Origin of the sequence: Agrobacterium pusense, from assembly GCF_013285525.1 — a bacterium.
Taxonomy (GTDB): Bacteria; Pseudomonadota; Alphaproteobacteria; order Rhizobiales; family Rhizobiaceae; genus Agrobacterium; species Agrobacterium pusense.
Map to the genome: position 1 here is coordinate 734,938 of NZ_CP053856.1, position 56,710 is coordinate 791,647.

General features: G+C 59.5%; 54 protein-coding genes (2 of these 54 running past the window's edge). 27 read left to right on the top strand and 27 right to left on the bottom strand.

All coding sequences use genetic code 11. The annotated features are described in order from the left end of the window. From HQN82_RS03590 to HQN82_RS03605, 4 genes are all read right to left on the bottom strand, one after another. On the bottom strand, positions 1-221 hold the beginning of the coding sequence (locus HQN82_RS03590; RefSeq protein WP_173614557.1) for a DUF2232 domain-containing protein. It extends 754 nt beyond the left edge of the window; 221 of the gene's 975 nt are visible here — the first part of the coding sequence; the start codon lies at positions 219-221; its stop codon lies beyond the left edge, outside the window. 145 nt (positions 222-366) lie between these two features. After that, on the bottom strand, positions 367-615 hold the full coding sequence (gene rpsR / locus HQN82_RS03595) for a 30S ribosomal protein S18 (protein WP_003502063.1): 249 nt from the start codon (positions 613-615) through the stop codon (positions 367-369). 13 nt (positions 616-628) lie between these two features. Beyond that, entirely contained in the window at positions 629-1,060 is a 432-nt protein-coding gene (gene rpsF / locus HQN82_RS03600) for a 30S ribosomal protein S6 (protein WP_004441041.1), read from the bottom strand. Between the two features lie 288 nt (positions 1,061-1,348). Further along, complete coding sequence (locus tag HQN82_RS03605; RefSeq protein WP_173614558.1) at positions 1,349-2,392, bottom strand: aldo/keto reductase; 1,044 nt, start codon at positions 2,390-2,392, stop codon at positions 1,349-1,351. Positions 2,393-2,616: 224 nt separating this feature from the next. On the opposite strand from HQN82_RS03605, the gene fabD reads away from it, so the two are divergent. From fabD to gmk, 7 genes are all read left to right on the top strand, one after another. Further along, positions 2,617-3,561: an ACP S-malonyltransferase gene (gene fabD / locus HQN82_RS03610; RefSeq protein WP_173614559.1), complete on the top strand. Its 945-nt coding sequence runs from the start codon at positions 2,617-2,619 to the stop codon at positions 3,559-3,561. Positions 3,562-3,646: 85 nt separating this feature from the next. Further along, positions 3,647-4,384: a 3-oxoacyl-[acyl-carrier-protein] reductase gene (gene fabG, locus HQN82_RS03615; protein ID WP_003512379.1), complete on the top strand. Its 738-nt coding sequence runs from the start codon at positions 3,647-3,649 to the stop codon at positions 4,382-4,384. Between the two features lie 350 nt (positions 4,385-4,734). Next, positions 4,735-4,971 (top strand): acyl carrier protein, encoded by a 237-nt coding sequence (locus HQN82_RS03620; protein ID WP_003502080.1) that lies wholly within the window; start codon positions 4,735-4,737, stop codon positions 4,969-4,971. 244 nt (positions 4,972-5,215) lie between these two features. Further along, the gene (gene fabF / locus HQN82_RS03625; RefSeq protein WP_004441057.1) at positions 5,216-6,478 is read left to right on the top strand and encodes a beta-ketoacyl-ACP synthase II; all 1,263 of its coding nucleotides are present in this window, start codon (positions 5,216-5,218) and stop codon (positions 6,476-6,478) included. A 363-nt stretch (positions 6,479-6,841) separates the two neighbouring features. Then, positions 6,842-8,062, top strand: coding sequence for an endolytic transglycosylase MltG (mltG, locus tag HQN82_RS03630; RefSeq protein WP_004441060.1), 1,221 nt, complete (start codon positions 6,842-6,844; stop codon positions 8,060-8,062). Between the two features lie 71 nt (positions 8,063-8,133). Next, on the top strand, positions 8,134-9,021 hold the full coding sequence (locus HQN82_RS03635; protein WP_112766980.1) for a YicC/YloC family endoribonuclease: 888 nt from the start codon (positions 8,134-8,136) through the stop codon (positions 9,019-9,021). Between the two features lie 4 nt (positions 9,022-9,025). Then, on the top strand, positions 9,026-9,688 hold the full coding sequence (gene gmk, locus HQN82_RS03640; protein ID WP_004441063.1) for a guanylate kinase: 663 nt from the start codon (positions 9,026-9,028) through the stop codon (positions 9,686-9,688). A 1-nt stretch (position 9,689) separates the two neighbouring features. On the opposite strand, the gene HQN82_RS03645 is transcribed toward gmk, so the two are convergent. The 7 genes from HQN82_RS03645 to HQN82_RS03675 form a co-directional block, all read right to left on the bottom strand. Continuing rightward, a complete protein-coding gene (locus tag HQN82_RS03645; protein WP_112766981.1) occupies positions 9,690-10,313 on the bottom strand; it encodes an alpha/beta hydrolase in 624 nt (207 codons plus the stop codon). A gap of 72 nt (positions 10,314-10,385) precedes the next feature. Continuing rightward, complete coding sequence (gene rsmA / locus HQN82_RS03650; protein WP_004441067.1) at positions 10,386-11,216, bottom strand: 16S rRNA (adenine(1518)-N(6)/adenine(1519)-N(6))-dimethyltransferase RsmA; 831 nt, start codon at positions 11,214-11,216, stop codon at positions 10,386-10,388. After that, positions 11,216-12,238: a 4-hydroxythreonine-4-phosphate dehydrogenase PdxA gene (gene pdxA, locus HQN82_RS03655; RefSeq protein ID WP_173614560.1), complete on the bottom strand. Its 1,023-nt coding sequence runs from the start codon at positions 12,236-12,238 to the stop codon at positions 11,216-11,218. Before pdxA ends, rsmA begins: the two co-directional genes overlap by 1 nt. A 26-nt stretch (positions 12,239-12,264) precedes the next feature. After that, entirely contained in the window at positions 12,265-13,212 is a 948-nt protein-coding gene (locus HQN82_RS03660) for a SurA N-terminal domain-containing protein (protein WP_006700162.1), read from the bottom strand. 295 nt (positions 13,213-13,507) lie between these two features. Then, positions 13,508-15,889, bottom strand: a complete 2,382-nt coding sequence (locus tag HQN82_RS03665; protein ID WP_045534209.1) for an LPS-assembly protein LptD — start codon at positions 15,887-15,889, stop codon at positions 13,508-13,510. Then, complete coding sequence (gene lptG, locus HQN82_RS03670; RefSeq protein ID WP_004441073.1) at positions 15,890-16,978, bottom strand: LPS export ABC transporter permease LptG; 1,089 nt, start codon at positions 16,976-16,978, stop codon at positions 15,890-15,892. Further along, complete coding sequence (locus HQN82_RS03675; protein WP_004441075.1) at positions 16,975-18,144, bottom strand: LptF/LptG family permease; 1,170 nt, start codon at positions 18,142-18,144, stop codon at positions 16,975-16,977. Before HQN82_RS03675 ends, lptG begins: the two co-directional genes overlap by 4 nt. A gap of 298 nt (positions 18,145-18,442) precedes the next feature. Here HQN82_RS03675 and HQN82_RS03680 point away from each other — a divergent pair, with 298 nt between their 5' ends. The 3 genes from HQN82_RS03680 to HQN82_RS03690 all read left to right on the top strand — a co-directional run bounded on the left by HQN82_RS03680 (position 18,443) and on the right by HQN82_RS03690 (position 21,582). Continuing rightward, positions 18,443-19,936: a leucyl aminopeptidase gene (locus HQN82_RS03680; RefSeq protein WP_112766987.1), complete on the top strand. Its 1,494-nt coding sequence runs from the start codon at positions 18,443-18,445 to the stop codon at positions 19,934-19,936. A gap of 25 nt (positions 19,937-19,961) precedes the next feature. After that, complete coding sequence (locus HQN82_RS03685; protein ID WP_004441079.1) at positions 19,962-20,411, top strand: DNA polymerase III subunit chi; 450 nt, start codon at positions 19,962-19,964, stop codon at positions 20,409-20,411. A 142-nt stretch (positions 20,412-20,553) separates the two neighbouring features. Next, complete coding sequence (locus HQN82_RS03690; protein WP_004441080.1) at positions 20,554-21,582, top strand: GGDEF domain-containing protein; 1,029 nt, start codon at positions 20,554-20,556, stop codon at positions 21,580-21,582. A gap of 28 nt (positions 21,583-21,610) precedes the next feature. Here the strand turns inward: HQN82_RS03690 and HQN82_RS03695 are convergent, their stop codons facing one another. Beyond that, entirely contained in the window at positions 21,611-22,537 is a 927-nt protein-coding gene (locus tag HQN82_RS03695; RefSeq protein WP_004441083.1) for a Gfo/Idh/MocA family protein, read from the bottom strand. A gap of 302 nt (positions 22,538-22,839) precedes the next feature. Here HQN82_RS03695 and HQN82_RS03700 point away from each other — a divergent pair, with 302 nt between their 5' ends. The 5 genes from HQN82_RS03700 to HQN82_RS03720 all read left to right on the top strand — a co-directional run bounded on the left by HQN82_RS03700 (position 22,840) and on the right by HQN82_RS03720 (position 29,097). Beyond that, positions 22,840-24,045, top strand: a complete 1,206-nt coding sequence (locus tag HQN82_RS03700; RefSeq protein ID WP_234904866.1) for a GGDEF domain-containing protein — start codon at positions 22,840-22,842, stop codon at positions 24,043-24,045. 107 nt (positions 24,046-24,152) lie between these two features. Continuing rightward, the gene (locus tag HQN82_RS03705; protein ID WP_112766988.1) at positions 24,153-26,093 is read left to right on the top strand and encodes an EAL domain-containing protein; all 1,941 of its coding nucleotides are present in this window, start codon (positions 24,153-24,155) and stop codon (positions 26,091-26,093) included. Between the two features lie 120 nt (positions 26,094-26,213). Further along, positions 26,214-27,920, top strand: a complete 1,707-nt coding sequence (locus HQN82_RS03710; RefSeq protein WP_173614561.1) for a sensor histidine kinase — start codon at positions 26,214-26,216, stop codon at positions 27,918-27,920. Continuing rightward, positions 27,917-28,525, top strand: a complete 609-nt coding sequence (locus tag HQN82_RS03715) for a response regulator transcription factor (protein ID WP_072494260.1) — start codon at positions 27,917-27,919, stop codon at positions 28,523-28,525. Before HQN82_RS03710 ends, HQN82_RS03715 begins: the two co-directional genes overlap by 4 nt. Before the next feature lie 89 nt (positions 28,526-28,614). Continuing rightward, a complete protein-coding gene (locus tag HQN82_RS03720) occupies positions 28,615-29,097 on the top strand; it encodes a GlcG/HbpS family heme-binding protein (protein WP_004441094.1) in 483 nt (160 codons plus the stop codon). Between the two features lie 59 nt (positions 29,098-29,156). On the opposite strand, the gene HQN82_RS03725 is transcribed toward HQN82_RS03720, so the two are convergent. Both HQN82_RS03725 and HQN82_RS03730 read right to left on the bottom strand, forming a co-directional pair. Next, positions 29,157-31,040, bottom strand: a complete 1,884-nt coding sequence (locus HQN82_RS03725; protein ID WP_112766983.1) for an ABC-F family ATP-binding cassette domain-containing protein — start codon at positions 31,038-31,040, stop codon at positions 29,157-29,159. A 160-nt stretch (positions 31,041-31,200) separates the two neighbouring features. After that, positions 31,201-32,244 carry a GGDEF domain-containing protein gene (locus HQN82_RS03730; protein WP_004441098.1) on the bottom strand — a complete coding sequence of 348 codons (1,044 nt, stop codon included), beginning with the start codon at positions 32,242-32,244 and terminating at the stop codon, positions 31,201-31,203. Between the two features lie 256 nt (positions 32,245-32,500). Between HQN82_RS03730 and HQN82_RS03735 the strand changes: the two genes are divergently transcribed. Both HQN82_RS03735 and ndk read left to right on the top strand, forming a co-directional pair. Continuing rightward, the gene (locus HQN82_RS03735; protein ID WP_173614562.1) at positions 32,501-33,196 is read left to right on the top strand and encodes a glutathione S-transferase family protein; all 696 of its coding nucleotides are present in this window, start codon (positions 32,501-32,503) and stop codon (positions 33,194-33,196) included. A gap of 103 nt (positions 33,197-33,299) precedes the next feature. Further along, on the top strand, positions 33,300-33,722 hold the full coding sequence (gene ndk, locus HQN82_RS03740; protein WP_003496769.1) for a nucleoside-diphosphate kinase: 423 nt from the start codon (positions 33,300-33,302) through the stop codon (positions 33,720-33,722). Positions 33,723-33,915: 193 nt separating this feature from the next. Here the strand turns inward: ndk and HQN82_RS03745 are convergent, their stop codons facing one another. Both HQN82_RS03745 and HQN82_RS03750 read right to left on the bottom strand, forming a co-directional pair. Further along, complete coding sequence (locus HQN82_RS03745) at positions 33,916-34,428, bottom strand: hypothetical protein (protein ID WP_037088968.1); 513 nt, start codon at positions 34,426-34,428, stop codon at positions 33,916-33,918. Beyond that, on the bottom strand, positions 34,425-34,985 hold the full coding sequence (locus HQN82_RS03750; protein ID WP_173614563.1) for a CGNR zinc finger domain-containing protein: 561 nt from the start codon (positions 34,983-34,985) through the stop codon (positions 34,425-34,427). Before HQN82_RS03750 ends, HQN82_RS03745 begins: the two co-directional genes overlap by 4 nt. 52 nt (positions 34,986-35,037) lie before the next feature. Here HQN82_RS03750 and HQN82_RS03755 point away from each other — a divergent pair, with 52 nt between their 5' ends. Continuing rightward, positions 35,038-35,934: a branched-chain amino acid ABC transporter permease gene (locus tag HQN82_RS03755; protein WP_173614564.1), complete on the top strand. Its 897-nt coding sequence runs from the start codon at positions 35,038-35,040 to the stop codon at positions 35,932-35,934. Between the two features lie 55 nt (positions 35,935-35,989). Here HQN82_RS03755 and HQN82_RS03760 read toward each other — a convergent pair whose 3' ends face one another. The 5 genes from HQN82_RS03760 to HQN82_RS03780 all read right to left on the bottom strand — a co-directional run bounded on the left by HQN82_RS03760 (position 35,990) and on the right by HQN82_RS03780 (position 40,226). Further along, on the bottom strand, positions 35,990-36,445 hold the full coding sequence (locus HQN82_RS03760; protein WP_173614565.1) for a molybdenum cofactor biosynthesis protein MoaE: 456 nt from the start codon (positions 36,443-36,445) through the stop codon (positions 35,990-35,992). Positions 36,446-36,449: 4 nt separating this feature from the next. After that, positions 36,450-36,704, bottom strand: coding sequence for a molybdopterin converting factor subunit 1 (moaD, locus tag HQN82_RS03765; RefSeq protein ID WP_006700176.1), 255 nt, complete (start codon positions 36,702-36,704; stop codon positions 36,450-36,452). Continuing rightward, on the bottom strand, positions 36,704-37,291 hold the full coding sequence (gene pgsA / locus HQN82_RS03770; RefSeq protein WP_004441114.1) for a CDP-diacylglycerol--glycerol-3-phosphate 3-phosphatidyltransferase: 588 nt from the start codon (positions 37,289-37,291) through the stop codon (positions 36,704-36,706). The genes moaD and pgsA overlap by 1 nt, the downstream gene beginning before the upstream one ends. A gap of 104 nt (positions 37,292-37,395) precedes the next feature. Then, complete coding sequence (gene uvrC, locus HQN82_RS03775; protein WP_022555955.1) at positions 37,396-39,441, bottom strand: excinuclease ABC subunit UvrC; 2,046 nt, start codon at positions 39,439-39,441, stop codon at positions 37,396-37,398. Then, entirely contained in the window at positions 39,438-40,226 is a 789-nt protein-coding gene (locus HQN82_RS03780; RefSeq protein ID WP_112765707.1) for an SDR family oxidoreductase, read from the bottom strand. Before HQN82_RS03780 ends, uvrC begins: the two co-directional genes overlap by 4 nt. A gap of 348 nt (positions 40,227-40,574) precedes the next feature. Here HQN82_RS03780 and HQN82_RS03785 point away from each other — a divergent pair, with 348 nt between their 5' ends. Then, on the top strand, positions 40,575-41,231 hold the full coding sequence (locus HQN82_RS03785; RefSeq protein WP_004441118.1) for an outer membrane protein: 657 nt from the start codon (positions 40,575-40,577) through the stop codon (positions 41,229-41,231). 108 nt (positions 41,232-41,339) lie between these two features. On the opposite strand, the gene HQN82_RS03790 is transcribed toward HQN82_RS03785, so the two are convergent. After that, positions 41,340-41,936, bottom strand: a complete 597-nt coding sequence (locus HQN82_RS03790; RefSeq protein WP_006700180.1) for a glutathione S-transferase — start codon at positions 41,934-41,936, stop codon at positions 41,340-41,342. A 21-nt stretch (positions 41,937-41,957) separates the two neighbouring features. Beyond that, on the bottom strand, positions 41,958-42,728 hold the full coding sequence (locus HQN82_RS03795; RefSeq protein WP_037088973.1) for a ribonuclease T2 family protein: 771 nt from the start codon (positions 42,726-42,728) through the stop codon (positions 41,958-41,960). Positions 42,729-42,934: 206 nt separating this feature from the next. Here HQN82_RS03795 and HQN82_RS03800 point away from each other — a divergent pair, with 206 nt between their 5' ends. Beyond that, complete coding sequence (locus HQN82_RS03800; RefSeq protein ID WP_112765897.1) at positions 42,935-43,882, top strand: lysylphosphatidylglycerol synthase domain-containing protein; 948 nt, start codon at positions 42,935-42,937, stop codon at positions 43,880-43,882. A gap of 1 nt (position 43,883) precedes the next feature. Here the strand turns inward: HQN82_RS03800 and HQN82_RS03805 are convergent, their stop codons facing one another. Beyond that, the gene (locus tag HQN82_RS03805; RefSeq protein ID WP_077987781.1) at positions 43,884-44,747 is read right to left on the bottom strand and encodes a 23S rRNA (adenine(2030)-N(6))-methyltransferase RlmJ; all 864 of its coding nucleotides are present in this window, start codon (positions 44,745-44,747) and stop codon (positions 43,884-43,886) included. A 41-nt stretch (positions 44,748-44,788) separates the two neighbouring features. Here HQN82_RS03805 and HQN82_RS03810 point away from each other — a divergent pair, with 41 nt between their 5' ends. From HQN82_RS03810 to HQN82_RS03820, 3 genes are read left to right on the top strand one after another with little or no spacing between them, the layout of a single operon-like run. Next, entirely contained in the window at positions 44,789-46,993 is a 2,205-nt protein-coding gene (locus HQN82_RS03810; RefSeq protein WP_173614566.1) for a molybdopterin-containing oxidoreductase family protein, read from the top strand. Between the two features lie 13 nt (positions 46,994-47,006). After that, a complete protein-coding gene (locus HQN82_RS03815) occupies positions 47,007-47,603 on the top strand; it encodes an NUDIX domain-containing protein (protein ID WP_112765708.1) in 597 nt (198 codons plus the stop codon). A gap of 26 nt (positions 47,604-47,629) precedes the next feature. Continuing rightward, complete coding sequence (locus HQN82_RS03820) at positions 47,630-48,241, top strand: NUDIX domain-containing protein (protein ID WP_112765709.1); 612 nt, start codon at positions 47,630-47,632, stop codon at positions 48,239-48,241. A 56-nt stretch (positions 48,242-48,297) separates the two neighbouring features. On the opposite strand, the gene HQN82_RS03825 is transcribed toward HQN82_RS03820, so the two are convergent. The 3 genes from HQN82_RS03825 to purM form a co-directional block, all read right to left on the bottom strand. Beyond that, on the bottom strand, positions 48,298-49,233 hold the full coding sequence (locus tag HQN82_RS03825; protein ID WP_037088978.1) for an omptin family outer membrane protease: 936 nt from the start codon (positions 49,231-49,233) through the stop codon (positions 48,298-48,300). A gap of 133 nt (positions 49,234-49,366) precedes the next feature. Further along, positions 49,367-50,041, bottom strand: a complete 675-nt coding sequence (purN, locus tag HQN82_RS03830) for a phosphoribosylglycinamide formyltransferase (RefSeq protein WP_173614567.1) — start codon at positions 50,039-50,041, stop codon at positions 49,367-49,369. Further along, the gene (gene purM / locus HQN82_RS03835; protein WP_035207698.1) at positions 50,038-51,111 is read right to left on the bottom strand and encodes a phosphoribosylformylglycinamidine cyclo-ligase; all 1,074 of its coding nucleotides are present in this window, start codon (positions 51,109-51,111) and stop codon (positions 50,038-50,040) included. The genes purN and purM overlap by 4 nt, the downstream gene beginning before the upstream one ends. A 283-nt stretch (positions 51,112-51,394) precedes the next feature. On the opposite strand from purM, the gene HQN82_RS03840 reads away from it, so the two are divergent. The 4 genes from HQN82_RS03840 to ppx all read left to right on the top strand — a co-directional run. Next, on the top strand, positions 51,395-52,552 hold the full coding sequence (locus tag HQN82_RS03840) for an AI-2E family transporter (RefSeq protein ID WP_004441130.1): 1,158 nt from the start codon (positions 51,395-51,397) through the stop codon (positions 52,550-52,552). A gap of 2 nt (positions 52,553-52,554) precedes the next feature. Then, positions 52,555-53,283 (top strand): DnaA regulatory inactivator HdaA, encoded by a 729-nt coding sequence (gene hdaA, locus HQN82_RS03845; protein ID WP_107339793.1) that lies wholly within the window; start codon positions 52,555-52,557, stop codon positions 53,281-53,283. Positions 53,284-53,384: 101 nt separating this feature from the next. Continuing rightward, the gene (locus HQN82_RS03850) at positions 53,385-55,583 is read left to right on the top strand and encodes an RNA degradosome polyphosphate kinase (RefSeq protein ID WP_034496238.1); all 2,199 of its coding nucleotides are present in this window, start codon (positions 53,385-53,387) and stop codon (positions 55,581-55,583) included. Continuing rightward, positions 55,580-56,710: the 5' portion of an exopolyphosphatase gene (gene ppx / locus HQN82_RS03855; RefSeq protein ID WP_004441136.1), read on the top strand. 393 nt of this gene lie beyond the right edge of the window; 1,131 of the gene's 1,524 nt are visible here — the first part of the coding sequence; the start codon lies at positions 55,580-55,582; the stop codon falls past the right edge of the window. The genes HQN82_RS03850 and ppx overlap by 4 nt, the downstream gene beginning before the upstream one ends.

Genomic DNA, 56,710 nt, shown 5'->3' on the forward strand with positions numbered 1-56,710 from the left:
AGCGGCGACATGACCAGCGCACCGATGATGGCGGTGGTGATGATGGCGACGATGGCGGCGCGGTTACCCCAGCCCATGCCTGCGATCAGGATCGGCATGGCGGAGCCGGCATAGAGCAGGAAGGAAAAGGACGACTGTGCCGTTGCGCCAAGCGTTAAAAACGCGGCGCATATGCCGGCGAGAACGCCGGAGATCAGCACTGTCTGGTTCAACTTTTGCACTTCGCTGTCCTGCTGAAACTAAGCAGTTAGAGGATCGCTCGTGAGAGCCTCATCCCCAACATGGGATTTAGAATATCGATCCGCGCCCAACGCGGAAGGATCTGGAAAAGCGAGGCCGCGTTAAACGCAGCCTCGCTTCAATTCATTACGCTACAACGTAGGGCAGCAGGCCGAGGAAACGGGCGCGCTTGATCGCCTGGGCGAGTTCGCGCTGCTTCTTCTGGGAAACGGCCGTGATGCGGGAAGGAACGATCTTGCCGCGCTCGGAAATGTAGCGCTGCAGGAGACGTACGTCCTTGTAGTCGATCTTCGGAGCGTTGGCGCCGGAGAAGGGGCACGTCTTGCGACGGCGGTGGAACGGGCGGCGTGCCTGGGAAGAGGATGCGTCAGCCATTGGTCAATTCTCCTTATGCACGGTCTTCGCGCGGACGGCGCGGACGGTCTTCGCGGGGACCACGATCTTCACGCGGGCCACGGTCCGGACGGTCGCCATCGCGGCGCGGACGGTCGTCACGGTCGCGCTTCTGCATCATCGCGGACGGGCCTTCTTCGTGGGCTTCGACGGCGATGGTCATGTAGCGAAGAACGTCTTCGTTGATGCGCATCTGGCGCTCGACTTCATGGATGGCGGCCGCCGGAGCGTCGATGTCCATGAGAGCGTAGTGAGCCTTGCGGTTCTTCTTGATGCGGTAGGTGAGGGACTTCAGACCCCAGTTCTCGATGCGTCCGACTTTGCCGCCGAACGATTCGATAACGCCCTTGTACTGCTCGACAAGTGCGTCGACCTGCTGGGCAGAAATATCCTGCCGGGCAAGGAAGATGTGTTCGTAAAGAGCCATTTAAGCTTTGCCTTTCTTGCGTTTCGTCCTTCACCCGGCAACGGCGCTAAGCCTCAACGACTGCTCCTGAAAAGGCGTGAGCCTTAAAGCAAGAAAAGCGTTGTTCGAGACGGTCGAGAGCGGAGACACGGGAGGCCGGAAAAACCTTATGGTTCCTGCTGTTCCGTCACCGGAACCAGCCCTCCGTTCAGCCACCAGCCAATTGGACCGGGTGTTGTGAACAGCGCGCTTATACGGATTTTTGCCCGGAATGCAAGGGCAGAGGCGAAAAAGCGCGCCGTTCGATCATCAGATTGGCATTGGATATTGCCGGTGAATGGCTGCGATGCCCTTCAGCACGTCCTCGGAAAGAGTGACATCCGCTGCCGCAATATCAACCTTCAGCTGCTCCATCGTGGTGGCGCCGATGATGACGGAGGCCATGAAGGGGCGCGTCAGGCAGAAGGCAATGGCGAGCTTTGCGGGGTCGATACCATGCGCGGCGGCAAGCTCCAGATAGGCCTTTACCGGTGCTTCCTGAAGCGGCTGCAGGCGGCCACCGAGATCCTTGTTGATGGTTCCGCGTGAACCGGCGGGACGGGCGCCGTTCTGGTATTTGCCGGTCAGCAGCCCTGCCGCCAGCGGTGAATAGGCGAGCAGGCCGACATCTTCATGGTGGGCGACTTCCGCCATGTCCAGATCGAAGCTGCGATAGAGCAGGTTATATTCGTTCTGGATCGTGGCGACGCGCGGCAGGCCCTTGGCTTCGGCGATGTCGATATATTTCTGCGTGCCCCAGGCGCTTTCGTTGGAAAGGCCAATGGCGCGGATTTTTCCGGCCTTTACCAGTTCGCCGAGCGTTTCCAGCTTTTCGGTGATTTCGGCAAGCGTGCGCGCCGTGTCCTGACCGGAAGCGTCAAAGCTCCATGCGCCGCGGAAATGATAGGTGCCGCGATTCGGCCAGTGGATTTGGTAGAGGTCTATATAGTCGGTCTTCAGGCGCTGGAGGCTCGTATCGACAGCCTCACGGATTGCGGCTGCGTCGATATCGCGACCGCCACGAATGTAATCGCGTCCTGAGCCGGCAACCTTGGTCGCGAGCACGACCTGATCGCGCTTTCCGGTCTTTTCAAACCAGGTGCCGATATAATCTTCCGTCCGGCCCTGGGTCTCCGCGGAAACGGGCGTGGTGGGGTAAAGCTCTGCCGTATCGAAGAAATTGACGCCGTTTTCGACGGCGTAATCCATCTGCGCATGCGCTTCGGCTTCGGTATTCTGTGTGCCCCATGTCATGGTGCCGAGGCAGATTTCAGACACGGAAATATCCGTGCGGCCCAATAGTCTCTGTTTCATGGAAATGTCCCGGTGCTTGGCCAGATAGTTTGGAAGGTGGTGTGAAAGTAATGGGGAATTGCCGCAGTGCAAGAAAAAATATGATGAAAAGAAAGGGGAAAACAGCACGATAAAACCCCTCACACCGGGCCGGCAGGCGGCCTCAAGCCTTGACTTCGCTGGTGGGAATGTGAATGGAAGTCGACAAGAATAAAGGCAAGGCCAGACAAGAAGGACGACATCCCATGGGTATTGCATTCACATTTCCCGGTCAGGGAAGCCAGGCTGTTGGCATGGGCAAGGAGCTGGCGGATACCTATCCGGAAGCACGCGCCGTGTTTCAGGAAGTCGACGAAGCGCTCGACCAGAAGCTTTCCGACATCATGTGGAACGGCCCTGAAGAGACGCTGACGCTGACGGCCAATGCCCAGCCGGCCCTCATGGCCGTCTCGATGGCGGTCATGCGCGTTCTTGAGGCGCGCGGATTAAAACTGTCCGATACGGTTTCGTATGTCGCGGGCCACTCCCTCGGCGAATATTCGGCGCTCTGTGCCGCCGGTACTTTCTCGGTTGCCGATACCGCCCGTCTTCTGCGCATCCGCGGCAATGCCATGCAGGCCGCCGTGCCGGTGGGAGAGGGCGCGATGGCCGCAATCATCGGGCTTGAGCACGATGCCGTTTCCGCCATTTGCGATGAGGCCGGCATTCTCGGCGTGTGCCAGGTCGCCAACGACAATGGCGGTGGCCAGCTGGTTATATCAGGCAGCAAGGCGGCTGTCGAAAAGGCAGCGGCAATCGCTTCCGAAAAGGGCGCCAAGCGCGCCATCATGCTGCCGGTCTCCGCTCCCTTCCACTCCGCGCTGATGGCGCCGGCGGCGGAAGCCATGCGCGAGGCGCTGGCCAAAGTCGAAAAGCACAATCCGGTCGTTCCTGTCATCGCCAATGTGCGTGCCGCCCCCGTTTCCGACGCCAATGAGATCGCCGGCCTGCTGGTCGAGCAGGTGACGGGCCAGGTGCGCTGGCGTGAGACGGTGGAATGGTTTGCCGCCAACAACGTGACCCAGCTTTACGAAATCGGTTCCGGCAAGGTGCTGACGGGTCTTGCCCGCCGTATCGACAAGACGGTGAATGGCGTTGCCGTCAACGGTGCTGCCGATATCGATCAGCTTCTCGCCACGCTTATCGGCTGAGGCGGGATTTCTCCCGCAGCCGCATTCCTCAGGGCGCAACAACGCTCAACATTTTCAGTCCGAAGCTCTAAAGAAGGAATAGGACATGTTTGATCTGACAGGCCGCAAGGCCCTCGTAACCGGCGCGACCGGCGGCATTGGCGAAGAAATCGCCCGCCTTCTGCACAGCCAGGGCGCAACGGTTGGCCTGCACGGCACGCGCGTTGAAAAGCTCGAGGCGCTGGCGGCGGAACTTGGCGACCGCGTCAAGATTTTCCCGGCCAACCTCGCCGACCGCGCCGAGGTCAAGGCACTCGGTGAAAAGGCTGAAGCCGAGCTGGAAGGCGTCGATATCCTCGTCAACAACGCCGGCATCACCAAGGATGGCCTGTTCGTTCGCATGAGCGACGAAGACTGGGATAACGTCATCGAAGTGAACCTGACGGCGATGTTCCGCCTGACGCGCGAGCTGACGCATCCGATGATGCGCCGCCGTTTTGGCCGCATCATCAACATCACCTCCATCGTCGGCGTTACCGGCAATCCCGGCCAGGCCAACTATTGCGCCTCCAAGGCCGGCATGATCGGCTTTTCCAAGTCGCTGGCGCAGGAAATCGCCACCCGCAACGTTACCGTCAACTGCGTAGCCCCGGGCTTCATCGAAAGCGCGATGACCGGCAAGCTCAACGACAAGCAGAAAGACGCCATCATGGGCGCCATTCCCATGAAGCGCATGGGCACGGGTGCCGAAGTCGCCTCTGCCGTGCTTTATCTCGCTTCCAACGAAGCGGCCTACATGACCGGCCAGACCCTGCACGTCAACGGCGGCATGGCGATGATCTGACGGCACGTAAGTCCGTCATGAAAAGGATTGCGGCGCTGTTTAAGCACCTTCTTGGGTAGCTGGCGCCGCAAGGCCCCGCTGACCGGTTTTCGGCGAAATTGCCTGTCATACGCTGTGCTTAGCGCGTTTTCAGGCTTTTCGACCGATTGAAACCATGTTAAGCGGGCCAAGACTGTGAACAGTCGTCCCGGAGAGACAGGAAGCCGTTGCGATTTTGCGTGACGATGTCTAGCTTGGACGGGGTTGAACGGGTTTGCCCGCAGTGCCGGATTTGAACGGCGCATGAGGGCTTCTAACAGGGCAGGGTGCCGCGAGGCATTCCCTTCAAAATAAAGGTCGAGGAAACCGACATGAGCGATATCGCAGAACGCGTAAAGAAAATTGTAATTGATCATCTTGGCGTTGACGCCGACAAGGTTGTTGAAGGCGCCAGCTTCATTGACGATCTGGGCGCTGATTCGCTCGATACCGTTGAACTGGTCATGGCTTTCGAAGAAGAATTCGGCGTTGAAATTCCCGACGACGCTGCGGATTCGATCCTGACCGTCGGCGACGCTGTCAAGTTCATCGAGAAGGCCCAGGCCTGATCGACCCGCATGGGGAGGTGCAATATCCTCCCGTCTTGGCCCGGCTTGTCCGGGCCAATGTTTTATCGGCCGGTGGCACGTGCTCCGACAGGTGCTCGTTTCCGGCGATGCATGAGGTTACGGCCCGGAACGGTAGCCGCGATTCTCATGCCGTGATTTTGAAATGCTGCGCCATTGCGTGAACACCCCGTGGTGCCCGATGTCGCAGAAGACCGATGATTTGGATAAGGGCGGAGCATTGGCGATGAGGCGTGTCGTTATCACCGGTACCGGCATGGTATCTCCTCTTGGATGTGGAACGGAAGTGACCTGGGAACGGCTGTTGGCCGGCCAGAACGGCGCCCGTCTCGTGACTGAATTCGAAGTCGAAGACCTTCCTGCAAAGATCGCCTGCCGCATTCCCGTGGGCGATGGTTCCAACGGCACCTTCAATGCCGATGACTGGATGGAACCCAAGGAACAGCGCAAGATCGATCCCTTCATCCTGTATGGCATGGCTGCCGCCGACATGGCGCTTGCTGATGCAGACTGGCATCCTGAAACCGACGAAGACCAGATCGCGACCGGCGTTCTGATCGGCTCCGGCATCGGTGGTCTGGAAGGCATCGTCGAGGCCGGCTATACGCTGCGCGACAAGGGCCCGCGTCGCATTTCCCCGTTTTTCATTCCCGGCCGCCTGATCAATCTCGTATCCGGCCAGGTTTCCATACGCCACAAGCTGCGCGGACCGAACCATGCCGTGGTGACGGCCTGCTCGACCGGCGCGCATGCTATCGGCGACGCCGCCCGGTTGATCGCGCTCGGCGATGCCGATGTCATGGTCGCCGGTGGTGCCGAATCGCCGGTCTGCCGCATCGCGCTTGCCGGTTTTGCGGCCTGCAAGGCCCTTTCCACCCAGCACAATGACAATCCGGAAAAAGCCTCGCGCCCTTATGACCGCGACCGCGATGGTTTCGTCATGGGTGAGGGTGCTGGCATCGTCGTTCTGGAAGAGCTGGAGCACGCCAAGGCGCGTGGCGCGAAGATCTATGCGGAAGTGGTCGGTTACGGCCTTTCTGGTGATGCCTATCACATCACGGCACCGTCCGAAGATGGCGAAGGCGCCTACCGCTGCATGTCGATGGCGCTGAAGCGGGCGGGCCTGACGCCTGACGATATCGACTATATCAATGCCCACGGCACATCCACCATGGCCGATACCATTGAGCTTGGAGCTGTCGAGCGTCTTGTCGGCGAATCGGCCTCGAAGATTTCCATGTCGTCCACCAAGTCGGCCACCGGCCATCTGCTCGGTGCGGCGGGCGCCATAGAGGCGATCTTCGCTACGCTTGCGATCCGCGACAACATCGTTCCGCCGACGCTGAATCTCGACAATCCCGATGTCGAGACCAAGATCGATCTTGTGCCGCACAAGGCGCGCAAGCGGCAGGTCAATGTGGCGCTTTCGAATTCCTTCGGCTTCGGTGGCACAAACGCCTCCCTCGTGCTGCGCCGTTACGAAGCGTAAGTCGCGGCGGCTGTGGCCGTCGCGATGGCGTCCGCGCCGCATACCGTCCCCGGCGGTACGGCGCTCTAATGCCGGACGCTTTAAAAGAATGTTCTTTCCTTAGAAGAACGTGGTTCGGCTTGCGAAAGCCATTCCGGTTTTCGCGCCGATATTGTAGTCATTGATTGGGAGAGTTTGCCGGTCTGCTCGATTTCGGACCACAGGTATCTTTCCCCCATCGGCTTTGTCCGAGGTGATATTCGTGAGGCAGAACAAGAAGGCTTCACGGTGTCTTTATGTGGTGCAGGAAGCCATTCCGAACCTGTTTTTGCCGCATTACCTGCGCAAAAAGCGCTGACAACGCCGAACTGAAAAGGACCGACGGTGAGCGACACGAACCAGAACAGCCAGGGACCATACGGACAAAACGGCGCGGGCGAAGGCAATCGCGGTCCGATCATTCCGAAATCCCCGACGGAAGCCTTGCGGCCGGAAAAGGTGCCGGCGCCGCCGAAGCGCTCGCGCAAGGCCCATGGCCAGCTTGTCATCTTCCTGAACTTCCTGATGACGCTTGCCGTTGCCGTTTGCGTCCTGGCGATCGCCGCCTTTTATTACATGATCAATGCGTTTCAGGAGCCGGGGCCGCTTGAAACGAATACACATTTCACCGTGCGTAATGGTGCCGGTCTCATTGAGATCGCCAATAATCTCGAGCGCAACGACATCATTTCCAACGCACGCGTTTTCCGTCTGATGGCCGGCAGCTATCTGCAAAAGGACCAGACGTTGAAGACCGGCGAATATGAGATCAAGGCCGGCGCATCGATGAAGGACATCCTGATGCTGCTGGAATCGGGCAAGTCGATCCTTTATTCCGTGTCGCTGCCTGAAGGGTTGACGGTCAAGCAGATGTTCGCCCGCCTTGCTGCCGACGAGGTTCTGGATGGTGAACTTCCCGCCACCTTGCCACCGGAGGGTAGTCTGCGTCCGGATACCTACCGCTTCACCCGTGGCACCAAGCGCGAAGAAATCATCAATCAGATGAGCGCGGCGCAGGACAAGCTGATCGACATGATCTGGGAACGGCGTGATCCCGACTTGCCGATCAAGACCGTCGAGGAATTCGTGACGCTGGCCTCGATCGTCGAAAAGGAAACCGGCAAGGATGACGAGCGCGCCCATGTTGCCTCGGTCTTCTACAACCGCCTGAAAAAGGGCATGCGTCTGCAATCCGACCCGACGATCATCTATGGTCTGTTCGGCGGCGACGGCAAACCTTCGGATAGGCCGATTTATCAATCGGATCTCCAGAAACAGACGCCGTTCAACACTTACGTGATCAAAGGCTTGCCACCATCGCCCATCGCCAATCCCGGCCGGGCCGCACTGGAGGCGGTTGCCAACCCATGGCGCACGGATGATCTTTATTTCGTGGCCGATGGTACGGGCGGTCATGTGTTCGCAAAGACGCTGGACGAGCACAATGCCAATGTGCGCCGCTGGCGCAAAATCGAGGCCGAAAAGGCGGCTGCCGGAGCGAATCCCGAAGTTGTCGTGGATGGTCAGCCCGGTGGTGCAGAGGCGGAAAAACCGGCCAATAACTAACTGATAAATCACGGCCGGGCCTTGTGACCACAAGGCCCGGTTTCGTGCGGCGTGACGGGGGGATTCCATATATGACGTTGCAATCGATGACCGGCTTCGCGCGCAGCGAAGGCACCTCCGGCCGCTACCGCTGGGCGTGGGAATTACGCTCGGTAAACGGCAAGGGGCTGGATCTGCGCCTGCGTCTGCCTGCCGGTCTGGAAGCCTTGGAAACCGGGCTGAGGGAAATCGCTGGCGCGCATCTTTCCCGCGGCAATATCCAGGCGGGACTGGCGCTCTCAGTTGCCGAGAACCGGCTCGAGGCTGTCATCAATCGCGATGCTCTCGCCGCGGTTCTGGCGCTGAAGAAGGAACTGGGCGATGTCGTCGACGACACGCCATTGAGCTTCGATACGCTGCTTACGTTGCGCGGTCTGGTCGATTTTCGCGAGGCGGAAGACGATGCGGAGGCGCTGGCTGCGCGCAACGGCGATGTGCTGGCTGGCTTCGCTGTTGCAGTCGAAAAGCTGAAGGACATGCGCGAGCGGGAAGGGGCATCTCTGTTCGCCATCCTTTCCGGTCATATCGACCGGATCGAGCAGCTTGTGAACATCATTGAAAGCGATCCCTCCCGTCACCCGGAGCAGATCGCGGCGAGGCTTGCTCAGCAGATTGCGCTGATTGGTGATGGCATGCACGGGCTTGATCGTGACCGCCTTCATGCCGAGGCGGCGCTGATCGCCACCAAGGCGGATCTGCGCGAAGAGATCGATCGGCTGCATGCCCATGTGCAGGCCTCGCGAGAGCTTTTGGCCAATGGCGGTCCGGCTGGCCGCAAGCTCGATTTTCTTGCACAGGAATTTAACCGTGAGTCGAATACAATCTGTTCCAAATCGAACGCCAGTGCGGTAACCGCAGCAGGTATAGAGCTGAAAGTGGTTATCGACCAGTTCCGCGAGCAGGTCCAAAATCTGGAGTAGACCCATGGCCCCGGTGAATATTTCTCCCGTCACGATCGCCCGCAGGGGGCTGATGCTGGTGATTTCTTCGCCTTCCGGCGCGGGCAAATCCACGATCGCGCGCAACCTGCTTGAGAAAGACAAGAATATCAGCCTTTCCGTCAGCGTCACCACACGCGCTCGCCGGCAGAGCGAGATCGAGGGCATTCACTACCACTTCATCTCCAAGCGCGATTTCGAGCGCATGCGTGATAATGAGGAATTGCTGGAATGGGCCGAGGTTCACGGCAATTTCTACGGCACGCCGCGCGAGCCGGTGGAAGATGCCATGGCCGCCGGCCGCGACATGCTGTTCGACATCGACTGGCAGGGTGCCGAGCAGTTGCAGGACAAGATGAAGGCAGACGTGGTCTCGATCTTCATCCTGCCGCCGACCATGACCGAACTGCAATCGCGCCTGCACCGCCGGGCCGAAGACACCGAAGAGGTGATCAAGACCCGGCTTCTCAATTCCCGCGCCGAAATCGAGCACTGGCGCGACTATGACTACGTCATTCTCAATGACGACCTGCAGGCCGCTTTCGAGGCCGTCGAAGCAATCGTCAAAGCCGAACGCGTCCGCCGAGACCGCCGCCATGGCATGTTCGATTTCGTGCGGGCTTTGCTGGAGGAAGAGCCGAAGCTCTGATTTACGCGATGAGTCCGCGCGCCAGCCATTGCCGTGACAATCGCTCGTCCGCCGCGTCTTCCGCCCAGCCATGACCTGTATTGATCGTTTCGAGCACGGCATCAGCGCCGGCTGAGACCAGTTGCTCGGCCAAATGCGGAGCGTCGGAGGGGTGACGCCGGTCGTCGTTGACGCCTGCAAGCAGAAGTACGGGGTACCCCGCGAGGTTCGGAAGAGGCTGGTCTTTTCTCGGAGACAGCGGACGAAGCAGGATGGCGCCTTTCGACAGATGATGCGCCCGGCACATGGTTTCAGCCGCGATGATCGCGCCGTTCGAGTATCCGACGAGAAGGGGTTCTTGCGCCGTCTGCTGACATACAAAGGCAACGAAGCCGCACAGTCTGGTTGCCTGATGTTTCAGATCGTCGATATCGAGTTCTCTGTCGGGCTTTCTGCGAAAAAATGCGAAACCATTCTCCCAAGGAACCGCGCCCCTCGGCGCATATAACGCACCCTTGGGAAAGACGGCGCGGCCAAAAGAAATGAGGTCGTCTTCCGTTCGTCCCGATCCATGCAGCAAGATGACAGCGCAATCCGGCGTTTCAGCGGGAATATCAAGCTTATAGTGAAAACCGGCATTCTCCACGCACTTGCTCCTCCATTCGCAGGTGTCCAGGAACCGTTGCTTCCGTTCGGAACGGCGAACATCTGCCAGATGTTACAGGCAATTCGCCAGTGTCACGAATTCCTCCACTGAGAGCGTTTCCGCCCGGCGCGTGGGATCGATACCAGCCTTTTCAAGCAGCGCCTCGCCGCCAAGGCTTTTCACGCTCTGGCGCAACATCTTGCGGCGCTGACCGAAGGCGGCTTCGGTCACTTTTTCGAGCTTGGCGACGTCGCAGGGCAGCGGCTTGTCCTTTGGCAGCAGATGCACGACGGTGGAGGTTACCTTCGGTGGCGGGCTGAAGGCCTGTGGCGGGACATCGAACGCCATTTCGGCAACCGTACGCCAGCCGGCGAGAACGCCAAGGCGGCCATAATGGTTGTCGCCTTCTTCCGCCACGATGCGCTGCCCGACTTCCTTCTGGAACATCAGCGTCATGGAGAGCCAGAAGGGCGGCCATTGCTTCGGCAGAAGCCAATTGACCAGCAATTGCGTGCCGACATTGTAAGGCAGGTTGGCTATGATGCGCACCGGCTCGCCGACGGGGACCAGAGCCTCGAAATCGGTCTGCAGGGCGTCTCCCTCTATGACCTCAAGCCGTCCGGGATAATGCGCCTCGATTTCCGCCAGCGCAGGCAGGCAGCGACTGTCCCGTTCGACGGCGATGACCTTTTTCGCCCCGAGCGAAAGAATAGCGCGGGTGAGGCCGCCGGGACCGGGCCCGACCTCAATGACAGTCACACCTTCGAGCGGTCCCGCCGTTCTGGCGATCTTCTGGGTAAGGTTGAGGTCGAACAGGAAGTTCTGTCCGAGCGATTTCTTCGCGTCGAGCCCGTGGCGCTGGATGACGTCCCGTAGCGGTGGTAGTCCGTCGATGGCCGCCATTATGCGCCGGCCCGGCTGCGGAGGGAAATGTCCGCCGCCATCTTGAGTGCCGCCACGAGGCTCGCCTCATTGGCGATGCCCTGGCCGGCAATACCAAAGGCAGTGCCATGGTCTGGCGAGGTGCGGATGAAGGGCAGCCCGAGTGTGACGTTGACCGAACCGTCGAAGCCCAGCGCCTTGGCGGGAATGAGCGCCTGATCGTGATACATGCACACTGCCACGTCATAACGCTTGCGGGCGGCATCGTGGAACATGGTGTCGGCGGGCAGGGGACCGAACGCATCGATCCCATCCTTGCGCAGCCGCATGGTCGCGGGGTGAACGATATCGCGATCCTCCGTGCCGAGTGCGCCGTCTTCACCCGCGTGCGGGTTCAGCCCGGCAACCGCCAGACGCGGAGCCTCGATGCCGAATTTCCGTCGCAGATCGGCATCGATGATCCGGCAGGTCGTGACGATCAATTCTTCCGTCAGCGCGGCCGGCACATCTTTCACGGGAATATGGATCGTCACCGGCACGACACGGACCTTGGGGCCGGCGATCATCATGACAGGCGTGACTTGTTCACCGGTCTGGCGGAAGGCGAGATCAGCCAGAAACTCCGTGTGACCGGGGAAACCGAAGCCAGCCTCGTAAAGCACCGATTTCGCGATGGGATTGGTGACAACGGCCGCAGCCTTGCCCTCGACCGTCAGCGAAACGGCGGTTTCGATGGCCTTGATCGTGGCATGGGCAGCGCCGACATGCGGTTGCCCCGCCTGCACGTCGAAGCCGACGGAAAGAGGTAGGATCGGAAACGCGTTTTCGAAAAGGCCAACGGCACTGTCCGCATCGCAGGTCTCGATATTGAGCGGCACGCCGATCAGCGCCGCGCGGCTTGCCACCACATCGGGGTCGCCGATGAAGATGAAGGGGGGCACACCGTTTTCCCGGCGCTTCGCCCAGGCGGTAATGGCGATATCGGGACCGATACCGGCTGGATCTCCCTGTGTCAGGGCAAGCGGCAGGGATGCATATGTCACGGAAAGACCCGGCTCTTGTATCAATATCAGGTGTTGACGATCTGCGCCTTCTTGCGCAGCTCATCCATGTACTTCTTTTCGTTCGGGTTTTCGCCTTCCTTGGCCTTCATCAGGTCTTCGGACTTGAACACCATTTCCGCCGCATAGTCGTCGGAAACCTGGCGCTGCTTGCAGATGGCCAGATATTCGACGCCCTTTTCGGTCACGCGTGTGCCGGTGGTGCCGCCTTCCTTGGTCTTTTCTACCAGAGCCTTCCAGTCTTCCGGCAACTCAGGCGCCAGAATGCGGCCGAGGTCCTTGATTGCCACATCACGCATGGTCGCGGCAAAGCTCATCGCCTGGTCGCAGCCGGGATAACGTTTGCGCGAGGCTTCAGCCTCCGCCTTGCGCTTGCCAGTGATGGCGTTGCGCTTTGCTTCCGGGATAACGAAGATGACCTGCTGCAGGAAATATTCCGTGGTGACCGGTTTGTCGCCTCGCTCCTTCAGGCGGGTGACCAGATCCTGCGTTGACATCTTGCCGCGCGCGCCATAACGGGCGTTCACAAGGCGCGGCCAGCTCATCTGAACGGCGATGAAGGCCTTGAAGTGGTCGGCGCCAACACCCGCCTGCGCCAGCACCTTCGTCAACTGCTCCGGCTTCATCTTGTTGTTGCCGGCAAATCGCGCGAAGGCAGCATCGACATCCTCCGTACTGACCGACATTTTGACGCGGGCGATTTCTTCGCGCTTCAGCGCTTCATCGACGAGCTGCTCACGCGCCTTTTCATTGAGGTTGCCGGACTGGCGCTGCAGCTTCAGGAAGGCGACGCGCTTGGAAATGTCGTCATTGGTGATCGGGGTCTTGTTGACGACGATCTTCACGGTGTTATCGGCAAAGGCCTGACCGGCATACGGCACGATGGCCATGGGAACGGCGAATATCGCAAAGGCAAAAGCAGCGCCACGCAAAGCCGACTTTCCGAAATTCATCATATCCTTCTCCCTTTCGTCAGGCAGGGTCCTGTTGCCCTGTCCCGCCAATCTGTTCGTCTGGTAACAGGGATTTTGCCTTCCCCCGCCTTTCAGACCTGCACATGTGCATCCGCACCGCGAATTTGCCACGTATATATCATCGTGATCCGCAAAACGGCAATGTGTCGGTTTGTTGAAAGAAACCCGATACTGTCATGCCGGGTCGACACTGGCGCGTTGTTGCGGCAAAACCGTGACTACTACTGGTCTGATAGCAAAAAGGCAGGCCACAATGCTGTGCGGCCCGCCTTTAAACTCAGTAATTGTTCGGCTTCCAGCCAATATCCATGTCGTTCCAGTCTTCGTTCGCGGAGCCGACGCTGATATCGCCAAGGGTACGGAAGGCAAGACGGGCATTGATCGACCAGTCATTGGCGGCCTGGCGGCTGGAGTTGACATTGCCTTCGTCGGAATAGCTGACCGTCAAGATCGTGCATTCGTCCTGATAGGCGATGCCAATCCGGCGTTCGGCGGCAAACTTGCCGTTCAGATCGTAGTTGATCGAGCCGAACAGCGACCAGTTATCGTCCATGCGCAGTGAACCGGATGCCTGGATGATATCGCGGTCTTCGTTATAGCCGTATTTCGGCTGCGCCTTGACCTGCGTATAGCTGAGCCTGCCGTTGATGCGGCGATCCGAATAGCTGATGCCCGTTTCAGACCGGTTGATTTCGAAATTGTCCTTGTCGAGACGCAGGCTCGAGGACAGCGAAAGACCGATAGGTGCATCGAATGCAGCCATGGCGACATAATCCGAACGATCGGATTCGAGGCCGGAATCGGCGCCGACATTCAGAAGATCATAGGAGGCGAAGGAATTATCGCCAGCGAGATGGAAGGACTGGCCAGCAATGGCGCGAACACCGTAACCATTGTCGAAAGTACCGTTGTAACGGAAGCCGAGATTGGCTCGTGTGCCGCCTTCGATCCGGTCGAAGCCCGAAAATTTGTCGCGCTCAAACAGGTTTGTGGCGTCGAACACAAAGGCTTGTGAGTCCTCGTTCGGGAAACGACCGGAATATTGCTCGTTCGGCCGCACGAAAATCTGCGCGATGGGCTCGATCACGTGGCTACTGTTGAGAGCCGTGAACAGCCAGGGATAACGCACCTCAAGGCCACCGGTGACCATGCCGCGCAAGGCAGCATCGTCATGGATCATGCCTTCATAGGCATAGGATGTGCCGCCTGAGGTGAAGCTTGCCGCAGTCATGTCGGTCCACAACGCGTCGCCGCGCGCCGCAAGGATCGGCGTGATCTGAAGACCGCTATCCATCGTGATGGTGCGCTTCCATTCCGCTTCCGTGGTCCAGCGCGTGTAAGAGCCTTCCAGACCGTTGAAGCGCGGGAAGCCGCCCATCGCGTAGGAATCCTGCGTCGAACGGCTGATGCTCGTGAAGTTCGTGGTCAGCGAGAGCTCGCCGCCATAGATCGGATCCGGCAGGAAGTAACGATAGTCAACGACCGGATGAACGATCGCCTGCTTACGTTCCTTGAGCTCTGAATTATCCGTGTCCTGAACGTTGAAGTAATAACCGCGGGCGTCGAAGCTGTTACGTTCGCCAGTGCCTGTCAGATAAATCTGATTGGTCTGGACGTCGTTCTTGTAGCCTTTCAGGCTGTAGGTACGCGAAAAATTGTTATCCGACTGCACCATGGCGTCCCAGCCGAAGGCCCAGCGCGGGTTGATGCTGAAATCGCCCTTGCTGGCAACCATGCCGCGCTGATCGTTCAGCGCGTCACTCGTTCCGGCAATGAACGTATCCGAGGACTGCTGGCTGATGCCGGCGATCGTCAGCGTGTGCATGCCGGTTTCGAAACGCTGGCGCAACTCAGCCTGAAGAAGCAGGCCCTGTTTTGTGTAGTAGGTCGGTGTGACCGTGAGGTCGGACGTATCGGAAAGAACCTGGAAATAAGGGACACCGATACCGAAGCCGAGCTTGTTGGTCATGCTCATCTGCGGGAACAGGAAGCCCGATTTCCGCTTCACCGTATTGTCCGGCACCGTCAGGAACGGGATATAGGCGATCGAATGGCCGAAAAGCTGCAGACGTGCTTTTTCCAGCCGCACCGTATGGGTCTTGCCGTCCTGAATGACGCGCTCGGCCTTTACCTGCCACAGCGGCGCCTTTTCCGGGCGCTCGGCGCAGGGCAGACACGCGGTGTAGACACCGTTGTTGAGGACCATCAGGTCGCCTTCAAGGCGCTCGGCGCTTTCCCCGGCAATACGGGTATTGTCCGTGGTCTCGACGCGCAATGCGTTGACGAACCCCTGACCGAAGTCGTCGGTCACGTCCATCTCGTCGGCGTAGATCTTGTTGCCGCCCGGCTCGATCAGCTCGATGTTGCCATGGGCGACCACGCGACCGGTCTGCTGGTTATATTCCACTTGCTGGGCCACCATACGGTAGCCCGAATATTTCATGCGAACCACGCCCTTCGCGATGACGCGCTGGGAATCGCGGTTATAGGTCAGTTCATTTGCTGTAAGCAGGAGTTTCGAATCGTCTTGGCTTGCCGACGCAAGCAAACCATCCTGGCCGAAAGCGACCGGGCTGGATGCCAAATACGCGCACACAGCGGCACCTGTCAGAAGGGCCGTCCAAAGCCGCCTGATATTCCCGCGGTCAATTACCGCCACTTAGCCGTCCTCCTGATGAAGCAGAATGGTTGCCCCCAAAGCCAACGCCACGATGACTGGAACCCAGACCGCGACGGTGGGAGGGACAACACCACCACTCCCGAATGCCCTTACGAGCACGGTTACTACATAAAGCACGAAGCCGGAAACGATTCCACCCAGAATCACGGAGCGCGACTGGGCGAAGCGGCTGAACTTTAATGAAACGGTCGCGGCGATCAAGGTCATCGCAACCAGAAGCAGGGGCGTCGATAGCAGGAAATGATACTGCGTCTCAAGCGCCTTTGAAGATAGTCCAAAGGACTTTGCAACTTCGATCTTGTGAGAAAGGTCAAAGAAAGCAACGGTTTCCGTCTGCGTCATGCGCTCTTGGACGAATTCCCGTCTCAGATTGGTACTGATCTGCATGCTCTCTTGCCGAACTGGCACATGTCCGGCCCGCGTTTCAGAAACGCCGTTAAGAAGCCAGTAACCATCTTCCAATTTAGCCGACTTCGCATCCTTCCGCGAGACGATGTTTCCGTCCTTGTCGAGGTCGATGAGAACCACGTCGAGAAGCATCGTTCCGTTGTCTTCGAAGCTCTTGGCGCCGATGATCGTATCCTGGCCGCCGCTCGACTGGCGCATCCACGGAATGATCTGCTGCTGGCGTCCGCCGCCCGCTTCGTTTCGCAGGCCGGCTTCCATGGCGAGCGACTTGTTCTGGCCCCACGCTGCGATGGGGTTCAGGACAGTGACCGACAGGATGCCGATGAGGACCGCGCCGAGCACGAAGGGGAGAATGAACTGCCAGGCGGAAATGCCGGCGGCGCGCGTCACGACCAGTTCGTAGCGCCGGTTGAGCGAGATCAGCGTCGTCATGCCGACGAACAGCGCAATGAATGGTATGGTCTGCTGCAGGATCAACGGCAGGCGAAGCGCGGTCAGGCCAAGCGCGGCCGGAACGGAATAGCCGGGCAGGCCGGACATGCGCCGCGCCGTTTCGCTGAAGTCGGCAAGGTAAATGATCGAGGATACGCCGATCACGAACCAGATGGCCGTGATGAGATATCGTTTCAGGAAGTACCGGGCGAGCGTGTTGAAGATCATGCGTTGCCGCTCCCCGAATTGCGCGCCAGCCGGCTGGAGAAGAGACGGCGCAACCGGCCCGCCGCATCGGTTACCATCCTCGGCATTTTCGGTTTACGGCCGGTGATCAGCACGAAGGCGGCCGCAGCACCGCTGAGGCCCGGAACGGCATAGACCAGAGGAATGAAGGCTGCGCTCTGCTTCACCTGGTTCGTGACGTAAAAACCGAGCCAGCGAAGCACGAAAGCCGTCACCAGCGCCGCGACCATCGGATGCATGCGCGCCTCGCGGTGCGAACGGGCGTCGGCGGCGATGACCAGCGATATCAGCGCAAAAGAAAAGGCGAACATCCAGTCCGACAGTCGCTTGTGCAATTCGCTGCGGAACGTCTCCGGCGAGCGCTTGTAGCTCGCATTGTTTTCATCGGGCGAGAGAAGGAAACCGAGGCTGGCGTCGCCCGGAGAGAGCGAAGGCTCCGAATCCTGCTTTTCCGACATGGTCGAAAGGTCGAAGGCATAGGACAGGAACTTGACGATCGAGACCTTGCCGTCAGGCGTCTTCTGCTGCACCTCGCCGTCGCGCATGGTGAGCGACGTACCGCTTTCGTCGATCATGCCTTCCTTGGCATAATAAATGAGATCGAAATTCGGATCGCGGCGGTCGGCAACGAAAAGTCCCTTGAGAATACGACCCTGCCGTTGGGCAATCTGCACGTAAAGGCCGTCCTGGATGGTACGGAACGTCTTCTCCTCGATCACGGAGGAGAGAAGGTCGGCATAGGCCGCAGCCACCATCTGCCGGGCCGAACTGCGGGCAGGCGGCTCGACGAAATTGGTGATGGTGAAGGAAAGCGCGCTCAGGACGGCGGCCAGAATGAGAACCGGGCGATACATGATCGAACGCGGAGATCCGGCCGCATCGATGATCGCGAGCTCGGAATCATTGTTCATCGTCGTGAAAATCTGGGTGATGCCGATGACGAGCGCGAAAGGCAGCACGACGGGAATGAGCGTCGGCAGGATCATCGTCGCGAGCGCCATGAAGGAACCCATCGACTGGCCCGTATCGGTCACGAGATTGATTCTCTGGAGAACCTGGATGGTCCAGATGATGGCCAGCACCGGCAACAGCGCGACCAGAAACATCTGCGTTGTCCGCCGCAGGATATAGTTCTCGAGAAGCTTCATACGGCCCTGTTCGACATTGTTTTTCCCTGCGATCGCTCGCCGAGTTTCCGCCTATCTAATCGCATCGTTTGCAATTGGCTATTCCGGCAGGCTCACAAATATGTCTTGCGCGACAATTTTTCCGCCGCCTGTGTCTTTTTGTGGAACAAGCTGTCGGTTTCATGACGGGAGTTCGCATTCACTAAAAATGCATTTCCTTTAACGGCTGTGGGGCTTTAAAGAATGCGGGGTTGCGCCCGGGGCCGAAAAGGCCATGATCATGCGCATCGTGCAAGTCGTAGAAGAAGAGCAGGAAAACATGTCCGCCAAATTCGATATATCTTTCGCCAATTCCGCCTCGCTGGAAAATGCCCTGGCCGTGATGCTGCAGGCCTCGGGCGATGCGAAGGCCGTCGCCGGTGCTTCCGAAGCCGATCCGGGTGGTGTGATCGAAAGGGCGGCGAAGATCGCGGGCTTTTCCGCAAAATCCATGACGACGCTCGATGTTATCGCGCCGCAGGGTTCCGCTGCCGACCGGCTGCTGGTCATCGGAATCGGAAAGCCGTCGAAGCTGGTCGCCCATGACTGGCTGCGTGCCGGCGGTACGGCGGCTGCCCATTTCAAGAAGGCGGACAAGGTCGTTGTCTATCTCGATGCGCCGGGCGTCGAGGTTGGCGCTCAGGCGGCGGCGGATTTCGCGCTTGGTCTTCTGCTGCGCGCCTACAGCTTCGATGCATACAAGACCAAGAAAAAGTCCGAGGACGAAAAGACGCCGAAGAAGGTGGAGATCATCATCGTCACGGCCGCCCATCAGGAAGCGGAAAAGGCTTTTGCCGTCTCCGAGGCGGTTGCGGGCGGCGTTATACTGGCGCGCGATCTCGTCAACCTCCCTCCGAACGTTCTCGGCCCGGTCGAATTCGCCGAAAAGGCGGAAGAGTTGCGCAAGCTCGGCGTCGAGGTGGAGGTCCTTGGCGAAAAGGAACTGAAGAAGTTTGGCATGAATGCCCTTCTCGGCGTGGCGCAGGGTTCGGCCCGTCCGCCGCGGCTTGCGGTCATGCAATGGAACGGCGGCTCCAAAAAGGATGAACCCGTTGCCTTTGTCGGCAAGGGGGTCGTTTTCGATACCGGCGGCATTTCGCTGAAGCCCGGCCTGAACATGGAAGACATGAAGGGTGACATGGGTGGTGCTGCAGCCGTAACCGGCTTGATGCATGCGCTTGCGGCCCGCAAGGCCAAGGCAAACGTTATCGGTGTCATCGGCCTTGTCGAGAACATGCCTGATGGCAACGCCCAGCGCCCCGGCGACATCGTGACTTCCATGTCCGGCCAGACCATCGAGATCATCAATACCGACGCCGAAGGACGGCTGGTTCTGGCCGATGCGCTCTGGTACACCAAGGAGCGTTTCAATCCGAAATTCATGATCAATCTCGCAACACTGACGGGCGCGATCACCGTGGCGCTCGGCAATCTGCAGGCCGGATTGTTCTCCAACGACGATGAACTGGCAACGCGGCTTTCGCAGGCCGGCGAGGTGACGGCTGAAAAACTGTGGCGCATGCCGCTCCACAAGGATTACGACAAGATCATCGATTCCAAATTTGCCGACATGAAGAACAGCTCGGGCCGCCTGGCGGGCTCCGTCACCGCTGCGCAGTTCCTCAAGCGCTTCGTGGGTGAAACACCGTGGGCGCATCTCGATATCGCCGGGACAGCCATGGGCTCGCCGCTCACCGAGATCAACCAGTCCTGGGGATCGGGTTACGGCGTGCGTCTTCTGAACGAACTCGTTCGCGCCCATTACGAAGATTGAGACGAGCGGAGCGGCACGCCAGCGCATGACTGAAATTCTGTTCTATCACCTGACGGAATCGAAGCTGGAGGACGCGCTGCCGCCCTTGCTCGAGAAATCGCTGGAACGCGGCTGGAAGGTCGCGGTCCAGACAGTGGGCGAGGAGCGCCGGGACTTCCTCGACACGCATCTCTGGACGTTCCGCGACGACAGCTTCCTTCCGCACGCCACCGACACTTCGCCAGTACCGCAAAACCAGCCGATTCTCCTGACGGCATCGGACGGGAACGCCAACGCCGCGAGTGTTCGTTTTCTCGTCGATGGCGCCGAGCCCCCGGCAGTGGAGGCTTATGAACGCATCGTCTTCATGTTCGACGGATACGATGCCTACCAAACCGAAATGGCGCGAAACCACTGGAAAAGGCTGAAAACGGAGGGGCATTCGCTGACCTACTGGCAGCAATCGCCGGAAGGGCGCTGGCAGAAAAAGGCATGACCCGTCCCCCGTCTGACTACCTTTGCAACGGGAAAATGGCCGGTAAGAAATCGCATGTGGTGTCGCCCGTGGCGGTTGTTTTATGAACGCATGCAACATGTACGCTTTCAGACGCGTTATCAGCAGACAGAGGGGATATGCGATGGGACAGATGATGCCACGACCGGATCTGGAGCTGGAACGACTGGTAGCAGTGCGGTCCGTTGTGGCTTTCAAGAATGCGGAAACCGCTGAATTGAAGGCGATCTCGCAACTGGCGCAGGGCGTATTCGGGGTGGCACGCGCGGCCGTGCATATTCTGGATGAGGACTGGCTCCACATTGCCGAGCAGGCAGGGCTGCAGTTCCAGGAATGCCCCCGTGACATTGCGATCTGCGACCGTGTGGTCGTCACGCAGAATATTCTGACTGTTACGGATCTGAGCGCTCATCCTGAATTCGGCTCTTTGCCTTATGTAAAGGGCGCGCCCGACCTGCGGTCCTACGCCGGCGCCCCGATCGAACTCGAACCGGGTCTGGTGGTCGGGACTTTTTGTCTGCTCGACCCGCACGTTCGGGAGTACACCGCTGCGGAGGTCGATAATCTCCAGTATTTTGCGACACTCGCGGGCGCGCTTTTGAGATTGCAGAAAGCGAACTTCACCATGAGCCTTGCCGCCCGGGAACTGCGCGATGCGGCCATGACCGATCCGCTGACGGGCTTTTATAATCGCAAGGCTCTGGACGCGATCGTTGATCTGGAACTTGGCGCCGCGCTTTGCGAGAAGGACACTTTCGGTGTTCTCTATCTCGATCTCGACGGCTTCAAGACCATCAATGACACGCTTGGCCATGCGGCAGGAGACAGGGTGCTGGTCGAGGCATCCACCCGAATCCGCGATGCTGTAAGAGAAGATGACGTGGTGGTGCGCATGGGGGGCGACGAATTCGCAATATTCGTGCCGCGTCCGGATTCATCCATGCTCATCAGTGGCCTTGCGGAAAAACTGCTCCACGCGTTTCGGCAACCGTTTCATGTAGAGGGTGAGAGCGTGCTTGCGCGCCTCAGCATCGGCGGCGCCATCGCGCCGCAGGCGGGCGCGGATCGCGCGACGCTGCTGCGGAGCGTCGATGAAGCCCTGTATCAGGCCAAAAAATCGGGGCGCGACCGGTTTGTCAGCCGCGCCCTCTGAAAGATTGCCTTGAGAAGCGTTTCGCTGCTCAGTCGTAGAAAGAATCCACGAATTTGTGGCGGCCGAGCAGGAAAGCATCGGCCACATGGGTCAGCGGCGCAAGATCGACGTCCGAGCGGCCTGACTTGATGATCTCGGCGAAGCGCTCGTAAAGGGCCGGATATTCCCGTTCCGGCTGGGATAGTTTTTCCTCACCATTGATCGAAAGCTTCGCCCCGCCTTCCGAAAGCACCATCCGCCCCGCGGCGGTCTCGGCCACGATGTCCCAGCTCTGCTTGCCGGTCTGACGCCAGTCGAACTCGGCATGGACGGGCATTTTTGTCACGTCCGAGAAATGCAGGTCGGCCGCGATCGGCGCGTCGCGGTTTTCCGGGAATTCAAGCGTCGCCCTGGTCAGGAACAGCGCGCGCGGCAGGATATGGGTGATGATGGAAAGCGCATTGATGCCGGGATCGAACACGCCGAGACCACCCGCCTGCCAGATCCATTCCTGGTTCGGATGCCAGTGGCGCACATCTTCTTTCCAGATCACATGAACGCTGTTGATCGTCGTGGAGGCTAGAAACGCCTTGGCAGCCTCGACGCCAGGTGCATAACGCGAATGCCAGCTTGCAAACAGTGACAGGCCTTTAGAATCCGCGAGGCGGACAAGATCCTGTACCTCCGAAAGCGTCGCGCCCGGCGGCTTTTCGAGGAAGACGTGCTTGCCGGCATTCAGTGCCGCATAGGCTGCCTCATAACGATATTGCGGCGGCATGCACAGAGAGACGGCGTTGATATCGGGTACGGCCTCGAGCATCGCCTCGATGGTGCCGTAGGATGCGACGCCATCCACCGTGCCATGGCGGCTTGCGGTGCAGATCAATTCAAAATCCGGATTGCCTGCAATGGCGGGAAGATGCTGGTCGCGAACGATTTTGCCGACGCCGACGATGGCAAGCTTGGTGGCTGACATGAAGTGGAACCCGTGTGTGAGTGCTGCCTAAGATAAAGTGTGATTTTTACAGGTTTTTAGCAGAAACGCCCGCAGGAGCAAGGTGATCGTTTCGGCGCGACGCGTCTTTTCCAGACGATGACTTCACGGAAACTTTCGATACACATTATCGATCGTGTAATGCTTGATCATGAAAATATTTCTTTGTAATTTTCAGTGATGTTTTCGATGGCCGGGCTGTCTTAATCCAATTTTTTAGGTATATTCTCGTTTTGTTAGAGTTTTATGTATTTTTAACTTGAGTATATTTTAAAGAGCGGGTCGTGGTGGTTTTATTCAAGGCTGACCGTCTGTCTGGCTTCGTTCAGAAAGTCAACGAAAGCAGCCGGCAATTCAATACATACGGATTGATCTTCGGCATCATCCTCTACAATCTCTACGTATTCGTGGACATCAGTCTGGTGCCGGAAATCATCTGGCTGGATCTGACAGTCCGCCTGATGATCATCACACCGCTTCTCTTTCTTTATTTCCCCGCCCGATATTATGCGATCAGGATGCGGCCGGACGGCGTGGCGCATGAGGTCCTGCACGGGCTGGGTTGCATGTTGGTCGTCGCCTCGATCATGTTCATCTATGCCAATGCGCAAACCTCGTCGGCGAGCGAATATTACGTGGGTATCGTCACCGTCGTCCTTTATATGAACACGATACATCGCAAACCGTTTTCGCTTGCGGTCATGGGCACGGTTGGCTGCATGGCGGTTTTCATCGTCGGCATGGAATATGTCACGGTCACGAGCGAGGTGGCCAAGCTACCGGCCATCATGTGTTCCGCTGGCATCAGCGCCGTCTCGCTGTTTGCGGCCTACCGCATCGAGCAGGTGGAAAGAAAGGACTATCTGGCCTCTCTGCGGGAGAAGACCCTGCTGCAGCGGATTCAAAGTGCAAATCACGAGCTTCAGCAGCTTTCCAATACCGACCAGCTCACCGGAATTCGCAATCGCCGCAGCTTCGAGGAGGCGGCGAACGAGGCATCGGTCGGTAGCGGCCGGCCGCGGGCGCTCATCCTTCTCGATGTCGATTATTTCAAGAACTACAATGACGCAGAAGGCCACGTCGCCGGCGATGACTGCCTGCGCAGGATTGCCGGCAGGCTGCGTGGCGCCCTGCGCAGGGACGATGGCGACAGAAGTTTTATAGCCCGTTACGGTGGGGAAGAATTTGTCGTTCTGCTTGCCGATTGTACCGCTTCCGCTGCGCTTGCCATTGGCGAAAGACTGAGACTGGCCGTAATCGACGAAGCCATCCCCCATCTCAACCGTCCCGACAGACAGAAAATCGTCACCGTCAGCCTCGGCATTGCCGTTTCCGGCGACGGCAGGGAAATCATATACGAGATGGTGAACCGGGCCGATATGGCGCTTTACGAGGCAAAACGCCAGGGCCGCGACCGGCTGGTGCTGGCCTCCGGGCATATGGGAATGCCGGCGGAGCTGTACGGGGTCGAGGCCATGATGTCCGGATAGGGCTGATGGCTTGGCGGCGCCATAAATTCTGCCCCGCGCAAGCGGGATCGTTGAAGATCGGCCACCGGAATTCCGGAGCAAGAACACATAATAATCGGGGAATGCAGATGATGGAATTGATCGCCGCACAAGCGGCAGCGTCCGCTGCCGAACTTCCATTCCTGCTGCTTCAGGCGGCCGCGGTGGTTGGCATGGTGTCCGTGCTGATCCTTCTGCGGCGGAACATCGCCCTCGAGGATCCCCGCTATAAAATCTACTATGGCCTCGTCTTCGGAATGACAGGTTTTCTGCTGACGCTGCTTGTTTCCGAATTCATCAAGCTGCCCTCCAAGCCTTACATCCGCTCCGATCTGCTGTTTCTCGCGGGGGTGCTGGGCTCATGGCAGGGCGGGCTTATCAGCCTGTCCCTCGTCGCAGCCGGGCGTTTCGTGTTCGGCGGCCCCGTGCTGTTTTTTGCGGCCCTGCAGGACATGGTCGTCATTTCGGCCTGCGGCATCATCATGTATGGCTGGATGCGCGACCGACGCCTTGCCGATCTGGGAACTCGGGATATTCTCACCGTCTTCGCCGTCAGATTCATGGCCGCGCTGCTTGCCATCACAATCTCGTTCGTGTTTGGTCTGATCGACCAGACGCTGTTCTTGAGCGCAATAGGCCGCCGAACGCTGGGAGCTGTCGCCGTTGGCCTGCCGATGATCGTCTGCCTGTTCATCCTGCTGCGCAGCGAGGCGCGCGCGCGCGACGAGGCAAAGAAACGCGAGGTGGCGGCGCGGATGGATTCATTGACCGGACTGCCCAACAGGCGCGCCCTCAAGGACCATATGGAAACGGTCATGCGGCAGGAGCCGGCCGTTTCGCACGCCCTCGTTCTGATCGAGATCGTCAATATTGCCGATGTCGCCGCCTGCGAGGGGGAGGACTGGAGCGATATTTTCTGGCCCAGGCTGGCGCGGGAAATCTGCGATGGGGAATACGGCCTGCTGTGCAGCGCCCATGCACCTTGCAGCTTCATGTTCGGTGATACGACACTTGCAGTTGTCATGAGGGAGATTTCGCTGGAGAAGTCCGAGGGTACAAAACTCATGATGCATCTGCATGAGGGGTTGAGCACCTTTTGCCGCTCGGCGGAAGCGGGGCCGGTACCGCATCTCAAAATCGGCGCGGCAAGTCTGGACAGGCTTTCCCGGCAGAACGTGGCCTCGTTCTTCAGACATCTCAGCCTGGCGCTCAAGGGAAGCGATCATCCCGTGCAGATTTTCCCCTTTTCGTTTGCCGAGAAGGCGACACGGGACGAGACGGTGCGGCAGATGCTCGTCAACTGGATCAAATCCGGCAGGCCGCCCATTTGCTATCAGCCGAAATTCGAAATGCGCAATCGCCGCATGATCGGTGCTGAGGCGCTGCTGCGCGCGGTCGATGCGCGGGGGCAGGCGCTTTCGCCCTATTATGTGCTGGAGATCGCCGAACGTCATCGGTTGCTGGCGGAATTCGAATGGTCAACGATCGAAGCCGTGGTGCACGACCTTCGTGATCTGCATGATCTCGATGCGGATTTTCATCTCGCGGTGAATATTTCCGCTTCGTCCTTCGCAACCGTGCACTTTGCTGACCGGGTCGTGGCGCTGCTGCAGGAAATGGCGGTGCCGGCGCACCGCCTGGCGATCGAAGTGACGGAGATGAGCAGGATTCCGACCAACGACGTCGTGCAGCAGAATTTCGATGCGCTGTTCGCCGCCGGCGTGCGACTGGCGCTCGATGATTTCGGGACCGGTTATGCCGCGCTCACTTTGCTGGCGCGGTTCCCGTTCGAAGAGGTCAAGATCGATCACTGGATGACGTCGAGGCTGGATCAATCGCGGTTCCGGGAGGCCATTGCGCTCGCCTTCGAGAGCGCGGAGCGTTATGGCGCTAAGCTGGTGACGGAAGGTATAGAAACCGAGGAGCAGAGCAGGCTTCTCATGCAGATGGGCATTCGCTTCGGGCAGGGTTATCTTTATTCCCCCGCCGTGCCGCTCGCACGGCTGCAGTCCCGCAGGGCGTGTGCCTAGCGCCAAGGGCACCGCTCACATCTTCCCGCGCCAATGATGGATCAGCAGTAAATTCGGCTGGGGCCGGATTGAATGTTTTCACTGTCTGTGCTGAGAAAAGTCACCTGTTGAACGAATGTCATGATCCGCTCTGTCGGTCATGCGGGCGAGCCGATGCTTGAAAAAAACGATGCATGGAACGACATGCCCGGAACGCCGGTCGAGCGCCGACCGAACGAAGCGGCCAAGGGCGCTGCTGCGGGCGGCCGCTCACTTGATGCCACCGCCCATTCCCTTTCAGGCAGCCGGCGCATGGCGGACGGGCCGTGGCCGCTGACGGGGCGGCCGTTTCTCAAGTTGTTTCTGGTCTGGGCACTGCTTATGGCAGCCGTCGTGTCCGCACTGGCGGCTTATCAATATGTCAGCCTGCTCGGCGAATTGGCACGGCAGAGCGATGCATTGCAGGCTGAGGCATCCCGCCGGGCCGATCAGCATGATGCCCATGTGACGGCGCTTTCGGCGGTGGCGCAGGCGCAGCAGGGGGCGGATTATCGCCTCTTGCTCGATGTCACGGCACCCATTCTGCAATTTTACCCGCGTATTGACGAGGTCCAGCTGGTTTCCCTCAACGAGGCGGGGCCTGTTGTCGGCACACGGCCGCTGGAGAGCGAGCTGGCAGCTACGATCCGCGAGGCGGCATCGGTCTTTACCGGCCGGCCGGCTCTGGTGGCGAGCGATCTCAGACCCGGCCATTACATGATCGTCAAGCGCAGCCCCAATAGCGGGTCGGCCTCGAAGGTGCTGGTGCTTGCCGTCGATGCCGGGCGGCTTCTCGCGTCCGACGCTGCGTTCTGGTCGGAAAAACAGGCGGTGATCCGTCTTAAAATGCCTGGCGGGACAGTCCTTCTCGGCCCACCCACGATGCCGGAAGCGCCGCAATATGTCCGGCAGCTCAGCAGCGCCAGCCAGCCTCTGACGCTGGAAGTCGCGCTCGCAATCACCTGGTGGGACCTTTTGCCCGGCCGCGCCCTGCTGGCGGGCGTGGCTGGCGCAAGCGTCGTTTTCTTGCTCTGTATCGTCATGACAAGACAGAGGACGCGCATGCGCGCCGCCGAAAGACGGGCCGAACTGAGCGGCATGGAAGCGAGACTGACCCACGCCTCGCGGGTTAACGCTCTCGGAGAAATGGCGAGCGGCCTTGCCCACGAGCTTACGCAGCCCCTGACGGCGATATTGGCGCAGGCGCAGGCGGGGAGGCGGCTGCTTGCCCGTCAGAATGTCACGGCTCTTTCCGGCGCTCTCGACGATATGATCGATCAGGCGCGGTGCGCCGCGAATATGCTCGACCGGTTCCGCAACTGGTCGCTGCCGCACCGCCAGCCGGTCGAGGCGCATGACCTGCGCGCCGCCCTGCGCAATGTCGATGCGCTGCTTGCCGGCGAAGCGGCCCGGCATGAGGCCAGCATTGATATCGCGATGCCGGAAGTGCCGCTTCCGGTGCGGGTCGATCCCGTCGAAATAGAACAGGTCATGTTCAATTTGCTGCGCAACGCGCTTGACGCACTCACTGCCATTGAAGGCAGACGTGCGATCACGGCAAGATTGAGCCGGAACGGTGATTTCGCCGTTCTCGATGTTGCCGATAACGGCCCCGGCGTAGCGCCCGAGCTGCGCGACCGGTTGTTCACACCTTTCACCACCACGAAAAACAACGGAATGGGGCTGGGGCTTGCCCTCAGCCAGAGGCTGGTGGAACGCGCCAGCGGTGAAATCCGATACGTCGCGAGTGAGAATGGTGCCCATTTCCGGGTTGTCCTCCCGCTTGCACCGGAGGCACGGGACCCATGACGCTGCCCGTCTATCTGGTTGATGACGATGACGCCGTGCGCAAGGCGCTCATCCTGCTTCTCTCCACCGTCGGCATAAAGGCGAAGGGCTTTGCTGATCCCGTGGCGTTTCTCAGCCAGCTTGCCGCCCTCGAGCCGGGCTGCCTGATCCTCGATATTCGCATGCCCGCCATAACCGGATTGAAATTGCAGGAGAAACTGACGGAAGAGGGGATAGACTGGCCGGTCATCATCATTTCCGGTCACGGCAACATCGAAGCCTGCCGCCGAGCCTTCCATAATGGGGCGGTGGATTTTCTCTCCAAGCCGGTCGACGAACAGGATCTCATCGACGCGATCCAGAAAGCGCACCGGATATTGGCCCGCACGCTTGACGCAAAAGCGCTGCAGGCGGAGAATTTGGCGCTCCTGTCGCTGCTGACCGCGCGGGAGCGGGAGATACTTGAACGCATCGCGCTCGGTTATACCTCGCGCCAGATCGCAGACGGACTTGGTCTGTCGCCACGCACGGTGGACAGCCATCGCGCCGCCATTGGCCTGAAGCTCGGCACAACCTCGCAGGCGGAAATGACAAGACTTTGGCTGGAAGCGGGTGCGGATCGGTAGAACTACCGAGCAGCCGGAAAGTCTTACGGATTCGCGGCTCAACGCCATCCGCTTAAACTGCAGTCCTCATCAAGCAAGAGGACCTTTTCATGATCCGCAACCTTCTCGTTGTTTCCACTCTGCTCGCTCCTTCGGTCGCCCTGGCGCAGACGCTGCCGACCGCACCTTACCTGCCACTCGAATTGGCGGAAAAGGCTGCCAGTGCGGCACTTCAGGCCTGCTCGGCCAAGGGCAACGCTGTCACCGTTGCCATCGTCGCCCGCGACGGCGCCGTAAAGACGGTCCTGAAAGCAGATGGTTCGGGTCCGCACACGGTCTCCAGCGCCACCGGCAAGGCATTCGCTGCCGCATCGCTCGGCCGTGATATCGGCGAGATCGCCGAATTCATCGCCTCCAAGCCCGCCAATGATGGCCTCCGCAACATGGATGAGCGCATGGTCATTCAGGCAGGCGGGCTGCCGATCAAGATCGGCGACGCGCTCGTCGGCGGTATTGGCGTTGGAGGCGCGCCGTCGGGTGCAATCGATGCCGAATGTGCGCGTGAAGGTCTGAACACGATCGGCGCGAAGTAAGTTTCGTCAATGCGATATGGCGGCTTCGCAAGAGGCCGCCGCTCCTGTGCCGTTGCGCATCAGCCGGCCATTGCTTCCTCGTATTCACTGGAAAGCATCAGCCATTGCTCTTCTGCATCCGATAGCCTGGCAGCGGCTTCGCCACGCTCCTTGACTTTCTGAGCGGCTTTGGCAGGGGCTTTTTCATATAGCGCCGGGTCGGCCAGTTCGGTGTCGAGCGTCTGAATCAGTTTCTCAAGTTTTGCCGTCAGGGATTCGATTTCGTTGATCTTTTTCTTCAACGGCGCGAGTTGGGCACGCTTTTCCGCGCTTGCCTTGCGCTGATCGGCCTTGGAAGCCTGATCGGCAACGGTGTCGCTCTTGTCGTCCTTCTTTTTACCGGAGGAAACGACGAGATCGCGATATTCCTCCATGTCGCCTTCGAACGTCTTGACCGTCCCGTCGGCCACCAACCACAGCCGGTCAACGGTCGCCTCAATAAGATGGCGGTCGTGGGAAATGAGGATCACCGCGCCATTATAATCATTCAGCGCCTCGATCAGCGCCCGGCGGCTGTCGATATCGAGATGGTTGGTCGGTTCGTCGAGGATCAAGAGGTTGGGTGCGTGGAAGGCAGCAAGGCCCATCAGCAGGCGAGCCTTTTCGCCACCGGAAAGGTCTTTGGCAGCCGTCGCCATCTTTTCCGTCGCAAGCCCCATCTGCGCCACGCGTGACCGCACCTGCGCCTCCGGTGCCAGCGGCATCAGCTTGCGCACATGTTCGACCGGAGTTTCATCCGGCACCAGATCGTCGAGCTGATGCTGCGCGAAGAAGCCGATCTTAAGGCCGGGCGCGACGCGAATATCACCCGCCTGCGGGGCGAGACGGCCGGAAATGAACTTCGCAAAAGTGGATTTGCCGTTGCCGTTGGAGCCGAGCAGCGCAATGCGGTCGTCATTGTCGATGCGCAGGTTGAGGTGTTTCAGAATGGACTTGCCCGGTTCATAGCCGACCGCGCCGCCATTGATGGCAACGATCGGCGAGGCCGGCTGTTTTTCCGGCTCAGGAAACGTGATCGGCTGCACATGATCTTCGATCACGGCGGCGACGGTGCCCATGCGCTCCAGGGCCTTGATGCGGCTCTGCGCCTGACGGGCCTTGGTGGCCTTGGCGCGGAAACGGTCGATGAAGCTCTGCAGGTGTTTGCGCGCGGCGTCGTTTTTCGCCTTGGCTTTCATCTGCAATTCGTCGGCCTCGGCCTTCTGCCGCTCGAACTGATCGTAGCCGCCGCGATAAAAGGCCAGCTTCTTCTGGTCGAGATGCACGATGGAATTGACGGCGTTGTTCAGCAGATCGCGATCATGGCTGATGATAATGACAGTGTGCGGATAGCGGCGGATATATTCTTCCAGCCACAGCGTGCCCTCAAGGTCGAGATAGTTGGTCGGCTCATCGAGCAGCAGCAGATCGGGCTCGGCAAACAGCACCGAGGCGAGCGCCACACGCATGCGCCAGCCGCCTGAAAAGGAGGAGGCGGGGCGGAGCTGCGCTTCATGATCGAAACCGAGACCGGCAAGAATGCTCGATGCACGCGCTTCCGCCGAATGGGCATCGATATCGACAAGCCGCATCTGGATCTCTGCGATACGATGCGGATCGGTTGCGGTCTCCGCCTCCGCCAAAAGCGCGCTGCGCTCCTTGTCAGCGGAAAGCACGATGGAGATGAGAGATTCCTCCGTGCCCGGCGCTTCCTGTGCCACCTGGCCGATGCGGGCCTGTTTCGGAATGGTCACCGAACCGCCTTCTGCCGCGAGATCGCCGGTGATGATGCGGAAAAGGGTGGATTTGCCGGCACCGTTGCGGCCAACGAGGCCCGCCTTCACACCGGCGGGAAGCGTCACGCTGGCGTGGTCAAGGAGCAGACGCCCGGCGATGCGGGCCGAAAGATCGGTAATCGTAATCATGGCGTCGTTTTGGCCGAACTGTGTGACCAAGGCAAGAGCAGGCACGCCACACCGCGGCAGTTATGAGGTCGGAAATGAAGAGGCGGCAAACGGGGACAAGGCGTGGGATGGCAGCTCGTTTTCCGGATATAAGCCCATCCTGAAGGCTTGCCGAAATGTCCTAGCAACCCAACTGCGCGAGATAGCTGTCGCGATTATGCTGCGCGAGGTCCCTGCAATAACCGACGACGCAGTTCCGGGTGCCGCACCGGGCGCAAAGCAGGGCCAATTCAGCCTGGCTGAAGAATTCCGCGGGCGTTGCGGTGCCGTCCACCGAGGCGACGCCGATTGAAACAGTCAGATGCTCGCCGCCGCCCTCACTCGTCACGAAGCGCAAGGCTTCGACGCTTTGCCGCAGACGTTCAGCGATCGCCTCAGCCGTGTTTTGCGCAACGCCTGCAAACAGGAAAGCAAATTCGTTGCCGCCGATGCGGGCGACAAAATCATCCTTCTTGATCGTCTTGCGAAAGAGCCCAGCAAGCCGCCGCAGGGCCTTGTCTCCGGCGGCGGGGCCGTATTTGGCGTTGATCTCGCGGAAATGGTCGATATTGAGGAGCATCAGCGATGTCGCGGAGGCGGCCCTGTCTCCGGCAAAAAGCTCTCCGAGTTTTTCGAGGAAAGCCGCCCGGTTGGGCAGCGCCGTCAGCACGTCGCGCAGGGAACCGGCCTGCAGTTCGGCGCGCCGCCTTTCGACGTCATGTATTTTCATCAGCCCCATGGAGATGAAATGCCTTAAGCTGGTCTGTTCCTCGTGGATGTCGTCCAGCAATCGGGCGACGCGGTCGGTGGCCGGGGACCCAACAGTTTCGTCTTCGCCAAGGCGTCCGATGAAGGCTTCCGTGCGCCTCTGGCCAGCTTCCAGCCGTGCGGAAATCTGTTTCAGCGTTTCAAAGGCCTCGCTGGCCATCTGTTCCGCTTCGATGCGGGAGAAGCCGGGCAAATTGTGCCTCTGGCCAACAAGATCGATCTCGTGCTGTTGCGGCGCATTACCGAGCGCCAGGATGTCTCGGCCCATGGCCGGGTTATGGCCCGACAATATTTCATAGATCAATTCGTAATTGCGCGGCAAGGGTGCAATATTCATCCTGGCGATGAACTGCGCGACCTTGGTAAGGACAAGACTACTTCTCGCCTGTTCGCGTTTTTTATCGCCAGCAGATGTCATCGCTGTCAGCTCCAGTATCGATGGTCTTATCAATCGAACGAAATAACCGTTTTCTGAATGGCCAAATCATAGGCGAGACGGCTTAAAATTGGCTAAACCTGCGAGCGAAATTCATCACCTCCAGGTTTTATTTCGGCCCTTGGCGAACGGAACCTTTCAAACGTCCTTTGATTGATAACATGACAAATGCTGATTTGATTTCCGGCTCCCGCCGATTTTATATCGCTTGGTCGTTATTGCAGAGAAGGTGCAGCCCATGACGAATTCCCGAACCCTCTATTCGCTCTGCGGAAGCGATGTCTCCAGGCCATTTTCCCCCCATTGCTGGAAAACCGTGTTTTCGTTGGCGCATAAGGGACTGGATTTCGAAGAGCGTCCGTTGCCCTTCACCGTCATCCCGACCGTGGAGGATGGTTTTTCGAAGACGGTGCCGATCCTGCGGGACGGCGACCGCCTGGTGAGCGACAGTTTCGAGATTGCCCTTTATCTGGACGAGGCCTACCCGGAGCGGCCATCGTTGTTCGATGGGGAAGGCGGCAAGGCCATGGCGCGCTTTGTCGAAAGCTGGTCCCAAACCCAGCTGCATCCGGCCATCGTCCGTATCGCCGTGCTGGATATCCACAATATGCTGGATGAGCCGGATCGTCGTTATTTCCGCGAAAGCCGGACAAGGGCGCTTGGCCGCCCGCTCGAGGATGTCGTCGCCAACCGCGAAGACGCGATCGCCGCCTTTCCTGCCTTGCTCGCTCCCATCCGCCGGATGCTGAGTTTTCAGCCCTTCATCGGCGGCACGTCGCCGCTTTTTTCGGATTACATCGTTTTCGGCGCGCTGCAATGGGCGAGGATCACCACCGGTGCTGATCTGTTTTCAGATAATGACCCTGTGCGCGACTGGTTCGAAGGGTGCCTCGATCTTTACGATGCAAGGGGCCGCAGTGTGACAGCGGCGTGAAATGTCTGCCGTCAGTGCCGCAATCTCATTGATCCCCCTTGTTTTCGGGCCTTTGGGCGGGTAAAGACCGCCCACTTTCTCTGAAGGAAAAGGAAACGGACACATGGCGATTGAACGCACATTTTCGATGATCAAGCCGGACGCAACCAAGCGTAACCTCACGGGCGCGATCACCAAGGTATTTGAAGACAACGGCCTGCGCGTCGTCGCCTCCAAGCGCGTCTGGATGAGCAAGCGCGAAGCCGAAGGCTTCTACGCCGTCCACAAGGAGCGCCCCTTCTTCGGCGAACTCGTTGAAGGCATGACTTCCGGCCCGACCATCGTTCAGGTTCTGGAAGGCGAAAACGCCATCCTCAAGAACCGCGAAATCATGGGCGCCACCAACCCGGCCCAGGCCGCTGAAGGCACCATCCGCAAGACCTTCGCGCTTTCCATCGGCGAAAACTCCGTTCACGGTTCCGACGCTCCGGAAACCGCCGCTCAGGAAATCGCCTACTGGTTCGCCGAAACCGAAATCGTCGGCTGATTCAAAGTCTCAACGGCTTGAATCGCTCTATCAGGCGATTGCTCGAAGCCGCTGAAAAGACTCGAAGAAGCGGAGCCGAAAGGCTCCGTTTTTTTTGTTTTTTGTTGCGATAAGGGCACGCCGCACCCGCCTTCATCATCATTCCTGTGACAAGCACAGGGACAAGGAGAGGTTGCACTCGCTCCGTCAGTCCCTACGACACCGGGCACCCCTGAGCCGGCCGCATATCAATCGTTCCGTCAGGTTTAAACACCTCCGGATTGGGCGTATAGAGCGGGCCGACGACCAGCGGCTTGGCGGGGAGAGCTGACTGGTCGGTATCGGAGCGGATGGTGGTCTCGATCGTCTGCAGAATATCGCCATCCGGCCCTTTGATGCGGACGGTGACCCTGTAGGGCCGATCCTGCTTCACACATTCGACCGGCGGGCTCTGAACGGTGATCTTTTCGTCCTTCGGAAAAATCTTCTCGCGGGTGGTGAGGTCGGGCCCTCCGCGAGGGTTTTCGAATGTTGCTTCAACGCTGCTGCCGTCGCGAATGGGGGCAATACGCTGCAGCGTCACCAGATAGGTGGCAATGGCCACGCGATAGTTGAAGACGAACATGCGGCCGGAAACCTTTGCCACCTCGCGCGGTTCTTCGCGCTGACAGCCGGAAAGGGTGAGTATCGCCACCATTGCCAGCAATGGCAGGCCGGTTCTTTTCATGACCGCGTCTCCTTCGTGCGGTGATAGTGCCGGCTGGCTTTCTGTCGGTTGCCGCACACCGCCATATCGCACCAGATCCGGCTTCTGTTTCTGCTGCGGTCGATGAACAGCCAGCCGCAATTGCCGCAGATCCTCAACCGCTGCCGTGGTTCGTCCGCAAGCAGCGACAGTGCGGAGTGGGCGGTGGCATTGGCGAGATGTTCTGCCTTCGGGAACATGCGCAGGGCGGCGCCGCAAGCGAAGAGAAACTGCGCCAGTTTCCCGTTGTCCTCGCCGCCATCGGCGATGGACGAGCGAAAATAATCGTCGATTGCCTCGCGCAGATCGAAAAGAACCGGCCGTCTCTCTTCGTCGGGCGCGACGAGGGCGGGAAATCTTTCTCGCTCCGCACCAAGCCGTGTCGCCGCTTCGGCAAAGGTGGCGATCTGCCCGGCCACGGCGAAGCGGTCTACCGATCTAGCGGCGTCTGAACGCAGGATCACGCTGTTGGCAACATCCAGCGCCAATGCGCCGCCCGCGAAACGATGTTCTGTCCAGCGAAAGGTCATGCCGCACATTATAACTATCAAAACTGGTTTTAATAGTTATAATCACAGCGGGAGGACGCGCTTGGCCTATTTCCTGCAACAATTGCTGAATGCAGTGCCGGTCGCCGCGCTTTATGCGGTTCTGGCCTTTGGTTATGCCATCGCCTTTTCAGTCACCAGACGCGCCGATGTCACCTATGGTGCCATATTCGCCTTTGCTGGCCAGACCTGCCTGCTTTTTGCCGATTTCGGCTGGAACCGCCTGTGGCTTGTTCTCCCGGCGACATTGGCGCTGGGGGCAGGGGCGGGCCTGTTCGGCGGGCTGTGGGCGGCGGGTTTCATCGGCAGGGTGGTGATGCGGCCGTTAGCGAAAGCCTCTCCCAACGCGGTGACGGTCGCTTCCATCGGGGTGTTGATAGCGCTGACGGAAAGTGCAAGGCTGGCCGCCGATACACGGCAATTATGGCTCCCGCCGCTTTTGTCGGAGCCGATACGTTTCTGGGCCGATGGCGGCTTCGCCGTGACGCTGACGCCGATGCAAATGCTGAATACGATGGCCTTCAGCCTGCTCATTCTCGCCGGATCGTTTTATCTTGGCCGCTCCGCTTTCGTCAGGCGCTGGAAGGCAGTGTCGGACGATGCTTTTGCTGCAGCCTTATGCGGGGTAAATGCAGGCCGGATATTTCTCATGTCCTATTGCGCGGCGGGTCTCGTCGCCGCCATCGCGGGCGTGCTGGCCACATTTTATTACGGCACCATGGATTTCGGGGCCGGTCTGGTCTTTGGCCTGAAGGTGGTGCTGATTTCTGCGGCAGGCGGTTATACCAGTCCGCTTATCTGTGGGCTGGGGGCCGCCGCCGTCGGTTTTGCGGAAACTTTCTGGGTCGGTTACGGACCGGCCGCCTGGCGGGATGCGATGGTTCTCGCGATGCTGGTCGGCTGGCTGGTTATCATGCGCAGCAGGGTTGAAGCGCCTTAGGGCATTGACGAAAGCGGTGCCCGCTTCCACCGGACCATGCGGGAAGAACAAGGCATTATCGCCACTTTTCCCTGGCCGTATCGTCGGTTGTCTTTGCCGCAACCCACTCGCCCGCCGTTCCATCCTTGCCATGTTCCTTTTTCCAGAACGGCGCGGATGTCTTCAAGTAGTCCATCACGAAATTCGCGCCATCGAAGGCCGCCTGTCGATGCGATGAAGCGGCGATAACGAGGACGATATTTTCGCCCGTGGCGATCTTGCCGTGGCGATGGATGGCGGTGAGGCCAAGCAGGCCGAAGCGTTCCATCGCGAGCTTGGCGATGCGCGTCATTTCCGCTTCCGCCATGCCGGGATAATGTTCCAGTTCCAGCGCCGCGAGCGTGCCGCCATCATCCCGGCAGAGCCCGGTGAAGGCGACAACCGCGCCGATGCTCCTGTCACCTTCCGTCAGCCGGCGGGTTTCTTCCGCAGCGTCGAAATCCTCTGCCTGGACACGGACGGTCGGCCGCATTCGCTCATCCCCCCGTCATCGGCGGAAAAATGCCGATCTCGCGCGCGCCGACGATGCTTTCATCATGCTCGACGTGTTCCTGATTGACCGCAACGCGGATGACATTGGGAAATTCGAAGGCAGCCTCGTAATTTTCACCGCGCGTCGCAAGCCAGGCAATCAGCTCGCCGGCCGTAGTGATGGAGGAAGGGAGGTCCAGCTCCTCTTCATCCGTGCCGATCTTCTCGCGAACCCAGGCGAAATAAACGATCCGTGTCATCATTCTTCGTCCACGATGTGCTTGAGGCCAGCCTTGAAGTAATCATAACCGGTATACATGGTGAGCGCTGCGGCCAGCCAGAGAAGCGTGATGCCCATCTCGGTCGTGTATGGCAGAACCTTGTCGCCAGCAGGACCCGCGAGCAGGAAAGCGATGGCGACCATCTGGATGGTGGTCTTCCATTTGGCGATGCGGGTGACGGGAACGCTGACCTTCAGCGCCGCCAGATATTCGCGCAGGCCGGAAACAAGAATTTCACGGCAGAGAATGGTGATGGCCGCCCAGAGCGACCAGCCGGCAATGGTGCCGTCGGCCGCCATCAGAAGCAGGACGGATGCGACCAGCAGCTTGTCAGCGATCGGGTCCAGCATGCGGCCGATATTCGACGTCTGGTTCCAGATGCGTGCCAGATAACCGTCGAGGAAATCGGTCAGCGAGGCGATGATGAACAGCCACAGTGCCGTCCAGCGCGCAAAATCCGAACTCTCCAGTTTTCCTTCAACGTAAAAGCAAAGGACAATGACCGGAACAGCGAGAATCCGGCCATAAGTGAGGAGGTTGGGAATGCTGTATGCGCGCGAAGCCATGGGGAAACCTGTCAGTCTGAGATCAGCTGCCTTGATGCCGCCGCTAGGGCATAGCGTCAACACGTGATTATGTTTTTTTAGCAGGTCAGCCCCGCCGTTCTGCGTCAATCGCTGCCGCTCTCGTGGAAGTGATTGTAAATTTGCCGCGCCACCGTCTCGGAAATGCCGGTGACGGCCATCAGGTCATTGAGGCCCGCGCGGGAAACCGCCTTGGCGGTTCCAAAATGCTGCAGCAACGAACGTTTGCGCCCCGGTCCGATTCCCGAGATTTCGTCCAGCGGATTGCGCACCATTTCCTTCTTGCGCCGGGCCCGGTGCGATCCGATCGCGAAACGGTGCGCCTCGTCACGCATGCGCTGAATGAAGTAGAGCACGGGATCACGTGGCGGCAGGGAAAAATCGCTGCGCCCGTCCGCGAAGAAACGTTCACGGCCCGCCTCGCGGTCCATGCCTTTGGCGACGCCGATGGCGGTTACGCAGTCGCGAATGCCGAGTTCGTCGAGGATGGCCCGCACCGCCGTCATCTGCCCCTGACCACCATCGATCAGGATCACGTCCGGCCAGGCGGGGAAGGGCATGTCGGCAGCTTCTTCTGCTGTCGGTATGCGCTCGCGATCCGGCTTTCCTTCTTCTTTCAGCAGGCGTGAGAAGCGGCGGGTCATCACCTCCCGCATCATGCCGAAATCGTCGCCCGGCGTGATGTCGGTCGATTTGATATTGAACTTGCGATACTGGTTCTTCACGAAACCTTCCGGCCCCGCCACCACCATGCCGCCGACCGCATTGGTGCCCATGATGTGCGAGTTATCGTAGATTTCGATCCGCCGAGGCACGTAGGCAAGGCCGAAAGTCTCGGCAAAGCCCTTCAGCAGCCGCGCCTGAGACGATGTTTCCGCGAGCTTGCGGCCGTGCGCCTCGCGGGCATTGGCAAGCACGTGATCGGTAATGTCCTTCTTCTCGCCGCGCTGCGGCACGCTGATCGTGACCTTGTGCCCGGCTTTTTCCCCGAGGGCGGCCGCCAGCAGTTCCTGTTCCTCCACCGTTTCGGAAAGCAGGATCTGTTTCGGCACCGGCTTGTCGTCGTAGAACTGCGCCAGAAACGCGTTGAGAATTTCCGAGCCGGGCAGGGACGGATCGGCCTTGGGGAAATAGGCGCGGTTGCCCCAGTTCTGGCCGGTGCGGAAAAAGAACACCTGAATACAGGAAATGCCGCCTTCGTGGTGGATGGCGAAGACATCCGCCTCTTCAATGCCGGCGGGGTTGATGCCCTGGTGGCTCTGTACGTGCGAAAGTGCCGCCAGCCGGTCGCGATAGATGGCGGCGCGCTCGAAATCGAGGTCTTCGGAAGCCTCGTTCATTTGTCGGGCAATTGCGGTCTTGACGCTCTGGCTCTTGCCGGACAGGAAATCCTTGGCTTCCTTGACCAGCTCCGCGTAGCCCTCGTCGCTGATCTCATGCGTACAGGGCCCGGAACAGCGCTTGATCTGGTACAGAAGACAGGGACGGGTGCGGGTTTCGAACACACTGTCTGTGCAGGTGCGTATCAGGAAGGCGCGCTGCAGCGAATTGATCGTGCGGCCAACCGCGCCGGCGGACGCGAAGGGTCCGAAATAGTCGCCCTTGCGCGCCCTTGCTCCCCGGTGCTTGAAGATCGCTGGGGCACGGTTGTCGGCGGTGATGAGAATATAGGGGAAGGACTTGTCGTCGCGCAGAAGTACGTTAAATCGCGGCCGCAAGCGCTTGATTAGATTCGCTTCCAGAAGAAGCGCCTCGGTCTCCGTGCGGGTGGTGACGAATTCCATGTGCGTGGTGTGACGCACCATCTGGGCGATGCGGTTGGAATGCACGCGGCCCTGCGCATAATTGCCGACGCGCTTCTTCAACGAGCGTGCCTTGCCGACGTAAAGCACGTCGCCCGCCTCGTTGAACATGCGATAGACACCCGGCGCATTGGGCAGGTGTTTGACGAATTCGCCAATGAGGTCCATGCCCTTCAGGCCGGATTCGTTCTTCCATCCCGCATTCCAGTCCATGCCGGCGACGTCGCGCGGAGCCTCGGCCGTTTCCGTTGCGGCAAGGCTTGCATCGTCATCTTCGTCGTCGGTGTCATCGAAGAGAATACCGCCATCAGGCAGCTTCTTTCCGTTCATTCAGGTATCTCCGCCACGTCAGGGGTTTCCCAGCCAAGGTGCTGGCCGCCGTCGAGCGCGATCATTTGTCCGGTGACCGACGGCGTGTCGTAAAGAAAGCGAATCGTCCGCCCGAACTCGTCCGGCGCAGGACCACGCTTTAATATAAGGCCGTCGATCTGCGCCTGAAAGTCCTCGGGCGCCTGTCTTTCGCTTTTGAAGGTGGGCCCAGGCCCGATGGCATTCACCCTGACGCGCGGCGCGAAACTCTGCGCCATCGTCCGTGTGGCGGTCCAAAGCGCTGATTTCGAAAGGGTGTAGGAATAAAAGCGTGGCGTGAGCGCAAGCACACGCTGGTCGATGATATTGACGATCAGCCCGGATTTATTGGCGGGCAACTGTTCGACAAAGGCGGCGGCGATGAGGGAAGGCGCCCGCACATGCACGGCAAAATGCGCATCGAAGATATCAGGGTCAGGCGCTTCCGCCGTGTCGCCGAGAAAAACAGACGCATTGTTGACGACGACGCCGATGGGGCCGAGGGCGGAAGACGCCTTTTCGATCAGCGCCGCTGTCGGGGCTGATTGTGTCAGGTCCGCCTGAACGGCAGCAGCCCTGCCACCTTTCTGCCTTATTTCGTTAGCGAATTCCTCCGCCTGCGCGATCGATTCATTGGCATGGACCGCGATCGCAAAGCCGTGGCTGGCCAGATCGGTGGCGATAGCGCGCCCAAGCCGCCGCGCGGCCCCGGTAATCAAGACTGTCTTCGGTATATCTTCTTTCACAGCGGACCTGCATTTGCTCATACACGCCCTATTTGCTGGATATAAATGCAAATCGCAAGCTGTCACTCGGCCCGAAAAGAATTGGGCGATTTTTTATTCACAATGCAATTCCGGTTTAATTTTAATATAACGAAGTTTAAAGGCGATCTATCTTTGTTTAGCCTTCTGTTAGGGTTAATAAAATCCTTGTGGCAATTAGGCAACGTCTAATTCTAGTCACGCGTCTGCCCCAAACAATTCACATTTTGGCTCTTTGATCTCCGCATTCTCCCATCAAATTCGGTTTCCAGAGGGGCGATCAACCCGACGAATTATGCCGCGTCTGAAAACAATGTTTTGAGTGCAGAGCGGTCCTGAAAGGAGAATAACATGCGTATTTTCGTAGCAACCCTTATGGCTTCGACCATGGCCGCCGCTGGCTTTTCGGCTGCTCACGCCGCTGACGCCGTAAACGAAGTGCCGCAGGCACCGGTTTCCTACGACCAGCCAGCACCGGTCAAGGACTGGTCCGGCGCTTACCTCGGTGGTACCGTCAACTACGACTGGGGCCGTTTCAGCTCCAGCAACGACGGCCGTGACGCCAAGGGCGCTGGCGGCGGTCTGTACGGCGGTTACAACTGGCAGAATGGCCAGATCGTTTACGGTGCCGAAGCTGACGTCAACATGGGTGACGAGCGCGGTTCCGCCGGTACGGTCGCAGGTCGCTCGGTCGAAGGCAAGCAGGGCGTCAACGGCTCGCTGCGTGGCCGCGTTGGTTACGACATGAACCCGTTCCTGCTCTATGGTACGGCCGGTCTTGCTGTCTCCGACAACAAGGTTCGTGACGGCGTCAACAAGGACAGCGCCACGGCTCTCGGTTACACGGTTGGTGCCGGTGTAGAAGCTATGGTGACCGACAACATCACCGCCCGTCTGGAATATCGCTACAGCGATTACCAGAAGAAGGACTACACGCTCGGCAACGACGCCTTCTCGCGCGGTTATGACGACCACTCGGTCAAGGCCGGTATCGGCGTCAAGTTCTGATCCTTTCCGGATCGGTCAAAGAAAAGCCGGGGTCATGCCCCGGCTTTTTTGTGTCTGTAATTTGCCGTTGAACGCCCGGCAAAAAGCCGGGTGTTCTGCGCGGTCACGTCAGGCGGCGGCCTTCATTTCCGTATAGGCCTCGAAACGCTTGCCGAAGGTTTCCGGCCACGCCGCCAGCGCATCGCGTCCTTCGGCCCACTCGCCCGCAAAACGCAGGTCTAGATAACCGATCATCGCAGCCAGCGCGAAATGGCCGCCGTGCAGCTTCTTGCCGGTCTTCGGCAGGTTGGCGTTGAGATGGTCGAGCCCGCGCACCACCTTGCTCCACTGCTTGTCGATCCAGGGCTGGTGAATTTTCTCTTCCGGTCGGAAACGGCGCTCGTAGACGATGGCCAGCAGGCAATCCATGATGCCGTCGCACAGCGCCTCCAGAATTTCCACATCCGTGCGCTTGCCGTTCTTTTTGGGGTAGAGTTTACCGCCTGAAAGACGGTCGAGATAATGCATGATGGCCACGCTGTCGTAGACCGATCCGCCATCATCAAGCAGCAGCACCGGAATCTTTCCCAGCGGATTATTGTCCATCAGCGTGGCCGGCTCGGCGTTGGTGTCAACGCGAACGGAGGTTATGTCGATGTCGAGATGACGGGCCGCCATGCGCACCTTGGCGGAGTAGGGGGAGGCGGGCGAATAGAGCAGTTCCATGGTTGGGTCCCTGTGGGTTGATCAGCGAATGGGGATGATTTCGGTTGAACTCGCGCGGCAGCCCTTGCGGTCAAGCTCCGGGCAATCGCGGAATGTCATGTCCCGGTTAAGGCAGATGCGCACTTCTTCGAGGCGCTTGCCGTCGCAGCTGATGGAAATGCCGCGTTTCGACAGGCCGGGATTGGCATCGGTAAAGGCGGTTTCTATCGCATCGGCGGAAAGCGCGGCTGTTTCGGCGCCGGAAGCGATTCTCTCCGGCAGCCGGATGGCCTCGAAGGCGGCCCGCGTCGCCGAGAAATAGTCTCGCTGCGACAGGCCGGAACAGGAGCCGTGTTTGCGCCACTGATGGCCGATCAGGCCCATGGAGGGCATGATGTCGAACATGGTGCGGCCGATCGCGTCCGGAACACGCTCAGGCTCGTCGCTTCGGCAGAATTCGGGATAGCCGTTTTCGTTCTGCGGCCATAGCCCGTGCACCACGAATCCGTAACGCCTGTCGCTGCCGCACTGCTGTCGGTTGCCAGAGCCTTCGGAACTGGCGCAGAATGCCGGTGACCATGAAAGCGAGAGCACATAAAAATCGAAGCCGCTTCCGCGCGGCGGAGGCCTCTTATCCGGCTTCGCTTGAGAAACCACGCGCCCTGGAGCATCCGGCCAGGAATTGCCGGCGGTCTGCGATTGGGGTTGTGTCTGCCGGTCGGCCGGTGTGGTTGGGGCCGGATTTTGCTGCGCGAACCATAAGGCGCCGAGCGACAGAAGGCCCAGGGCGATGAAACCGGCATAACGCTTCATTCCGTGTACGTTCCCCGGAAAATGGACGACCTCATATCGCCGGCAGGCGACGATCCGGTCTTACATCAACTTGTGAACGGGGCAAACCGCCAATCTTTGATGAAAAGGTTGAAAGCTTCGCCGCATAACGAATAGAGTCGAACGAATCTCCGCAAAAGACGGAACAGGCTGGGGTGAAGCTGGAGGAAATAGGCGGGCATGACCGCATGAAATTCAAGAAATATATCTGGCCCGTCGTTGGCTTTGCGACGATCGGCTTTTCCGCCTGGTTGCTCTTTCACGAATTGCGCGGCCTGTCGCTTGATGATCTCTGGGACAGCCTGAAGGCCATTCGGGTGCGGGACTGGTTGTGTTCGGGTCTCTCCACCCTGCTGGCCTATGCGGCGCTTGCCGGTTATGACCGCATCGCGTTGCAGCATCTTGGCCGCAAGGTGAACTGGCTCTTCATCACGCTCACCTCCTTCACCACCTATGCGCTGTCCCACAATGTCGGCGCGTCGGTGTTTTCGGGCGCCGTGGTGCGATATCGGGCGTATACGTCGAAGGGACTAAGTGTGGCGGAAGTGGGCGTTCTCGTCGGCCTCTGCTCTTTCACCTTCCTCATCGGCACGATCATGCTGATCGGAATGGTGCTGCTTTACGAGCCTGACATCACTGAACGGTTCACGGGCATACTGCCGGTCGAAGCCTCGACCACGACAGGCGTCGTGCTGCTCTTTTTCGTCAGCCTTTATGTTCTCGGCAGCCTGCTCAGGCTGAAGCCTCTGAAGATCGGCTCCTTCGTGTTGCCATACCCGGCGCCGAAGCTTGTGGCGCAGCAACTGGTCATTGGCCCCATCGAGCTGATCGGCGCGGCGGGCATCATCTATTTCGCGCTGCCGGAAGCCGGCAATCCCGGCTATATGGTTATTCTCGGCATATTTCTGGTGTCGTTTTCCGCAGCGCTCATTTCGCATGCGCCGGGCGGATTGGGCGTGCTGGAACTCGTCTTCGTCACCGGCCTGCCGGACATGAACCCGGCCGACGTCATCGCAGCGCTCCTGGTCTTCCGCCTGTTTTACCTCATCATCCCCTTCATCATGGCGCTGTTCGTGATCCTGTTCTTCGAGCGATCACAGCTTGCCGCGGCGCAGAAAAGGGAAGGGTTGAGGTAACTCAGCCGTCTTCCGGCTTTTCCTCGCCGCGCAGCCAGAAGGCGCGTTGCGAGGCGAACCTGTCCTGCGCCAGCCTTGTCTTGAGGTAAGGCAGTAGCGTGTGCAGCTCTTCTTTCAGCGTGTAGGGCGGATTGACGATGATGAGGCCGGAGCCGCTCAGCCCATCCAGCCGGTCGCTCCTGACGGAAAGTTCCGCGCATAGCATCTTCGGAATCTCGAAGGATTGCAGCCGCTCGTGGAAATCCTTGATCGGCGCGCCTTTCTTGAGCGGATACCACAGGCAATAGGTGCCGGTGGAAAAGCGGCGATAGGCCTTGTTCAAACCATCGGCCAGCCGCTGATATTCGTTCTCCAACTCAAACGGCGGATCAACGAGGATGAGGCCGCGTTTTTCTTTCGGCGGCAGATGCGCGCCAAGCGACAGCCAGCCATCGAGCTCGGTCACCCGCACCTGATAGTCACCTTCGAATAGCCGCGCGAGCGCGCGGCTGTCATCCGGATGCAGTTCCATGGCCGAAAGCCGGTCCTGCGGGCGAAACAGCATACGCGCGAGTTTCGGTGAGCCGGGGTAGAATTTGACGCCGCCTTCAGGATTGAGTTCCTTTACGGCGGCAAGATAGGGCTCCAGCAGCTCGGCGATAGGGTCGGGCAGATCACCCTCCATCAGCTTTCCGATGCCGGTCTGCCATTCGCCGGTTTTCTGCGCCTCTTCAGACGTCAGGTCGTAAAGACCGATGCCGGCATGGGTGTCCAGTACCCGAAAGGCCTTGTCCTTGTTCTGCAGGTAACGCACGAGGCGGGCGAGAACGGCATGTTTGAGGACATCCGCGAAATTACCGGCGTGATAAATGTGGCGGTAGTTCATGGATGTGTCTCGCTTGCCGTTTACCCGGATGAATGGTCAGGATGAATATTCTTGATGGACGTCACTTCGGCCTTTTTGCCGCATCGTTGATGCAATATACAAAAGATATGAACTTTGCGACCCCGATTTCCGCTGAAAAAGCCACCCTGAAGGCCGAAGTCCGTATCGGACACACGGTCTGCCCGCATGACTGTCCGAGCGCGTGCGCGCTGGAGGTCGATATCAATGCCGATGGCCGCATCGGTCGTGTGCGCGGCGCCAATGCCAACACCTATACCGCCGGCGTGATCTGCGCCAAGGTGGCGCGGTATTCCGAGCGCATCTATCATCCCGGTCGTCTGCTGACCCCGAAGCGCCGCAAGGGCGCAAAAGGGGCGGGCGACTGGCAGGAAATTTCCTGGGAAGCGGCGCTGGACGAGGTCGCCGACGCTTTTGTGAAGGCAGAAGCCCGGCACGGCGCGGAGGCCATCTGGCCCTATTTCTATGCGGGCACCATGGGGCAGGTGCAGCGCGACTCCATCGAGCGGCTGCGCCACGCCAAGAAATATTCGGGCTTCTTCGGCTCGATTTGCACCAACATGGCCTGGACAGGTTACGTGATGGGCACCGGCGCCTTGCGCGGCCCCGATCCGCGCGAGATCGGCAAGGCCGATGTCGTCGTCATCTGGGGCACCAATGCGGTGGCCACGCAGGTCAATGTCATGACCCATGCGGTGAAAGCCCGAAAAGAACACGGCGCGAAGATCGTCGTGGTCGATATCTATGACAATCCGACCATGAAACAGGCGGATATGCGCCTCGTCGTCCGACCCGGCACGGATGCGGCGCTGGCATGCGCCGTGATGCACATCGCCTTCCGCGACGGTTATGCCGACCGCGATTACATGGCGCGCTTCGCCGACGATCCGGCCGGGCTTGAAGCGCATCTGAAACCGAAGACGCCGCAATGGGCATCCGAGATCACCGGTCTTTCCGTCGCTGAGATTGAGGCTTTCGCGCGGCTGGTCGGCACGACGAAGAAGACATTTTTCCGGCTGGGTTATGGTTTTGCCCGCCAGCGCAACGGCGCGGTCGCCATGCACGCGGCGCTTTCCATCGCCACGGTGCTCGGTTCCTGGCAATATGAGGGCGGCGGCGCGTTCCACAATAATGGTGATATCTTCCGGCTCAACAAGGCGGAGCTGATGGGAACAGCCTATGCCGACCCCGACGTGCGCCAGCTCGACCAGTCGCAGATCGGCCGCGTGCTGACGGGCGATGCGGAAGCGCTGCGCCATGGCGGCCCGGTAACGGCGCTGCTCATCCAGAACACCAATCCCGTCAATGTCGCGCCCGAACAGAGGCTGGTGAAGCAGGGCTTCCTGCGCGACGATCTCTTCGTCGCCGTGCACGAGCAATTTATGACGGAAACGGCCGAGCTTGCCGATATCGTTCTGCCGGCCACCATGTTTCTCGAGCACGACGACCTTTATCGCAGCGGTGGCCAGAACCATATCCTTCTCGGCCCGAAACTGGTGGAGCCGCCCGAAACGGTGCGTACCAACCTCTTCGTCATCGAGGAACTGGCCAAGCGTCTTGGTGTCGATCATATGCCCGGTTTCGGCCTTTCGGCCAGAGAGCATGTCGACCGCATCCTGAAGGCGAGCGATTGGGGTGATTTCGATACGCTCGCCGAAGAGAAATGGATCGATGCGCAGCCGCCGTTCGAGGTCGCGCATTATCTTGAAGGCTTCGGTTACGGTGACGGAAAGTTCCGTTTCAGCCCTGATTGGGCAACCGGGCCTTCTCCCAACAAGCCACCGAAGAATATCGGCGTGATGGGGCCGGTGTCGGAATTTCCGAAATTCCCCGATCAGGTCGATGTTATCGAGGTTGCGGATGCGGACCATCCCTTCCGGCTGGCGACATCGCCCGCGCGCAACTTCCTGAACTCCACCTTCGCGGAAACCAAAACCTCCGTGCAGAAGGAAGGCCGCCCTGAATTGATGATCTGCCCTGAAGATGCCGCCATCAACGGCATTTCTGATGGCGACATCGTCCGCATCGGCAACGGGCGAGGCGAGGTCCGGCTCCACGCGAAAATCGTGGAAGGTGCTAGGCCGGGAGTGCTCATTGCCGAAGGGCTATGGCCGAACAAGGCGCATCTGGACGGCGAGGGCATCAACGTGCTGACCGGTGCCGACGCCGTCGCTCCCTATGGCGGCGCGGCATTTCACGACAACAAGGTTTGGCTGCGCAAGAGCTGACGGAAGATTTTGAATGACGAAGTTCGACAACGTGAAAATTGAAATTCTGAAAGACGAAACGCTTTCAAAGAACTGGTATCACCTCCGCAACATAACCTACAATTACACCAATTCCCGTGGCGAAACGAAAGTCATCAGGCGCGAAGCCTATGACCGTGGCAACGGCGCGACGATCCTGCTGTTTGATCCACGACGCCAGACGGTTGTTCTGGTACGGCAGTTTCGCATGCCGGCCCATGTGAACGGTCATCACGGTTGGCTCCTTGAAGCCCCGGCCGGCCTGCTGGACGGCGATAATCCGGCCGAAGCCATCCGCCGCGAGGTGACGGAAGAAACGGGCTATGTCGTCAGCGACGTGCGGTTCCTGTTCAAATCGTTCATGTCGCCCGGTTCTGTCACCGAGATCATTCATTTCTTCGCCGCGATTGTCGAATCTTCGGATCGTGTCGAAGAAGGCGGCGGTGCGGCCCATGAGGACGAGGATATCGAGGTCGTGGAAATCCCGCTGGACGACGCCATGAAGATGATCGAGACGGGCGAGATATGCGATGGCAAGACGATCATGCTGCTGCAATGGGCGGCCTTGAACCGCCCCTCCCTGACAGCCTGAGATTTCATCATCTTTCGGAGAATCTTATGAATGTGTCGCTCTTAAAGTCGCCCGCTGCCGCGACTGACCGGATCCGGCTGGTGGAAAAGGAAACCGTCTGGAAGGGCTTCGTGCATTTGCAGAAGCTCGTTTTTGACCAGCGCATGCCTGACGGCAAGACGATCCGTATTGTGAGGGAGGTCCATGATCACGGCCTCGCCGCCGCCATTCTCCTTTATGACCCGAAACGCGACAGCGTGGTAATGGTACGCCAGTTTCGCCCCGCCGCCTTCGTCAACGGCGACCCGAACTTCATGATCGAAGTTCCGGCAGGGCTTCTCGATGGCGACGATGCCGCTGATGCAATCCGCCGCGAGGCGATGGAGGAATCCGGTTACGCCGTCGAAAAAGTTGAATACCTCTTCGACATGTATGCCAGCCCTGGCGCGCTGACTGAAAAGGTGAGCCTCTTCGTCGCCCGTATCGATCTCGACGTGCAAGCGGGCAGCGGTGGTGGACTGGAGGATGAAGGCGAAGATATCGAGGTTCTGACCTACGGTCTCGACGAAGCCTTCGGAATGATCGCCTCGGGTGAGATCACGGATTCCAAGACGATCATTCTGCTGCAATGGGCGATGTTGAATCGTGATCGGCTTTAAAGGCGGGGCGGCTTGAGCATATCCAGTGAACTAACCCACGGATACAGCCATCAACGCTAAAACCGCCCCCTGACGCCGGCACCCACGAAAATCGACTGCAAGTCGCCGCCACCAGCGTTCTTCTCCGACGACAGGCTTCCGGCGCCCGCGCCGCTATAATGCGTGTTCCCGCGCCCGAGGCTGGTATAGTCGTAAGCGCCGTCGAGGTAGATCGAGGCGTTTTCAGTCACGTCATAGGCAACGCCTGCCTTCACCCCGAACATGCCGGCAACGTCGAATTTGTCAGTGAAGCGCATGTCGCGCAGCCAGTGATCGTCAGTCGCCTTGGCGTAGACCATGGCGCCACCTTCGAGACCGAGATTGAGCGACCAGTTGCCGAATCTCTGGCCGCCCGTCAGGTTGCCGTAGAAAACCGGTATTTGTTGGCGATAGGTTATTCCCTTGAGGCCATCCTTGAATTTGCCCGAGAAATCGCGGCGGGAGAAAACACTGTAAACGGCGTTGCCACCATAGGCCGACCATTGCACATCGGTGTAGCGAAAACCGACGCCCGCGCTGAGATATTGCTGCGGATCCTCCAGCAATGTGCGATTGAGTTCGAGGCCTCCCGAAAAATAATGGTCGAGCCGTGTGTCATCATGCTGGGAGCGATCGCTCCAATTCTCCTTGGAGCTGTCTTTCGAAAAAGGCCATACCCAGTCGTAGTCGGTCATGTAGCCATCGCCTTCAAAACCGATGCGGCCTTCCGCCTTGACGCGCCAGCCGGGCGCTAGTTCAAGCCCGAGCGAGCCGCGCAACGCCACGGCGTTTTTCGTTTCCCATTCCAGTTCGCTCACCTTGCGGCCACCGAGATGAACAGTTTCCGTCGCCCGGAGATTGAGAACGCCGGCATCCAGTGAAGCCGTAATGCCGTTTTGTTCGGCGGCGAGTGGCAGGCAGGTACCCATCAGTAAAGCCGCAGAAAGCGGCAGGGGAAATCTCGAAAATCGCATAATCGCTCCTGAACGTCCGGAGGGCCTGAAGTAGAGGCCGTTGCGGTCATTAAAGACGATTATGGTAAATGATCGGTTTATTTCACCGAAGATACCAATTCTGATTTATCTATGTACTTTAGGAATAGCTACATCACGAGGCAGAGACAAGGATGGAATACTCGGTTTTACTTTCGCTCTTGTCGAAAACGGCTTTTCCGCCTTCCATCCGTACCTTGCCTTCGGCGAGTAATTTCAGCGCCAGTGGATAGAGCTGGTGCTCGACGGTGAGGATCCGCGCAGCCAGGGTATCGGCCGTGTCGTCGGAAAGAACCGGCACAGCCCCCTGCGCAATCGTCGGGCCCTCATCCATGCCTTCGGTGACGAAATGGACCGTGCAGCCGGAAATCTTCATGCCGCTGTCGATGGCACGCTCATGCGTATGCAAACCGGGGAAAAGCGGCAGCAGGGAAGGGTGGATATTGATGATGCGGCCTTCATAGGGGGCAATGAAATCCCCCGAGATCAGCCGCATATAGCCGGCGAGACAGATGATGTCAGGCGCAATCTCCCCAAGAGCGGCCAGAATGGCGCCCTCATGTTCCGTCTTGCTCGCATAGGTCCTGCGCTCGAAGACGAGGGTCGGAATGCCGAAACCCCGTGCCTTTTCCAGCCCGCCGGCAGTTGCCTTGTCCGAGATCACGCAGGCGATTTCCGCCGGAAAATCCGCCGTCTGGCAGGCCTTTACCAGCGACATCATGTTGGAGCCGCTGCCGGAGATGAAAACGACGACACGTTTGCGGCCAGACGACAGGGCGGCGGGCATCATAGGGCGAGGGCGCCCTTGTAGATGGTGCCATGCGCGCCTTCTTCACGGGCGACCATGCGGCCGAGCGGGAAGACGGTCTCGCCTTGGGCCGTCAGAACTTCGGTGACCTTTTCGGCATTTTCAGCCGAAACCACGACGATCATGCCGACGCCGCAATTGAAGGTGCGCAGCATTTCCTTTGCTTCGACACCACCGGTTTTCGCAAGCCAGGAGAATACGGCGGGAACCTCTATCGCTTCGAGATCGATCTCGGCGGCGAGATGTTTGGGCAGAACGCGCGGAATATTCTCCGGGAAACCGCCGCCGGTAATATGCGCCAGTGCCTTCAGCGCGCCGGTCTCGCGGATCGCCTTCAGAAGCGGCTTCACATAGATGCGGGTTGGAGTCAGCAGCGCTTCGCCCAGCTTCTTGTCATCGGCGAAGGGAGCGGGTGCATCCCAGTCGAGCCCGGAGATCGATACGATCTTGCGCACCAACGAGAAGCCGTTGGAGTGGACGCCGGATGAGGACAGGCCAAGAATGACGTCGCCCTCGGAAATGTCGCCGGCGGGCAGAAGCTGGCCGCGTTCGGCCGCGCCCACGGCAAAGCCCGCGAGGTCGTAATCACCATCTGAGTACATTCCCGGCATTTCAGCGGTTTCGCCGCCGATCAGCGCACAACCGGATTCGCGGCAGCCGGCGGCGATGCCCGAAACGATCGCAGCGCCCTGGTCGGGATCGAGCTTGCCGGTGGCAAAATAATCGAGGAAGAACAGCGGTTCTGCACCCTGAACCACGAGATCGTTGACGCACATTGCGACGAGATCGATACCGACGGTGTCGTGATAGTTTGCGTCGATGGCGATCTTCAGCTTGGTGCCGACGCCGTCATTGGCGGCCACCAGAACCGGGTCGGTGAAGCCAGCGGCTTTCAGATCGAACAGGCCGCCGAAGCCGCCGATTTCGCCGTCCGCGCCGGGACGTCGCGTGGAACGCACCGCCGGTTTGATCTTCTCGACCATCAGATTGCCGGCGTCGATATCCACCCCTGCGTCACTATAGGTAAGACCGTTCTTGCCCGACTGGCTCATGGCTCTCGTCTCCGCTGGTTCCTTTGGCGTCGCCATTCGCACGGGACGGGGCCTGATGCAAGGGTTTGCGTGGCAAAACCTCCGGTTTTTAACGGCTTTGACGTTCCGCGATGGTCGCTCTCGGCAGCATTTGCCGCAATGCGGCGAAGGTGGGACCGGATATTCTGCGTTGTCGGCTTTTTCAGTCCCCTTATCCCTTTGCCGACGCAGTCTTGACCATGTGCCCACGCCCATCCTATCTCCATGATGCGGGATGACGATGCGGTGACAGAAGGATGAACGGATGCAACCCCATGTAAGCGGTACCAGCCTGCGCCGGCAGGTGTTTTTCTGGATCGGCGTGCTTGCCGTCTTTATCCTCTTCCTGATGGTCTTCAGCTCCATTCTCCTGCCTTTCGTGGCTGGCATGGCGCTTGCGTATTTTCTCGATCCGGTGGCCGACTGGCTGGAGAGGCGCGGCCTCAGCCGGCTGATGGCCACGGTCGTCATTCTCATCTCCTTCGTGCTGGTCTTCGCGCTGTCGCTCATCATCATCATTCCGCTCATTGCCGCCCAGGCCTCGGAATTCATCACGCGCATCCCGCAATATATCTCATCGCTGCAGCAGCTGATCGCCGGCGCGGATACCAATCTCCTGCCGGACTGGGTGAGCAGCCAGATCGACGCGGTAAAGGAGAACTTCTCGAAACTCCTCACCGAAGGTGCGGGTTTCATCGGCACATTGCTGACGCAGATATGGAATTCCGGGAAATCGCTGGTCGATGTCGTGTCGCTCCTGGTGGTCACCCCCGTCGTCGCCTTTTACCTGTTGCTTGACTGGGACCGGATGATCGACAAGGTCGACAGCTGGATCCCGCGCGATTACGTGCACACGGTGCGCCAGATCGCCCGCGACATGGACAAGACCATTGCCGGTTTCGTGCGTGGGCAGGGCTCGCTCTGCCTCATTCTCGGGGTTTATTACGCCGTCGGCCTGTCGCTGGTCGGGCTTAATTTCGGCCTTTTGATCGGCCTTTTTTCGGGCCTCATCAGCTTCATTCCCTATATCGGCTCCATGGTCGGCCTGATCCTGGCGGTTGGCGTCGCCATCGTGCAGTTCTGGCCGGATTATCTCTATGTCGTGCTGACCCTCGTCGTGTTCTTTTCCGGCCAGTTCATCGAAGGCAACATCCTGCAGCCGAAACTTGTCGGCAGCAGCGTCGGCCTGCATCCTGTCTGGCTGATGTTTGCCCTCTTCGCTTTCGGCGCGCTTTTCGGCTTCGTCGGGCTTCTCGTCGCGGTGCCGGCTGCGGCGGCGGTCGGCGTGCTTGTCCGCTTCGCCTTGTCGCGGTATCTTGAAAGCGATCTTTACCACGGGCACGCCGCCAACCTTCCCTGGGAAGCCAACCTCACCCTGGAAGAAAGGGAAACGTCCTCCGGCAAGGTTGACTCTCAGAGCTGACAATGACTGACCCAATCAAAACCGACAACGCCCGGTCGAAGGCCGAGCAGCTGCCGCTCGCATTTTCGCATCCGTCCGCCTCCGGCCGGGACGATCTCCTCGTGTCGGCTTCGCTGGAGGCCGCCGTCAGCCTCGTTGACGCATGGCCGCACTGGCCCTCGCCGGTGGTCGTGCTGGCAGGGCCGCCCGGTTCCGGAAAATCGCACCTTGCCAATATCTGGAAAAATATCAGCGAGGCCCGCGAGATTCATCCGCAAGCGGGCGCGGATGCCGCGCGCGCGGCCGAAAGGGGGGCGGTGCTATTCGAGGATGCCGATCGGCGTGGTTTTGATGATACCGAACTCTTCCATGTCATCAACAGCGTACGCCAGAATGGCACGACGCTTCTGATGACCAGCCGGCAATGGCCGTCGGCCTGGCCCGTCACGCTGCCGGATCTGCGCTCGCGCCTCAAGGCCGTGACGGTAGTGGAAACGGGTGAACCGGACGAGGCGTTGCTGGCGCAGGTGCTGGTGAAGCTCTTCGCTGACCGGCAGCTTTACATGGATGACAAACTCATAGGCTACATCGTCAACAGAATGGAACGTTCGCTCGATACGGCGCAGACGATCGTAGAGCGGATCGACAGGCTGGCGCTTTCGCGCGGAACGAGGATCACCCGCCCACTGGTGGCGGAAGTCCTCAACGCGATGGACAATGCCGAGAGACATAACGGACCGGACGACGATTGACTGTCACAGTTCCGTCGTCAAACTGTTATACGGGCAAGAAGGACGATCGCGGGATGCAGCAGGATCACGGATTGGAAATTGGTCAGGGGATGGAACAGGGCATGGACGCTGTCGCGCAGGAAGATTTCAACAAGGTTCAGCCGCAGACCGAGGGCGAGAACCTCTGGGATAGCCCCGCGCGTTTCATCAACCGCGAATTCTCCTGGCTCCAGTTCAACCGCCGTGTCCTTGAGGAAACGCTGAACACCGATCACCCGCTGCTGGAGCGGCTGCGTTTCCTGTCCATCTCGGCGGCCAATCTCGATGAGTTCTTCATGGTTCGCGTCGCCGGCCTCGAAGGCCAGGTGCGCCAGAAGATCACCGTCAGGACCCCGGACGGCAAGACCCCGGCAGAACAGCTCGAAGATATTCTGAAGGAAATCGACAACCTGCAGATGGAGCAGCAGGCCTCGCTTGCCGTTCTGCAGCAATATCTTGCCAAGGAAGAAATCTACATCGTACGCCCGGCTGCGCTTTCGGATGAGGATCGCAACTGGCTGGAGACCGAGTTTGAGGAACGCATGTTCCCGGTGCTGACGCCGCTCTCCATCGATCCGGCGCACCCGTTCCCCTTCATTCCCAATCTCGGCTTTTCCATGGGGCTGCAGCTGGACAGCGTCAACGGCCGCGAGCCGATGACGGCGCTTTTGCGCCTGCCGCCGGCGCTCGACCGCTTCGTGCGGCTGCCGGATGAGAAGAACGCCATCCGCTACATCACGCTCGAGGATGTGGTCGGTCTGTTCATTCACCGGCTCTATCCCGGCTATACCGTTCGCGGTTCCGGCACGTTCCGCATCATCCGCGATAGCGATATCGAGGTGGAGGAAGAGGCCGAAGATCTGGTGCGCTTCTTTGAAAGCGCGCTGAAACGCCGCCGCCGCGGTTCCGTCATCCGCATCGAGACCGACAGTGAAATGCCGCAGTCGCTGAGGCAGTTCGTGGTGCACGAACTCGGTGTGCCGGATAATCGCGTCGCGGTTCTGCCCGGTCTTCTCGCGCTCAACACGATCTCGGAAATCGTGCGTGCCCCGCGCGACGACCTGAAATTCGAGCCCTACAATGCCCGTTTCCCGGAGCGCGTTCGTGAACATGCCGGCGATTGCCTCGCTGCTATCCGCGAAAAGGACATGGTGGTTCACCATCCCTATGAAAGCTTCGACGTGGTGGTGCAGTTCCTCCTGCAGGCTGCGCGCGATCCCGAAGTACTTGCCATCAAGCAGACGCTTTACCGCACCTCCAACGACAGCCCGATCGTTCGCGCGCTGATCGATGCCGCGGAAGCAGGTAAATCCGTCACGGCGCTGGTCGAGCTCAAAGCGCGTTTCGACGAGGAAGCAAACATCCGCTGGGCGCGCGATCTGGAACGCGCCGGCGTGCAGGTCGTGTTCGGCTTCATCGAACTCAAGACCCACGCCAAGATGTCGATGGTGGTGCGCCGCGAGGATGGCAAGCTCCGGACCTATTGCCACCTTGGCACGGGCAACTATCACCCGATCACGGCCAAGATCTATACCGACCTGTCCTTCTTCACCTGCAACCCGAAGATCGCCCACGACATGGCGAATATCTTCAACTTCATCACGGGTTACGGCGAACCGGAGGAGGGCATGAAGCTGGCCGTCTCGCCCTATACGCTACGCGCGCGCATCCTCAAGCATATTCACGAGGAAATCGAGCACGCCAAGCGCGGCGCGCCGGCGGCGATCTGGATGAAGATGAATTCGCTTGTCGATCCAGAGATCATCGATGCGCTCTACCATGCCAGCGCCGCGGGTGTTGAGGTGGACCTCGTCGTGCGCGGCATCTGCTGCCTGCGCCCGCAGGTGCCCGGCCTGTCGGACAATATCCGCGTCAAATCCATCGTCGGCCGCTTCCTGGAGCACAGCCGCATCTTCTGCTTCGGCAATGGTTTCGGCCTGCCGTCGGACAAGGCGCTGGTCTATATCGGCTCCGCCGACATGATGCCGCGCAATCTTGACCGCCGCGTGGAAACGCTGGTGCCGCTGACCAATCCCACCGTGCATGAGCAGGTTCTTTCACAGATTATGCTGGGCAATCTCATTGACAACCAGCAGAGCTACGAGATACTTGCGGACGGAACGTCGAGGCGCATCGAGGTGCGTAAAGGCGAAGAACCGTTCAACGCGCAGCACTATTTCATGACCAATCCCAGCCTTTCCGGACGTGGTGAAGCCCTGAAATCCAGTGCGCCCAAATTGATTGCCGGGTTGATTTCGTCCCGCAAGAAACAGGCTGAATGACTCGATCAGAAGCACAGGGGCGGCTGACCGGCCTTGCCCCCGTTTCCGTCATAGATATTGGCTCGAACTCCGTTCGTCTTGTCGTATATGAAGGTCTTTCCCGCGCGCCTGCGGTGCTGTTCAACGAAAAGGTGCTTTGCGGGCTTGGCAAAGGTTTGGCGCTGACGGGGCGCATGCATGAGGAAGGTGTGAGCCGCGCGCTCCTGGCGCTCAGGCGTTTTCACGCCCTCTCCGAGCAGGCGCAGGCGCAGCAGCTTTATGTGCTGGCCACGGCCGCGGCCCGAGAAGCGGAAAATGGTCCCGATTTCATTCGTGAGGCCGAAGCCATCCTCGGCTGTGAGATCGAGGTTCTGTCGGGTGAGAAGGAAGCGCTTTATTCGGCCTATGGCGTGATCAGCGGTTTCCATGATCCTGATGGCATCGCCGGCGACCTCGGGGGCGGCTCGCTGGAACTGATCGACATCAAGGGCAAGAGCTGCGGCGAAGGCATCACCCTGCCGCTTGGCGGTTTGCGGCTTTCGGAGCAATCGGACGGCTCGCTGGAAAAAGCGGCGACCATTGCCAGAAAGCACGTCAAATCCTTCGCCAAACTTCTGGCGGCGGGTGAGGGGCGCACCTTTTACGCCGTCGGCGGCACTTGGCGAAATATCGCCAAGCTGCACATGGAGATATCCGGTTATCCCCTGCACATGATGCAGGGTTATGAATTGCCGCTAGAGGAAATGCTGAATTTCCTCGAGGAGGTCATCGTCTCCCGGGATAGCAAGGATCCCGCCTGGCAGGCGGTCTCCAAGAACCGCCGCTCGCTCCTGCCATTCGGTGCCATCGCCATGCGCGAAGTTCTGAAGATGATGAAGCCGGCCAGGATCGCTTTTTCCGCACAGGGCGTACGCGAGGGTTACCTTTATTCGCTGCTGACGGAGGCGGAGCGCGAATCCGATCCGCTGCTGGTGGCCGCCGACGAACTTGCCATTCTGCGCGCCCGTTCTCCGGAGCATGCGCGAGAACTGGCGGACTGGAGCGGTCGCACCTTCCCGGTTTTCGGCATCGACGAGACGGAAGAGGAAAGCCGCTATCGGCAGGCCGCCTGCCTGCTGGCCGACATCAGCTGGCGCGCGCATCCGGAT

Excerpts from the sequence above, each read along its gene's own strand:
- uvrC (WP_022555955.1), bottom strand. The coding sequence starts at position 39,441 with ATGAACGGAAAGAAGCTGCCTGATGGCGGTATTCTCTTCGATGACACC.
- HQN82_RS03805 (WP_077987781.1), bottom strand. The coding sequence starts at position 44,747 with ATGAACTACCGCCACATTTATCACGCCGGTAATTTCGCGGATGTCCTC.
- HQN82_RS03710 (WP_173614561.1), top strand. The coding sequence starts at position 26,214 with ATGATCCGCTCTGTCGGTCATGCGGGCGAGCCGATGCTTGAAAAAAAC.
- purN (WP_173614567.1), bottom strand. The coding sequence starts at position 50,041 with ATGATGCCCGCCGCCCTGTCGTCTGGCCGCAAACGTGTCGTCGTTTTC.
- HQN82_RS03750 (WP_173614563.1), bottom strand. The coding sequence starts at position 34,985 with ATGTGCGGCATGACCTTTCGCTGGACAGAACATCGTTTCGCGGGCGGC.
- HQN82_RS03745 (WP_037088968.1), bottom strand. The coding sequence starts at position 34,428 with ATGAAAAGAACCGGCCTGCCATTGCTGGCAATGGTGGCGATACTCACC.
- HQN82_RS03660 (WP_006700162.1), bottom strand. The coding sequence starts at position 13,212 with ATGATGAATTTCGGAAAGTCGGCTTTGCGTGGCGCTGCTTTTGCCTTT.
- moaD (WP_006700176.1), bottom strand. The coding sequence starts at position 36,704 with ATGACACGGATCGTTTATTTCGCCTGGGTTCGCGAGAAGATCGGCACG.
- HQN82_RS03725 (WP_112766983.1), bottom strand. The coding sequence starts at position 31,040 with ATGATTACGATTACCGATCTTTCGGCCCGCATCGCCGGGCGTCTGCTC.
- HQN82_RS03690 (WP_004441080.1), top strand. The coding sequence starts at position 20,554 with ATGGGACAGATGATGCCACGACCGGATCTGGAGCTGGAACGACTGGTA.
- HQN82_RS03790 (WP_006700180.1), bottom strand. The coding sequence starts at position 41,936 with ATGGAACTGCTCTATTCGCCCGCCTCCCCCTACTCCGCCAAGGTGCGC.
- HQN82_RS03735 (WP_173614562.1), top strand. The coding sequence starts at position 32,501 with ATGACGAATTCCCGAACCCTCTATTCGCTCTGCGGAAGCGATGTCTCC.
- rpsR (WP_003502063.1), bottom strand. The coding sequence starts at position 615 with ATGGCTGACGCATCCTCTTCCCAGGCACGCCGCCCGTTCCACCGCCGT.
- rsmA (WP_004441067.1), bottom strand. The coding sequence starts at position 11,216 with ATGGCGGCCATCGACGGACTACCACCGCTACGGGACGTCATCCAGCGC.
- pgsA (WP_004441114.1), bottom strand. The coding sequence starts at position 37,291 with ATGGCTTCGCGCGCATACAGCATTCCCAACCTCCTCACTTATGGCCGG.
- HQN82_RS03820 (WP_112765709.1), top strand. The coding sequence starts at position 47,630 with ATGAATGTGTCGCTCTTAAAGTCGCCCGCTGCCGCGACTGACCGGATC.
- HQN82_RS03605 (WP_173614558.1), bottom strand. The coding sequence starts at position 2,392 with ATGAAACAGAGACTATTGGGCCGCACGGATATTTCCGTGTCTGAAATC.
- HQN82_RS03760 (WP_173614565.1), bottom strand. The coding sequence starts at position 36,445 with ATGCGGCCGACCGTCCGTGTCCAGGCAGAGGATTTCGACGCTGCGGAA.
- HQN82_RS03810 (WP_173614566.1), top strand. The coding sequence starts at position 44,789 with ATGAATATTCTTGATGGACGTCACTTCGGCCTTTTTGCCGCATCGTTG.
- HQN82_RS03695 (WP_004441083.1), bottom strand. The coding sequence starts at position 22,537 with ATGTCAGCCACCAAGCTTGCCATCGTCGGCGTCGGCAAAATCGTTCGC.
- HQN82_RS03785 (WP_004441118.1), top strand. The coding sequence starts at position 40,575 with ATGCGTATTTTCGTAGCAACCCTTATGGCTTCGACCATGGCCGCCGCT.
- gmk (WP_004441063.1), top strand. The coding sequence starts at position 9,026 with ATGGCCCCGGTGAATATTTCTCCCGTCACGATCGCCCGCAGGGGGCTG.
- fabD (WP_173614559.1), top strand. The coding sequence starts at position 2,617 with ATGGGTATTGCATTCACATTTCCCGGTCAGGGAAGCCAGGCTGTTGGC.
- HQN82_RS03675 (WP_004441075.1), bottom strand. The coding sequence starts at position 18,144 with ATGAAGCTTCTCGAGAACTATATCCTGCGGCGGACAACGCAGATGTTT.
- HQN82_RS03825 (WP_037088978.1), bottom strand. The coding sequence starts at position 49,233 with ATGCGATTTTCGAGATTTCCCCTGCCGCTTTCTGCGGCTTTACTGATG.
- purM (WP_035207698.1), bottom strand. The coding sequence starts at position 51,111 with ATGAGCCAGTCGGGCAAGAACGGTCTTACCTATAGTGACGCAGGGGTG.
- fabF (WP_004441057.1), top strand. The coding sequence starts at position 5,216 with ATGAGGCGTGTCGTTATCACCGGTACCGGCATGGTATCTCCTCTTGGA.
- HQN82_RS03715 (WP_072494260.1), top strand. The coding sequence starts at position 27,917 with ATGACGCTGCCCGTCTATCTGGTTGATGACGATGACGCCGTGCGCAAG.
- ndk (WP_003496769.1), top strand. The coding sequence starts at position 33,300 with ATGGCGATTGAACGCACATTTTCGATGATCAAGCCGGACGCAACCAAG.
- HQN82_RS03840 (WP_004441130.1), top strand. The coding sequence starts at position 51,395 with ATGCAACCCCATGTAAGCGGTACCAGCCTGCGCCGGCAGGTGTTTTTC.
- HQN82_RS03635 (WP_112766980.1), top strand. The coding sequence starts at position 8,134 with ATGACGTTGCAATCGATGACCGGCTTCGCGCGCAGCGAAGGCACCTCC.
- HQN82_RS03685 (WP_004441079.1), top strand. The coding sequence starts at position 19,962 with ATGACTGAAATTCTGTTCTATCACCTGACGGAATCGAAGCTGGAGGAC.
- hdaA (WP_107339793.1), top strand. The coding sequence starts at position 52,555 with ATGACTGACCCAATCAAAACCGACAACGCCCGGTCGAAGGCCGAGCAG.
- HQN82_RS03850 (WP_034496238.1), top strand. The coding sequence starts at position 53,385 with ATGGACGCTGTCGCGCAGGAAGATTTCAACAAGGTTCAGCCGCAGACC.
- HQN82_RS03620 (WP_003502080.1), top strand. The coding sequence starts at position 4,735 with ATGAGCGATATCGCAGAACGCGTAAAGAAAATTGTAATTGATCATCTT.
- fabG (WP_003512379.1), top strand. The coding sequence starts at position 3,647 with ATGTTTGATCTGACAGGCCGCAAGGCCCTCGTAACCGGCGCGACCGGC.
- rpsF (WP_004441041.1), bottom strand. The coding sequence starts at position 1,060 with ATGGCTCTTTACGAACACATCTTCCTTGCCCGGCAGGATATTTCTGCC.
- HQN82_RS03720 (WP_004441094.1), top strand. The coding sequence starts at position 28,615 with ATGATCCGCAACCTTCTCGTTGTTTCCACTCTGCTCGCTCCTTCGGTC.
- HQN82_RS03780 (WP_112765707.1), bottom strand. The coding sequence starts at position 40,226 with ATGAGCAAATGCAGGTCCGCTGTGAAAGAAGATATACCGAAGACAGTC.
- HQN82_RS03730 (WP_004441098.1), bottom strand. The coding sequence starts at position 32,244 with ATGACATCTGCTGGCGATAAAAAACGCGAACAGGCGAGAAGTAGTCTT.
- HQN82_RS03815 (WP_112765708.1), top strand. The coding sequence starts at position 47,007 with ATGACGAAGTTCGACAACGTGAAAATTGAAATTCTGAAAGACGAAACG.
- HQN82_RS03800 (WP_112765897.1), top strand. The coding sequence starts at position 42,935 with ATGAAATTCAAGAAATATATCTGGCCCGTCGTTGGCTTTGCGACGATC.
- HQN82_RS03705 (WP_112766988.1), top strand. The coding sequence starts at position 24,153 with ATGATGGAATTGATCGCCGCACAAGCGGCAGCGTCCGCTGCCGAACTT.
- HQN82_RS03795 (WP_037088973.1), bottom strand. The coding sequence starts at position 42,728 with ATGAAGCGTTATGCCGGTTTCATCGCCCTGGGCCTTCTGTCGCTCGGC.
- HQN82_RS03680 (WP_112766987.1), top strand. The coding sequence starts at position 18,443 with ATGTCCGCCAAATTCGATATATCTTTCGCCAATTCCGCCTCGCTGGAA.
- lptG (WP_004441073.1), bottom strand. The coding sequence starts at position 16,978 with ATGATCTTCAACACGCTCGCCCGGTACTTCCTGAAACGATATCTCATC.